The sequence below is a fragment of the Pantoea sp. B270 genome, assembly GCF_018726825.1.
In the GTDB taxonomy this organism is placed as follows: Bacteria; Pseudomonadota; Gammaproteobacteria; order Enterobacterales; family Enterobacteriaceae; genus Pantoea; species Pantoea dispersa.
Map to the genome: position 1 here is coordinate 288,358 of NZ_JAHCSX010000003.1, position 57,671 is coordinate 346,028.

Here is a 57,671-nt window from a genome sequence, read left to right on the forward strand (position 1 = left end):
GTCAGGCACTGTTCTGGCTGGAGCGCGAAGGCTACGTCGAGGTGTGGTTTCGCAGCGGCTGGCAGGTGCGGCCGTTCGATTTCGCCTACTTCGAGGAGCTGTACGACTTCCGCACCGTGCTGGAACGCGAAGCGGTGCGCCGCCTGTGCGCGCTGCCGCCGCTGGCCTGCGCGGAAACCCTGACCGCGCTGAAAACCTTCTGGATCGACGATGCCCGGCTGGAAGATGGCAAAGCGGTATCAGCGCACGACGAAGCGTTTCACATGGCGCTGGTGGCGGCGGCGGGCAATCAGGAGATGGCGCGCATCCACGCCGAGCTGACAGAAAAAATCCGCATCATTCGCCGTCTCGACTTCACGCGGGATGACCGGGTCGATGCCACGTACCGCGAGCACGCTCAGATCTTACGGGCGATTTTTCAGCAACACACCGAGGAGGCACAGCGCATTTTAACCGACCACATTGCCGTCAGTAAGGCCGAGGTCAGGAAGATTACGTTGCATATGTTACAGCAGGCTCGGCTTCAACCCATTGAATAACAACAGATAACACAGTTAGGGGTTTAAATGATGAAACGACGTTCGTTGCTTAAAGCTTTCGCGCTCTCCGCTACCGTTGCCAGCATGGGCTTCGCCTTTACCGCACAGGCGGCAGACACCATCAAAGTCGGCATTATGCATTCGCTGTCCGGCACCATGGCGATTTCCGAAACGCCGCTGAAAGATGTGGCGCTGATGACCATCGATGAGATCAACGCCAAAGGCGGTGTGCTGGGCAAGAAGCTGGAACCGGTGGTGGTCGATCCGGCCTCTAACTGGCCGCTGTTCGCCGAAAAAGCGCGCCAGCTGCTGACTCAGGACAAAGTGGCGGTGGTGTTTGGCTGCTGGACGTCGGTCTCGCGCAAATCGGTGCTGCCGGTGTTTGAAGAGCTCAACGGCCTGCTGTTCTATCCGGTGCAGTACGAAGGCGAAGAGATGTCGCCGAACGTGTTCTACACCGGCGCCGCGCCGAACCAGCAGGCGATCCCGGCGGTGCAATATCTGATGAGCGAAGATGGCGGCAGCGCCAAACGCTTCTTCCTGCTTGGCACCGACTACGTCTATCCGCGCACCACTAACAAGATTCTGCGTGCCTTCCTGCATAGCAAAGGCGTACAGGATAAGGATATCGAAGAGGTGTACACGCCGTTTGGTTACAGCGATTACCAGACCATCGTGTCCAATATCAAAAAATTCTCCGCCGGCGGCAAAACCGCGGTGATCTCCACCATCAACGGTGATTCCAACGTACCGTTCTACAAAGAGCTGGCGAACCAGGGCATTAAAGCAACCGACATTCCGGTGATCGCTTTCTCGGTGGGGGAAGAAGAGCTGCGCGGTATCGACACCAAACCACTGGTCGGTCAGCTGGCGGCGTGGAACTACTTTGAGTCGGTGGATAACCCGACTAACGCGAAGTTCGTGGCCGACTACCGTGCTTACGCCAAAGCGCACAACCTGCCGAACGCCAGCACCGTGGTGACCAACGATCCGATGGAAGCCACCTACGTCGGCCTGCATATGTGGGCGCAGGCGGTCGAGAAAGCCGGCACCACCGATGTGGACAAAGTGCGCGCCGCAATGGCCGGACAGACGTTCAAAGCACCGGACGGCTTCACGCTGACCATGGACAAAACCAACCACCATCTGCACAAGCCGGTGATGATTGGTGAAGTGGAGGAGAACGGCCAGTTCAACGTGGTGTGGCAGACCGAACAGCCGGTACGCGCCCAGCCGTGGAGCCCGTACATCGCCGGGAATGATAAGAAGCCGGACTATCCGGTGAAGTCGGCGCAGTAAGGGGAGGCTGATGGTCCCTCGCCCGCTGGCCCTCACCCCGGCCCTCTCCCAGGGGGAGAGGGAGGCGCTGCTGCATGTGAGTGAGGCGCTCTTCATTCGCTCGATCGGTTCCCTCTCCCGCTTGCGGGAGAGGGTTAGGGTGAGGGCCAGACAACACCCTAACCCCGGTGAGGACCACACCGCACCCAACGTAACCATAACAGGATGATCACCATGACACTCCGCCGTATTCTCAGCTGCCTGCTGTTACTGCTGCCGTGGCTGGCGCAGGCCGGTGATGGCGCTGACTTCGCCGCCGCCAGCCGCACGCAGCAGGCGACATTGCTGCAGCAGTGGGCTGCGGCGCCGCAAGCCAGCCGCTTGCCGCTGCTGCAGGCGCTGCGCAATGAAAGCGTGGTTATCGACCAGAACAAACAGCCGTTCAGCAAACAGGCTGACCAGCTTCTGCCGCTCGACAGCGCCCGGCAGCCGGACGGCGAAACCAAAAAACTCTTCATGAACAACCGGCTGCGCGTGCTGATTGCCAGCGCCCTCGCCGCCCACCAGCTGGTGAGTGACGATGCGGCGATTCGCCTGCGCGCAGCGCAACAGTTACAAAACGATGCCGCACCTGACCAGCTGCCGCTGATTGAACAGCGCCTCGCCGCCGAACAGGACAGCAAGGTGCACGCGGTGCTGGCGATGGCCGCCGCGAATCTGCAGCTCGCCAGCCCGGACGCCGCGCTGCGCCTGAAAGCGGTCACGCTGCTCGGAGAATCGGGCGATCCGGCGATGCAGGCCAGCCTGACGCGTTTAACCCAGGCCAGCAACGAACCCGATGCGCAGGTGCGCGCCGCTGCGGCCGCCAGCCTGCAGCACATCAGGCAGCGTCTGATGTGGGGCGACTGGCTCGGGCAGGCGTTTACCGGCCTGTCGCTCGGCTCCATTCTGCTGCTGGCCGCGCTCGGCCTGGCGATCACCTACGGCCTGCTGGGCGTAATCAACATGGCGCACGGCGAGATGCTGATGCTCGGCGCCTACGCCACCTGGCTGGTGCAGAATCTGTTCCAGCAGTTTGCGCCGCAGTGGCTGGCGTGGTACCCGCTGCTGGCGCTGCCGGTGGCCTTCGCCGTTACCGCCGTGATGGGCATGCTGCTGGAACGCACCATCATCCGCCACTTATACGGTCGTCCGCTGGAGACGCTGCTCGCCACCTGGGGCATCAGCCTGATGCTGATCCAGCTGGTGCGCATGCTGTTTGGCGCGCAGAACCTCGAAGTGGCCAACCCGGGCTGGCTGTCCGGCGGCTGGCAGCTGCTGCCGAATCTGGTGCTGCCGTATAACCGCATCGCGGTAATCCTGTTTGTCATCGCGGTGCTGGCGCTCACCTGGCTGCTGCTGAATAAAACCCGGCTGGGGCTGAATGTGCGCGCGGTCACGCAGAACCGCGCCATGGCGGACTGCTGCGGCGTGCCGACCGGGCGCATCGATATGCTGGCGTTTGGCCTCGGTTCCGGCATTGCCGGACTCGGCGGCGTCGCGCTGTCGCAGCTGGGCAACGTCGGACCGGAACTGGGTCAGGGCTACATCATCGACTCATTCCTCGTGGTGGTGCTCGGTGGTGTCGGTCAGCTGGCCGGCACCGTGGTGGCGGCTTTTGGTCTCGGCATCCTTAACAAAGTGCTGGAGCCGCAGATTGGCGCGGTGCTCGGCAAAATCCTGATCCTCGTGCTGATTGTGCTGTTCATCCAGAAACGTCCACAGGGCCTGTTTGCCGTTAAAGGGAGGGTGATTGACTGATGAGCCAGCCACTGACCTTACGCGCGGTGCGCAAAGCGCCGCGCCTCAGCCTGATTCTCGGCGTCATCGTGACCGCGCTGCTGCTGGTGCTGCCGTTCTGCGCCCTGCTGCCCGCCAGCCATCCGCTGGCGATCTCCACCTATACGCTGACGCTGGTGGGCAAAATCCTCTGCTATGCGATTGTCGCGGTGGCGCTGGATCTGGTGTGGGGCTACGCCGGGCTACTGTCGCTCGGCCACGGGCTGTTTTTTGCCCTCGGCGGCTATGCCATGGGCATGTACCTGATGCGCCAGGCTGCAGGCAGCGGTTTGCCGGCGTTTATGTCGTTTCTGTCGTGGAATGAGCTGCCGTGGTTCTGGGCCGGCAGCCAGCACTTTCTCTGGGCGCTGTGCCTGATTGTGCTGGTGCCAGGCCTGCTGGCACTGCTGTTTGGCTTCTTCGCCTTCCGCTCCAGAATCAAAGGTGTCTATTTTTCCATCATGACGCAGGCGCTGACGTACGCCGGCATGCTGCTGTTTTTCCGCAACGAAACCGGCTTCGGCGGCAACAACGGCTTCACCGGTTTCACCACCCTGCTCGGCTTCAGCGTCACCGCCACCGGCACGCGTATCGCACTGTTTATCGCGACCGTGCTATTGCTGCTGTTCAGCCTGGCGCTGGGCTTTGCCCTGGCGCGCAGTAAGTTTGGCCGTGTGCTGACGGCGGTGCGCGATGCGGAAAACCGTCTGATGTTCGTCGGTTACGATCCAAAAGGCTTCAAGCTGTTCGTCTGGACGCTCTCCGCCGTGCTGTGCGGGCTGGCCGGTGCGCTGTACGTGCCGCAGGTCGGCATCATCAACCCGAGCGAAATGTCGCCGACCAACTCGATTGAAGCGGCGATTTGGGTGGCACTCGGTGGACGCGGCACGCTGATTGGTCCGCTGCTGGGTGCGGCCATCGTCAACGGTGCCAAAAGCTGGTTCACCGTCGCCTTCCCGGAATACTGGCTGTTTTTCCTGGGCCTGATGTTCATCCTGGTCACGCTGTTCCTGCCGCGTGGTGTGATTGGCCTGCTGCGCCGGAGGCGCCATGACTGAGCAACTGTTTACCCAACCGCACCCGGCGGATCGCCATCGTCAGCAAACCGATCCGGTGCTGCTGCTGGAGAACATCAACGTCTCGTTTGACGGCTTCCGCGCGCTGACCGATCTGTCATTGCAGATTGGCGTCGGCGAGTTGCGCTGCGTGATCGGCCCGAACGGCGCGGGAAAAACCACGCTGATGGACGTGATCACCGGCAAAACCCGGCCGGACAGCGGCCAGGTAATCTACGACCAGGATACCGATCTGCGCCAGCTGTCGCCGGTCGAAATCGCCCGTGCCGGCATTGGCCGCAAGTTTCAGAAACCCACGGTGTTTGAAGCGCTGACGGTGTTTGAAAACCTCGAGATCGCGCTGAAAAACGATAAATCGGTGTGGGCCAGCCTGCGCGCCCGGCTTAGCGGTGAGCAGCGCGATCGCATCGACGAGGTACTGAAACTGCTGCGGCTCGGCGGCGAACGCCAGCGGCAGGCGGGTCTGCTGTCGCACGGGCAGAAGCAGTTTCTCGAAATCGGCATGCTGCTGGTGCAGGAGCCGCACCTGCTGCTGCTGGACGAACCGGCAGCCGGCATGACCGATGCCGAAACCGACTACACCGCCGAGCTGTTCCGCAGCCTGGCGGGCAAGCACTCGCTGATGGTGGTGGAACACGACATGGGCTTTGTGGAAACCATTGCCGACCACGTGACGGTGCTGCATCAGGGCCAGGTGCTGGCTGAGGGATCGCTGCGCGAGGTACAGGCGGACGATCGGGTTATCGACGTATATCTGGGGCGCTGAGATGTTACAGGTAGCAGAACTGCATCAATTTTACGGCGGCAGCCATATCCTGCGCGGTCTGTCGTTTGAGGCTCGCCCGGGCGAGATCACCTGCCTGCTGGGGCGCAACGGCGTGGGCAAAACCACGCTGCTGAAGTGTCTGATGGGGCTGATTCCGGTCAAATCCGGCGAGGTTCGCTGGCAGAACCAGCTGATTAACACGCGCAAGCCACACCAGCGCGTGCAGGCCGGTATCGCTTATGTGCCACAGGGGCGCGAAATTTTTCCGCGTCTGACGGTGGAAGAGAACCTGCTGATGGGGCTGGCGCGCTTCTCCGGCGCCCAGGCCAGCCGGGTACCGGAAGAGATCTACCAGCTGTTTCCGGTGCTGCGCGAGATGAAAACGCGGCGCGGTGGCGATCTGTCAGGCGGCCAGCAGCAGCAACTGGCGATCGGCCGGGCGCTGGCCTGCCAGCCGCAGCTGTTGATCCTCGATGAGCCGACCGAAGGGATCCAGCCATCGGTGATCAAAGAGATCGGTGCGGTGATTCGCCAGCTGGCGCAGCGCGGTGACATGGCGATTCTGCTGGTTGAGCAGTTTTATGATTTCGCCGCCGAACTGGCCGACAGTTATCTGGTGATGTCGCGCGGCGAAATTGTGCAGCGTGGCGCGGGTGCGAATATGGAGAGCGAGGGCGTGCGCGGGCTGGTGGCGATTTAGCCGCGAGGCGGGCGGGCAGGCAGAAGACAGGTTGTTAATCTGCAAGAAAAAACTTATGTTTACCCTCCACCCGGCCATTCCGGCCGCAGCGAAGGTTGAGCGAACTGTTACTGATGGAAACCCGCCGCGACGAACGAATCAATAAGCTGGCGCAGGCGCTGAAGCACAGCGACACCCTGCACTTAAAACAGGCCGCGCAGCTGCTGGGCGTGTCAGAAATGACCATCCGCCGCGATTTAACCGGCGCGACGCAGGGCGTGGTGCTGCTGGGTGGCTATGTGATGCGCGACCCGCGGCAGAACGTGGCGCACTATTTTGTCAGCGACCAGCAAAACCTCAACGTCAGCAAGAAACGTCTGCTGGCACAGCGGGCTGCCGCGCTGGTACAGGCCAACGACACGGTGTTTTTCGACTGCGGCACCACGTTGCCGCTGGTGATAGAAGCGATTGATAACGATCTGCCCTTCACCGCCATCTGCAGCGCGATCAACACCTTTCTGGCATTAAAAGAGAAGCCGCGCTGTCGGGTGATTCTGTGCGGTGGCGAATTCCACGCCGATAACGCCGTGTTTACCCCGCTCGAGCAGGTCACAGTGCTGGATGCGCTCTGCCCCAATAAAGCCTTTATTTCTGCCGCCGGCATGGACGCCGCGCAGGGTGCCACCTGTTATAACCTTAACGAACTGCCCATCAAGCATCTGGCGCTGCAGCGGGCGCAGACCAAAATCGTGGTCGGCGACAGCAGCAAGTACGGCAAGGTACTGCCGGCGCGCATTGGCGACTTCTCGCTGTTTGATATGCTGGTCAGCGACAGCCCGCCTCCGCCCGCGCTGCTCGCCGTGCTGCAGGCGGCCAGGCTCACCCTGCACTGCGGCTAGCATTATTCCGCCGCTGCGGAAGATTGCGCGCAATGCGGCTGTGATTGCCGGGTGAAAACGGCTAAACTTCAGCATCTGACGTTCCACCCATTACAGACCAAGAGGCTCATCACAACGTGGCTCAATTCGTCTATAGCATGCATCGCGTCGGCAAAGTGGTTCCGCCGAAGCGTCACATTCTGAAGAATATCTCCCTTAGCTTTTTCCCTGGCGCCAAAATTGGCGTACTCGGCCTGAACGGCGCGGGTAAATCGACCCTGCTGCGCATCATGGCCGGCATTGATAAAGATATCGAAGGGGAAGCTCGCCCGCAGCCGGGCATCAAAGTCGGCTATCTGCCGCAGGAACCTCAGCTGAACCCGGAACACACCGTGCGTGAGTCGGTGGAAGAAGCCGTCGCGGAAGTGGTTGGCGCGCTGAAGCGTCTCGACGAAGTGTACGCGCTGTACGCCGATCCGGATGCCGACTTCGACAAGCTGGCCGCTGAGCAGGGCCGTCTGGAAGAAGTGATCCAGGCACACGACGGACACAACCTGGAAACCCAGCTGAACCGCGCTGCCGATGCCATGCGTCTGCCGGAGTGGGATGCCAAAATCGCGAACCTGTCCGGTGGTGAACGCCGCCGCGTCGCGCTGTGCCGTCTGCTGCTGGAAAAGCCAGACATGCTGCTGCTCGACGAACCGACCAACCACCTGGATGCCGAATCCGTCGCGTGGCTGGAGCGTTTCCTGCACGACTTCGAAGGCACCGTGGTAGCCATCACCCACGACCGTTACTTCCTCGATAACGTTGCCGGCTGGATTCTGGAGCTGGACCGTGGTGAAGGGATTCCATGGGAAGGTAACTACTCTTCATGGCTGGAGCAGAAAGATCAGCGTCTGGCGCAGGAGGCTTCTCAGGAAGCGGCGCGTCGCAAATCGATCGAGAAAGAGCTGGAGTGGGTGCGCCAGGGCGCGAAAGGCCGTCAGTCTAAGGGCAAAGCCCGTCTGGCGCGCTTTGAAGAGCTCAACAACACCGATTATCAGAAACGTAACGAGACCAACGAACTGTTCATTCCACCTGGCGCGCGCCTCGGCGACAAAGTGCTGGAAGTGAAGAACCTGAGCAAAGCGTATGGCGATCGCGTGCTGATTGACGATCTGTCGTTCTCGCTGCCGAAAGGCGCCATCGTCGGCATCATCGGCCCTAACGGCGCCGGTAAATCGACGCTGTTCCGCATGATGTCAGGCCAGGAGCAGCCGGATTCCGGCAGCATCGAGCTGGGCGAAACCGTGAAGCTGGCGTCGGTCGATCAGTTCCGCGATGCGATGGATAATTCAAAAACCGTGTGGGAAGAAGTTTCTGGCGGTCAGGACATTATGCGCATCGGCAACACCGAAATGCCAAGCCGTGCTTATGTCGGTCGCTTTAACTTCAAGGGCACCGATCAGGGCAAACGCGTCGGCGAACTGTCCGGCGGTGAGCGTGGTCGTCTGCACCTGGCGAAACTGCTGCAGGTGGGCGGCAACCTGCTGCTGCTCGACGAACCAACCAACGACCTGGATATCGAAACCCTGCGCGCACTGGAAAACGCCCTGCTGGAGTTCCCGGGCTGCGCAATGGTGATCTCGCACGACCGCTGGTTCCTCGACCGTATCGCTACCCACATCATCGACTATCAGGATGAAGGTAAGGTGGAGTTCTTCGAAGGTAACTTTACCGAGTACGAAGAGTACAAGAAACGCACCCTCGGCGCCGAAGCACTGGAGCCGAAGCGTATCAAGTACAAGCGCATGGCGAAGTAATCGCTGTGATAACAAAAAGGCGCCGCGGCGCCTTTTTTGTTGTGCTGTGCTAGCTGCCCAGCATCTGCTTCACCAGCTCGACGCAGCGCAGGAAGCGTGTGTCGTAGTCATCCTCTTTGACGTGCACATATTCAATGTGATTTTCACGCAGCATGGTGACCAGCATCGACTGAAACTCGCGGCGATCCATCGAACTGCCGAGGCTACGCAGGCCATCGGCCACCCACGGCACATTATTTTCCAGCAGAATCACCAGGTCAAAGCGGTACTCATCAATCAGCGCCTGCACGAACGGGTGCTCGCGCCTTTCATACTTAAGGCAGAACGCCTGGGTAGTGATGAAGTCGGTGTCGATAAACGCCACCTTGTTGGCGTATTTGACGGCAAAATCGATGTACTGCGCCTGGCCGAGCGCGATTTTGTCGTAGTCGGAGTATTGCAGCGCCATCTCGTCGCCGCCGAGGTGCGAGAAGACGTAATCGCGGCCATACTCCCACGCGCTGGTGGTGTTAAAGATGTTGGCCAGCTTGTTGACCAGCGTCGATTTGCCGCTCGATTCACCGCCGAGCACCGCCACGGTGCGCACGAAGAACGGCTTCACTTCAGTCGGGATGTATTCCCAGTAGCGGAACGGATCCTGACGAATCTGGCTGCCGCTGATGTTCATAAACGATCGATGCGGATCGATCACCATTGCCGGAATGCCCAGATGCTGCTGATACATCGGCGCATCCGGTTCTTCGCTGGTATAAACGCAGTCGGGCTCAATGCCCTGCTCCGCGAGGAAGGTTTTCACACCGGCGCTCCACACGTCCCAGCCGTGCGGATAGGGCTCGATGCCCTCTTCGTTGAACGAGTGGATACGGATGTTTTTCTGGTACTTGAAGGTCTGCAGCAGCCAGCGCAGACGATCGCTGATGGTAGGCTGCTGCGACATGGCGCTGTTCTCAAACAGCTGGCGATCGCGCGGATCGTCATGGCCCATGATGATGTGCAGCTCATCGACCTGGCTACAGGCGCGCTGGATCAGGTAGATGTGGCCGGTGTGCAGCGGATAGAACTTACCGAACACCACGCCCACGGTTTTGTCGCGACGCGGGAATTCCAGCCCGAGAAAACGGTGCAGCGCTTCCAGCTTCTGCGCGCTCGGGCTTTTGATTTTGGCATTCAGCAACTGGCTCAGATAGCCTTTGGTCATCCCGCTGGCATCAGCCACCTGCTGCAATGTATGTCCCTGCTGGCGAATCGCGGTTTTCAGATAGTCAAACGATGACATGTAGTGCCTCCTGCATGGAATTAGAGGGATGGTGCGCGCGGGCCCTCACCCCGGCCCTCTCCCGCCCGCGGGAGAGGGGGAAAATCCTGGATAGAGCGATAAATGGCAGATCAACGCCGTACTTCCCGCCGCTCCGATCGGTTCCCTCTCCCGTAAGCGGGCGAGGAGGAAAATCCTGAACAGAGCGGTAAATGGCAGAACAACGCCGTACTTTCCGCCTCTCCGATCGGTCCCCTCTCCCGCAAGCGGGAGAGGGTTAGGGTGAGGGAAAAGGTGGAGCACAAGCCAAACCTCCCCCCAACAACCCGCCTTACAGCTCGTCCAGAATCGCCAGCGCATCCGCCAGCTTCTTCGCGCTATACACCTTCATACCGTCAATCGCCTTCTTCGGCGCATTCCCTGCCGGCACAATGGCGCGCTTAAAGCCGTGCTTGGCCGCTTCGGAAATGCGCTCCTGGCCGCTCGGCACCGGACGAATCTCCCCGGCCAGCCCGACTTCGCCAAAAATCACCAGATCCTGCGGCAGCGGGCGATCGCGCAGGCTCGACACCATCGCCAGCAGCAGCGCCAGGTCTGCACTGGTCTCGGTGACTTTGACGCCGCCGACCACGTTCACAAACACGTCCTGATCGGCCATCTGCAGGCCGCCGTGCCGGTGCAGCACCGCCAGCAAAATCGCCAGACGGTTCTGCTCCAGCCCAACCGCCACGCGGCGTGGATTACCCATCATCGAATGGTCCACCAGCGCCTGAATCTCAACCAGCAGCGGGCGCGTGCCCTCCCAGACCACCATCACCGAACTGCCGGAGGTGATCTCATCGCCGCGTGACAAAAAGATAGCAGACGGGTTGCTGACTTCGCGCATGCCCTGCTCGGTCATGGCAAAGACGCCCAGCTCATTCACCGCACCAAAGCGGTTTTTGTGGCTGCGCAGCGTGCGGAAGCGCGAATCGGCATCGCCGTCCAGCAGCACCGAACAGTCGATGCAGTGCTCCAGCACCTTCGGCCCGGCCAGCGAGCCATCTTTGGTGACGTGACCGACCATGATGATCGCCACGCCGCGCGTTTTGGCGAAGCGCGTCAGGTAAGCGGCGGTTTCCCGCACCTGCGCCACGCTGCCCGGCGATGACTGGATCTCCGCCATGTGCATCACCTGGATCGAGTCGATCACCATCAGCTTCGGCTGCTCCTGCTCGGCGATCAGGCAGATCTGCTCTATGCTGGTTTCCGACAGCATATTGAGGTTTTCCGTCGGCAATCCCAGACGATGGGCGCGCATCGCCACCTGCTGCAGCGACTCTTCACCGGTGACGTACAGGGTTTTCATTCCTTCCGCCAGCTTACACATCACCTGCAACAGCAGCGTTGATTTACCGGCACCAGGGTTACCGCCAATCAGTATCGCGCTGCCTGGCACCACGCCGCCGCCCAGCACGCGGTCAAACTCTTTAAAACTGGTCGAGAAACGCGGCAGCGCTTCCAGACTGATCTCCGACAGCTTCTGCACCCGGCTGGTGCCGGCGCTACCGGCATAGCCGCTCAGGCGCTCATTGCGCGCGGCCGCAGGCGAGGCGGCAATGCGCACCTCGGTAATGGTATTCCAGGCGTGGCAGGCGCTGCATTGCCCCTGCCAGCGCGGATAGTCAGCGCCGCATTCGTTACAGACGAAGGCGCGTTTTGCCGCTTTGGCCAAATCAAATCCTCAGTTAACGCTCTTCGTGAATCAGGCTGCCGGTGAGAATGCAGAACACTCCCATCAGGTCAGCGTGGCGGATAATCACTTCCGTCTGCTCATTCACTTTGGGTTTAGCATGATAGGCGATACCCAGCGCCGCCGTTTTAATCATCGGCAGATCGTTAGCACCATCGCCAATCGCCACGGTTTGTTCCGGTGCGATGTCAAAGCGCTGGGCCAGACTGTTCAGGGTATCGGCTTTAAATTGCGCGTCGACGATTTGCCCCAGCACTTCGCCGGTCAGCTTACCGTCACGCATTTCCAGTTCGTTGGCCACCGCAGCGGCCAGATGCAGCGTCTGCCGCAGGTGATCGGCATAGAAGGTGAACCCGCCCGAGGCAATCGCCACCTGCCAGCCCAGCGCCTGCAACTTGTGCACCAGCGTGGTCAGGCCCGGCATCAGCGGCAGCGTGTCGCGCACCTGCTTCAGAATATTGGCGTCAGCGCCGGCCAGCTTCGCCACGCGCTCTCGCAGGCTGGCTTTAAAATCCAGCTCGCCGCGCATCGCGCGTTCCGTCACTTCCGCCACCTGCTCGCCACAGCCCGCCAGTTTGGCGATCTCATCGATGCACTCGATCTGGATGGCGGTGGAATCCATGTCCATTACCAGCAGGCCTGGCGTTTTCAGATGGGGGATTTTGCCGAGCGGCGCCACATCAAAGCCAGCCTCATGCGCCAGCTTGCTGGCACGCGGCGTCAGCGAGCCCGCCAGACGGATTACCTGATACTCATCGACATTCCACGCGCTGACGATCACCATCGCCGCGCCCAGCTGATGCTGATAATCGGTCAGTTTTTGTTTATCGAGCCCGCGCCCATACAGTAACCAGCCAGTCCGACCGGCACGGTAATCCAGCGGCATCACTTCATCACCGCTCAGGGAAAGGGGTAAACCCGGCCAAAGAGAGACATCGGCGGGCAGATCGCACCAGGTAAGACGATTTGGCATTACAGCTCCTGTAGGGACAACAAAACCACGCAAGAGGCTACCTTGTCTGCGCGGGTTCTGGCAACATAATTGCCAGCCTTTCTGCTGTTACGTCACACGGGTTTCTGATGGTCAAAACCGCACTGAAATTTCGCCTGCATCGCACGGTGATCGTTCTTATCTCGCTGGCGCTGTTAGTGGTGCTGATGCAGGGCGCGTCATGGTTTAGTCTTGGCCATCAGATGGCCCGTTCCGAACAGGTCGAGGAGCTGGCGCACACGCTGACGCGCCAGGTGGCGTTCAGCCTGAAACCGCTGATGGACAATAGCGACGATAACCGCACGCAGATTGAAGCCATCCTGAATCAGATGACGGATAGCAGCCGTGTGCTGGACGCTTCGGTCTATGCCGACGACGGCAGCCTGGTGGCCCACAGTGGCGAGAGTATTAATGTGCGCGACCGCCTCGCGCTCGACGGTAAACGTGCCGGTAGCTATTTCAATCATCAGATTGTCCAGCCGCTGGAAGGAAAAGAGGGTCCGCAGGGTTTTCTGCGTATCACGCTGGATACCCATGTGCTGGTGACGGAATCGCGTCAGGTGGATAACACCACTAATATTCTGCGCCTGATGATGCTGCTGGCGCTGGCGATCGGCATTATCCTGACCCGTACCCTGCTGCGCGACCGCCGCACCCGCTGGCAGCAATCACCGTTCCTGCTGACGGCCAGCAGAACGGTGAAAGAGGATAAAGAGGAAGAGACGGCGGCGGAGAGTGTGGAGACGGAGAGGAAAGAGGGTTGAGTTCATTTGGGCAGTGCGGTCTGATCGCTTGCTGAAACGAGGTTTAACACCGGTCAGGCGATGACAGTCAGGATAGAGGCGGCTGCCTGATCCTGACGGCGGGCGGCTAAAGAGAAAAAAGCCGGAGGATCGTTAAGAGCGTTTTCGGCTTATTCTAATTCTTTCTTATTTTTTCATACCGATAGGTAACATCGACTAATACCTTTATCAGTCCATCCTCATCTGGCCAATCAAAAATGAAAAGTGAATAACCTGGCATATAAACCTTTGGCTCCTTTATCTTAATCATTTCTTCGCTCAATAGTGTTATTAGAAAAGGTCTATCTATAAAATACTGCATTCATCGTATTACCGTCATCATCTCTAATCAACTTATTCATTTCAAACTTTTAAAATAAGTAATATTTTTTGCACAAGCCGAAATCATCCGTTACATGATGAATGCTATGGTGATGAAATAATTTTTAGCCACCTTACTTCAGGAGCGAATGGATTAATTCCCCTTAATGTTATTCCATTCGCAATACTCAACCCATTTTTTATGTTCAAACCCTTTTCGATAATTACAGACAATCGTCCCTGTACGATTATGAGGATCATAAGCAGCATCAACGTGCCCCCATGCCCCTGACACTGGAAGCTCAGCCGTAAATTCATTACAAAACCATTTTCTTAACCCTCGGGTAACATTACCTTCAGTTTTTTTTTGTTCACCCATCAAAAGTTTTTCAGGTGAGAATCGCCAACTACTAAGTTGAGAGTTATTATCATTAGGCTGCAAAAAATCAACAATGAGATAAATATCACCAAACTTCCTGTCACCTTGAAGTATAGTTCTATATGATACAGTCTTATTATCTTTTTTTTCAGGCCACCCCTCCCACTTTATATTGAAATCACCAAATAAATTATTTTTGGTTACCTCTGGATCCAAGGTCAATGAGTTTTTAAATGTAATAATTCCTTTCTTTAGGTTGAACATGATTTTACACTCCAATATCAAATGGTAAACCTAAGGTTTCCAGGACTGTTTTACGATTAGATATGAAGAATTCCCTCCCACAACTGCTCCCAAATTACCAGTATCCCTGGATGGTTTGGCGGGGTAATGATTATGCTATTTGAGAATAACTAACTTAAAAGTAAATTTTCAGAACGGAACAGCGCAGTATTTTTTCGCTATAGTATATAATACCGAGCAAGCTAGCTTCTAAAATATAAAAATTAACTGTTAGAATAAATTACTCCGTCTATATTCACGCCACTTTTCCTGATCTTCGAATGCTGTTTTATAGTTACAAACAATCATTCCTACACTATTCCATGGATCATAGGAAGCATCAATATGCCCCCATTCTCCTCCTGTAGGTAATAAAACTTGCGTTTTTTTAAAAAACCAATCCCTTAAACGCTTTGTTACTTTCCCTGATGCTTTTTTTTGCTGACCTTCTATCAGTCCTTCTGGAGCAATAAACCATGTAGCAACGAGTGCATTTTCGTTAACTGGCGGTTTAAAAGTAACAATTAAATAAACAAAACCATCATGTTTATTACCTAATTTCAATCTATAGGATACAACTTCCCCATCATCGTTTCTTAGCCAATCCTCCCATGGATGCAGATTGGTAATAATTTCTTTTTTCTTCTGGAAAAGAGATATTTTTATATTCTCATCAAAGATTATAACGTCAGCCTTACACGATATTTGCAAAATCACACTCCTAAACCAAATGGAGATCCTATTGGCTCTAATACAATTTTATAATTAGAGATAAAGAATTGCGTTCCGCCACCTTTACCAAAACCAAGAGAAGGATCTTGTGATAAAGCCTGGCCAGTACCTGCAACTGTAGTTTTTTTAACTCGGTAAGCCTGTACCATTTTTCTATAACCGTATGTTGGGTGGGGAAGTACCTGCAGACTCTGCCATAATTTTGTTCTGCTACCATCAGCAGCATCTAAAGTGGCTTTGTCGAAATAGAAACCAGATTGTCCGGGTGCTCCGCCATAGACAATATCACCTTCTTTTAAGAAAGTATTTGACCATTTATCGCGCCCCTTATAAATACCATGACCTTGCCATTGTCTGCCGAAAGCAGCCTGATTATGGTCGTTAGCTTTAGTTGGCCGGTTGGGTTTGCATTTTCTCAACCCCCACGGATCCACCCACCCCAGCGCATTCGGCGCATACTGGTACAGATTCAGCCCACCCGCCAGCCCTATCGGGTCCTGCTGCGTAAACCGCGCACTGTCCGGATCGTAGTAACGAAACAGATTGTAGTGCAGTCCGGTTTCACGGTCCAGGTACTGGCCCTGCATACGCAGGTTCTGGTCGTAGCCGGGCAGTTGCTGATGAGTTTCGCGCAGCAGTTTGCCCCATGCGTTATTGATGCCTTCCCAGCTGATGCGGCCTTCGCTGTCTGTCAGGCGTTCCGGCATGCCGTTAGCGGCATTGTGGAACCAGAAAATCTCCGCGCCCTCATTGCCGTCAATACGCGCCAGCGGTTCATAGCTGTGTGCGTCGCTGTATACGTAAGTCAGTGGCACTTCGTCGTGTATTTCCTGCAGCAGACGAAAACCGTCCCAGACGAAGCGGGTGAAGGTGGCTGCTCCGGCCGGCTTGCCGTGCAGCAAACGCTGTGCGCGCTTGCTGATGCGGCGCCCGAGCGGATCGTAGCGGAAACTCACCTGCACCTGAGGCTTGTTGCGATCGCGCGGCTCGCTGACAACTTCGATCAGGCGATGCTCGTCATCATAGCGGTAGCGCCAGCGCGTCTGACCATCATCCTTTTCACTGGTGCGACCGTGCACGTCGTAGCGCCAGCGGATGCCGTTCAGCTGCGTAACACGATTGTGCGTTACCGCTGCTGCCGCGCTGCGGTCCAGCGGATTGCCCGCGCCATCCCAGCGCCACGTATCATTACCAGGCTGAGCACCTTCCTGCACCAACAGACGGCCCGCGCTGTCGTAGTGCCAGAGCGTCTGGCTGAAAGGATTGTCGTCGCGCTGTTCGCGGATCAGGTTGTTGCCGTAGTCGAAATCACGCCGGCGTGACCAGCGGCGCGGTGCCGGGCGCTGTGCCTCACCGTCAAACACATCGCGACGCACCAGCCGACCCAGCCGATCATAATCGCTGCGCGTGGTCAGTCCGCCCTGACTGCGGCTCAGCTCGCGGTGCAGCGTATCACGCGTAAATTCGCTGACCGGCAGGTTATCCAGCGCGATGCTCAGCAGATGGCCGCTGCCGTAATACAACTGTTTCAGCTGGCGGCCATCCGGCAGCGTCAGCGCAGTGCAGTTGCCCAGCGCGTCGTACTGCCACGCCAGACTGCCCTGATCGCCCTGCTCCGCAATCACGCGACCAGCTTTGTCATACGCGAAGGTAATCGCCTGCTCGGCTTCACGGCTCCACTGGTTTTCCCCCAGTGGCAGATGCTGCGCCACGCTTGCCAGCTGGCCCGCCTCGGTATAGTCATAGCGCGTCTGGCCTTCCGGGGTGATGCGCGCCATGAGTTGCCCTGCCGGGCTGAAGGCAAAGCGGTGCGTAATCGCCTGCGGGTGACCGGCGGCGAAAGTGCGGGCAACTGCGCGTCCGGCGGCATCGTAGTCGTAGCGGGTTGCCACACCGTCCAGCCCGATCTGCGCCAGCAGCAGCGAATCTGCGCCCCATTCGAAGTGGTAGCTTTCACCGTTTTGATTTTGCAGCGAGATTAAACGTCCACGGCTGTCCCAGCGGCGCTGCACCTCTTCGCCCTGCGCGTTTCGCGAGAGAGTCAGTCTGCCGGCCTGGTCGTAAGCGAATTCGCTGCGTTTACCGTCTGCCGAGGCATACGCCACTGGCAGACCACGTTCGCTCCACTCCAGACGTTCTTCCCAGCCTTCAGCACGTTCCATCTGCCGGGGCCGCCCGGCGGCATCATAGTAGTATCGCGTTTCTTCGCCATCGGCTGCTGTAACACAACTTAGCCAGCCCAGCGGATGATAACGGTAACGCGTAGTCTGGCCGGAGCAGTCCGTCTCGCGAATGACCTGCCCGGCATCGTTATACTCACGGCGATAGCGATTGCCCGCCGCATCAATCTCTTCAGTGATCAGCCCAAACTCATCGCGCAGATAACGCGTGCTGTACCCGAGCGCATCGACCACCCGTTCCAGTCCGTGATGGATATCGTAGTAATAACGGATGGCAGCGCCGCCAGGCTGGGTGATGACGCTGGGCAGGGCACGATGCGTTAACCACTCTGTGGTCTGCGCATTGCCATCGGCATCCTGCTCTTCAATGCGGTTACCGAGCTCGTCGTAGGTAAAGTTCACCGCATGGCCGAGCGGGTCAATACGGCGCGTCAGTAGTTCATTGTCATCCCACTCGTAGCGCCATTGCTCGCCGCGCTCGTCGATGTAGCAGGTAATCAATCCCTGTGCATTCCAGTGATGCTCGCGCTGCTGACCATCGTAGGTAGAAACGCGGGTAATGCCCGCCGTGAGATCGTACTGCATACGGCAGCCATCGCCGCTGCTGGTGCGATTTTCTATCACCCGCCAGTGATCAAACAGCTGCCAGCGATACTCGCTCTCCAGCCCGCCCGGCAGGCGGTGCCACACCATCAGGCCATCCACGTTATAACGGAAACGGCGCGTTTCAATGCCTGCCGCATCGGTGACGCTGGCAAGCTGGCCGTGATCATCAAAGCTCCAGCGCATCAGCGGCCAGTGCTGTTCACCGTCAAAGTGACTGGCAGCGGTAACGCGTTGCGGATGGCGTTCGTCGTTGTAGTGCAGCGTCACGTCAATTGCCAGCGGTTCATCATGGATGCGCACCAGCCGGCTCTGCTCATCCCAGCCCATCTCCAGCGCGTTGCCGTACTCGTCACTCAGCGAGGCGAGGCGCAAGAGCTGCGGGTTTCTGGCGGTGGGTTTGTACAAGCGCCATACCGCGCCGTCATCGTCAGCGATGGCCACGTCACCGTGCGCATTGCGTCGCACCATCAGCCCTTCGCTGATACTGTAAAGCACCTCTTTTTCACCGGGCAAGGCAAAACGCAGTTCGCGGCCGTTGTCATCAAACCAGGTGGCCTGATTGCCTTCCAGCGTCAGATAGCTGTCGAACACCGTCGACCAGCCACGGCCAAACAGGCCGACGCGCTGCGTCAGACTGTTATAGCTGCGCTGCCAGCGCAGGGGAAAACGTCCCGGCAGCGAGAAATCACGCTCGGCATCATCATTCAGCACTTTCACGCCGGTAGCGGCATGTACCGGGTGCAGCGCGGAAAATATCGCGTTGATAGACATATCGGCTAGCATGCCGCCGCCCGCCATTGCCAGCGCACACGGCATATTTTTCAGGATCTGACCGGGACGACCGCGGATCAGCGACAGGCCGATCATCGCCAGCGCCAGTCCCGGCTGTTTACCGCTTTTGACATCCCGCACCGTTAGCGTTTCACCGCCAATGATGACGTTGGCTGAAACATCATCACTGATGGTCGCGCCACAGGTGGTGCGATCTTTAGCACGTGCCGCCGGCTGGCCGTTGATGAATACGCTTTTAGATCCTTCAGCGAGATACTGTGGCCCGCTGTGTTTCTCGCACGCAACTTTATCCTGTTCCAGCGGCGAGGTACCTGCGGCAGCAGAGGCAATCGTCGGCTGCCACATCGCCCCGGCGAACTGGTCGGCAACCGCCAGCAGTTTGCCGGCATAGTCGGCAAAAAATCCGGCCGACTGCGCTTCCGGTAACGGCGTATCGCCTGCCGTCAGTTCGCCTGCCGCGCGAGCCGCCGCTATGCCATTGATGATCACATTATCCGAACCGCTGGCAATGACACCCGCAGGCGACGGCGGGAACAGCATGTCACCAATACCATCCGCAGCCGCGCTGATGTCGTCCGTGATACCTGCCACATTCGCCACCGCACCCGCGATGATACCGCTCAGCAGACAGCTACTGCCTACCGCCGCCAGCGCACCCACGCCAACCAGCGGAGCGGCTACGGTAGCCATACCGGCAACAATCGCGCCCATCGCGGCGTAGACCGCACCTTCAGCGACGATACTGGTGATATCGGAGAAAATACTGGAATGAATGATGTCATCGCCCTGGCGGGCCGCGTGCTTATCCATAATTATCCCTTCCGTGGGGCGTTCAGCGTCAGGCTCTGTTTGAAGGCATGCCAGCGTGCCCCGTCTTCTTCATCAAAAGGCCGCATGGCTGAAAAAGTAAATATCATCAACGTATTGGTTTCAGGCACGTTTACTGCCAGCTGACGTTGCCACAGTGCCTGCCCGTTGCGATCAAAAGCCGTTTCCACTTCGATGGCGCGCAACGTGTTGTCGGCTCCCGCCAGCACGCGTGTAAATTCGCTCTGCTCTACATGGCCCATCTGGCTGCGCAACGTATCCCACTGACGATGAAACTCCTGCTCAAAATCGCTGCCTTCAGCGATTGGCCCACGACTGACGATCAGCGCCAGCCCGGTGGCTTCATCGCGCAGAATATTCATGCTGGTGTCCTGCCAGCCAGCCGGAAACAGGGCGAACGCGCCCTCGTTGAATTGGTAGTGCATGTTGGATATCCGTTAGAGGAATAAATGAGGATGGTTCCGAATCTATGCGGAATCACTTTAGCGAAACGAAGTTAATTAAGCTGTTCCATCGCCAGTTGATAATTTTATTTGCATATTAGCCAGTAATTGACAGTGACACATTACGCATCATTAAAAACCATCATAATGTGACTTATGCGATGATCTTCAATCTGAAATAAGAGACGTTTTCCATCACCCTCGTAATAAATCCAGTATTGATCATCACTGTCATCAACAGCGCCTTTGCCATAACGACGCTGCAGAGCGCTTTCGCTGTCACCAACTGAAACACCCCTGTACGTTTTGATTCCCGGCGAATTAAGGGTGATTTGCGCTATGATATAGCTATCACTGTCGCGATGCTCTTTTTCCCAGTTCAAATTGGAAGAGTAAATATCAAAACCTGGATAGTTATACTGATAATAATGATAATTTCCGTCGTCTGAAGGTCTGTCGCCAGCATAGCTTTCAGCAATCGGCACTCCGGCGTGCTGCTTTGTCAGATTATCCCATTCGTCTCCCAGTGAGACACGATAATGATTGATTTCCACACTGAAGTCGGAGGCTGAAAGAGGTTTACTGGTACAGTTTGCTTGTAAGTTACCTGCAGAATCCCCCGCAGGGTCGCTATTGAAACGCTTTGCCCAGGCAGCAATATCAGGCTGCAAAGTTTTCTCAGTATTATCATTACATCGATAACTTATTTTGCCCGTTTTAGCATCTATCCATGCAGCATAGGTCCTGCCATCAGGTTGTATTACAAAGGCTGAAGCCTGTTCCAGATAGAGATCTCTTAACCAGCCTTCCACAAACAATCCGCCTGCTGATGTCAGGTGCGGTTCACCATACACATCAAAGTTTTGACTGAAGGTATCGTAATCAGGACCCAAAATGCTCTTTAGCTTCAGCAGTACATCTTTGTTGCTAAAAACGGATGAAACTTTCTCAAGGCTATTATAATCAGACATCACTACGTCTGCTCTGGCTGACATCATGCCGAAAACCATAACTGCCACAACACTAAGTAAAGATAATTTATTACGCATCAACTTACCCGACAAGCCAACTTTTTAAAATTCAAATCGATCATCAACCCGGATAGTACAGCTGTATATAAAAACCTAAAAATCATTTATTAACCTGGCAAGATACATTTTACGCAATACACTCCTGGACATTTTCATTCCCACTTTCCATCCTGTGATAGCAATACCTTTTTGTCTCTTGATACCGTCAGCGTTAACGGCTCAAAATTAATGCCATACTCTATATTTCCATTATTGAAAATCATACCAACTGCTTTGGCTGCATCAGGGGAATCAATTGTGTGGCCGGTAAGTGAAATCTGGCTACCATCGCTATTTCTCATGCCATAATACTTTACATTTTTACAACTGGTATAAAAACCCCCACAGTTATTTACAAGAGTCACGGTGAATCCTGATGTCGAAAAAACCCTGCTTTTTAACATTGCATTTCTATTTGGCTCTATCTTTTTAAGAGAAAAATCTTTGGGAGCATAAAACTCACCATGGCTCGGCAGTACAATTAAATGCCAAAGCATGGCGTTATTATTTAATGTCAACTCAGCCTCTCCATTTTTACCACCAAAGACAGAGTCAAATTTCACATTAGCTTTATTATTCTTCACAACGCCATGTAAGTTATTCTCATCACCATCAGGGCAATCAATACGATTACCACTATTCTTAATGTAGCAGTAGCGCCCAACAACCTTCCCATCAACTTGTCTGAGCTTGATATTTAACGTGGAATAATCGGAGCTATTTTCATTACCCGCAGTACCAGACCACTCACCGTTGAAATCCACCGCAGCCCACAGAAATGTAGATTTAGCGAATAATATAACTGCAAACATCGAAAATTTATTTCTCATTTTATTCAGCCCTTAAAATTCAAACAATCATTTACTCTGTTAATCCATCCATTTAAATTAGGAAGGTTATTAGGATCTGAAATCGTTAAATTTTTATAATATACCTTCCTAATCTCTGCGATATTTTCGGTTAACTCATTAGAATCAGCAACACTATTCATTGCGGCGATGGTATCTGGCCCGATAGCCCCATCCACCTTTAAGTTTTTCCCATATTGACTATTCAATAACTTCTGAATTTGTTTGCCAGCCCCACCAGATGTAATAGTCCAGTCATATGACATTAATGCTAACTTAGGATCCTTAATATCATTAAATCCTTTGGCATCCCAATATCTTTTTTTGTAGATAACTTCTGCTTGTTTTGGAGTAAGTTTTTTTAGGTTATCTAGCGTGGGCTCAACGCCCACATCTTCCTGAGCATATCTCTGCCATGTTTTCCATGCAATACCGTGATTAGTTGGCCCACCTTTATCTGCCGCACGATTGGCATAACCACCTTCATGCCGCAGAATTATTGGCGATAACTTGCTAAAGTTATCGTCGTGCTTTTGGTCTGCGGCATTTTTTGGTTCAGATTTGGCAGCTTTCGGCGCAGCCGGAGCCGCCTGTCCTTTCTGTTTAGGGGGGAACAGGTTCTCCACCGCTTTACTGATATTCTGTTTGTGATCGGCACCAGGCGCACCGGTGCCGGGCTTTGCACCGTCAGTATTCAGGTTCAGCTTGCCGCCAGACGTTGTAATGTGGCCATCGCCCTGCACGAAAATATTGAAGCCTTTACCGACGATATTAATGTGACCGTTAGCGTTGAGTTCAATGGCGCTTTCACCGCACTCCAGACGCAGTTTGGTGCCGGATCCCAGAACATAGGTATCAACTGCCGCGTCCAGCTTGCCTTGTCCGGTCAGGAGCTCCTCGCCGCCTTTGATACCGTGTACACGGTTGGTCTCAACGCGGTATAGCTCATTACCGCCAGCATAATGGCTGTGGTTGTTGGCGACCGAGTGGCTGGCATCGTTTTTAACGTGCGTATCCATGTTTTTCTGCGCCTGGATCCAAAGATGCTCCTCGCCCGCCTTGTCCTCGAAGCGCAGCGCGTTTGCCGTGTCCGCCGTGCCGTCCTTCGAACGGCTTAAAAACCCCATCTGCGTCGCCGCCGCCGGCAGCGCCCACGGCGGCATGCTCGCCTCGTTGTACACGCGACCGATGATCAGCGGCCGGTCCGGGTCGCCGTTGATGAAGTCCACCACCACCTCGTCGTTCACCCGCGGGATCTGCACCCCGCCGAAGCCCTGACCCGCCCACGCGCTCGACACCCGCACCCAGCACGAGCTCGTGTCGTCGCCCTTCGCCAGGCGGTCCCAGTGGAACTTCACCTTCACCCGGCCGTAGCGGTCCGTCCAGATTGACTCTCCCGCCGGGCCCACCACCTTCGCCGTCTGCGGCCCGTGCGTCTTCGGCCACGCCGTCGCCGGCTCCGCGCGGTACGTCACCGACGACGGCAGCACCGTGAACGCGATGTTGTGCCGCGCCCCACCGCCGCCGCTCGCGTACCCGTTCTCCTCAAAGTCGTACCGCGCCGACGTCACCAGGTACTCCCCGTTGTCGCTGAAGTGCGGCGCGTTCACGATGCCGAACCGGTACCCTGGCGCGATGCCCGTCGCCGTCCCCGTTCCGCTCACGCTGTGGTGCGCCACCTGCCACACCTCCTGACGGATGCGCGTGTAAAACTCCCCGTGGCTGTGGTCGACAAAATGGCCCGGCCAGTCGTACACGTCCACCGCCCCCGGCACCGGCGACACCGGGTTCTGCCGCGCCTGCAGCATCCACGCGTTCGGCTTGCGGAAGTCGTAGTCGTCCGTGCTGTACATCCCCGGCGTCACGCTCTCGCACAGCGACCACTGGCTGATGCCCTCCTCCGTCACGCTCCCGCCCGACGCCGTCACGTGGTACGGTATCGTCTCATAGCCCGCGAACGCCTCGTGCTGGTCCGCCCCGTCGCACAGCACCATCACGTGACGCTCCGCCTCGTGCCGGAACCAGTAGTAAATCCCCTCCAGCTCCATCAGCCGGCTGATGAAGTCGAAGCTGCTCTCCTGGTACTGCACGCAGTACTCCCACACCCGGTAGCTGCTGCCCAGCCGCGTCTCCACGTTCACCCCGTTCTCCTGCAGCAGCGTCTGCACTATCTGCGGCACCGTCTGTCCCTGGAATATCCGCAGGTTGCGGTCCCGGCGCATCGGCCACAGGTCCGGCTCCACCCGCAGCTGGTACACCGCGTAGCGCGTTCCGCTCAGCTCCTCGCTGCGCACCGCCACCCGCGTGATTTTCCCGTTGAGGTAGCGCGGCGACAGCAGGCTCTGCGTCGGCAGCGTGAACGTGACCGGCTGCCCCAGCAGCGCGTGCCGGTCGATGCGCGCGTCCGTGGCCAGCAGCTCGGCGTTCAGCTCAAACGACTGCGACAGCGCCTCGGCGCCGGTGAGTTTCCAGAACAGCAGGCCGTCCATCGGCAGCTGCGCGGTGATGCGTGAGAACATAATAAATCCCTGATTATTAACTGTGTGGATCGAGCAACCAGACGCCTTCTTCGCTGATGGTCAGCGTTTGCTCGCGCGTGCCGCCCTGGCCGCTGATGGCAAAGGTATAGTTGCCTGGCGCCAGCTGTAGCGCGGCAAAACCGTTGGCGGCAGGCACCAGCGCCTGCGGTTTGCCATTCACCTGGACGCGTTCGCCCTGCTGCAGCTTGATGTAAACCTGCGCGACCGGCTCCGGCGGCGGTGCAGGCTGCGGCTCCGCTTCGCGCGGTTTTTCCGGCGTTACCGCTGCCGTTGCGGCTGGCGCTGACGACGCTGAAGGTGAAACTGCCGGATCAGCAGCTGGCGCGCTGTTTTGCACCGTCGCTGACGGCGCCGCAGGCTCATCGCCCCCGGACATCACCAGCCCCACGCACAATCCCACCAGCACGCCCGCGGCCACCAGCCCCGGCAGCGCGAAGCGATGGCGCAGCAGTGATTTCACCGGCGAAAGCGTTTCGGCTTCGTTCGCCTCTTCCACCGGCACCAGCATGGTGCCCGGTCCGCTGATTTTGGCGCTCAGCAGCGGTTCCGGTTCGCGCTCTGGCAGCGCCATCAGCCCGGCAAAGACATCAATATCCTGCGGCCGATCTTCCGGTTTGAGCGCCAGCGCGCGGTCCACCGCCGTCAGCAACGCCTGGGAGTAGCCCGGCAGGCGGCGCGCGGCCAGCGGCTGGTAGTTATCTTCGATGCTGCGCACCACGCTCACCGGCGGTGGCGCCCCGGTGATCAGCGTGTGCAGCACCGCGCCCAGCGCGTAAATATCCGTCCACGCGCCCTGTTCGCTTTCGTCGTTATCGCTGTATTGCTCGATGGGCGCATAGCCCGGACGCAGCATGGTTTCGCTCTCATCCGACAGGTTACCAATGGTTTTACGCGCAGAGCCAAAATCCAGCAGCACCGGCTCGCCGCTGCTCTGAATCTGGATGTTATCCAGCGAGATATCGCGGTGCAGGTAACCGGCGTCGTGGATGGTTTTGATCGCACCCAGCAGCGGCGGCAGCAGGCGACGAATCCAGGCTTCATCCACCAGTTGCGGATTGCGCTCGCGCAGGTTCGATAAGGTGGTGCCGCTGTAAAACACCGTGCCCATATAAGCGGTGTCGTTCTGCACCCAGAAACGCAGCACGTGCAGCAGATTTGGATGGTTGAAGCGGGCCAGCAGGCGCGCCTCCTGAATAAAGCTGTTCAGCCCGGCATGAAAAGTTTTGCTGAAGCGTTCGCTGCGCAGCACCAGATTCAGATCATCGCTGCGCACCGCCAGCGAAGCCGGCATAAACTCTTTGATGGCGATATCACGCTCCAGCTGATGATCCCAGGCACGATAAACAATGCCAAAGCCGCCACCACCGATCACTTCTTTAATTTCAAACTCATTGAAACGGTAACCCACCGGCAGAGCGTTGGGTACGTTGAGGGGATTATCGTGTTCCGACATTTTCGAAAACTCTCTGATCACTAACGGCTTTAGACATCGAACTGGCAAACAAACTCGCCCTGCTCACAGCGTACCTGCACGCGACGATAGCGTTCATCGCGGGCGTGGGCGCTGAGCAGCATCTGGCTCATCTGCGGCAACAGGGTATTGGTAAGGATGGCGTCGACCATGCGGCCACCGGACTCCACTTCCGTGCAGCGCTGCACGATCTGGCTGATGACCGAATCGTCAATCTGCGCGCTGATGCCGTGGTTGTCGGCGAGACGCTGAACAATCCGGCCCAGCTGCAGCCGGACGATTTCCGCCAGCATCGCGTCGCTCAGCGGGTAATACGGCACCACCAGCAGGCGACCCAGCAGCGCTGGCGGGAACACCTCCAGCAGCGGTTTGCGCAGCGCGGTGCTCAGCGCTTCCGGATCCGGCATCAGCTCCGGATCGGCACACATCGCGCTGATCAGCTGCGTACCGACGTTGGAAGTCAGAATAATGATGGTGTTACGGAAGTCGATATGGCGCCCTTCGCCATCCTCCATCCAGCCTTTATCGAACACCTGGAAGAACAGCTCGTGCACATCCGGATGCGCCTTCTCAATCTCATCCAGCAGCACCACGCTGTAGGGTCGACGCCGCACCGCTTCGGTCAGCACGCCGCCTTCGCCATAGCCCACGTAGCCCGGCGGTGCGCCTTTCAGGGTGGAAACGGTGTGGGCTTCCTGAAACTCGCTCATGTTGATGGTGATGATGTTCTGCTCGCCGCCGTACAGCGACTCGGCCAGCGCCAGCGCGGTTTCGGTTTTGCCGACGCCGGAGGGACCGCACAGCATAAAGACGCCGACCGGTTTGTTCGGATTGTCGAGGCGCGCGCGTGAGGTGCGCACGCGTTTGGCGATCAGATCGAGACCGTGCCGCTGGCCAATCACGCGCTGGTTGAGCGTATCGGCGAGATTGAGCACCGCGTCGATTTCGTTTTTCACCATGCGCCCCAGCGGAATCCCGGTCCAGTCTGCGACCACGGCGGCCACCACGCTGGCATCCACGGCGGCAAACAGCAGCGGCGCTTCGCCCTGCACCTGCTGCAGCTGCCGTTGCGTCGCGTCCAACTCATCGCGCAGCGCGGCTTCGCCCTCCGTCACGCAGCGCGCCCGCAGAGCGATCAGCTGATCGACCAGTTCACGCTCCTGCTGCCAGCGCTGCTGCAACGCCTCGCGCTCGGTTTCCAGCGTCGCGCGCTGGGCGGCAACCGCCTGCGAACGCGCCGCATCGCCCAGCCCGACTTTGCTTTCGCGCTCAATGATCTCCGCTTCAATCTCCAGCGCGGCCAGACGATGCAGGCAATCTTCCAGTGCCGCAGGCTGTGCGCCCTGGCTCACCGCCACGCGTGCGCAGGCGGTGTCCAGTAGCGCCACCGCTTTGTCCGGCAGCTGGCGCGCCGGAATATAACGATGCGACAGCTTCACCGCCGCGCTGACCGCCTCATCCAGCAGCAGTACCTGATGGTGCTTCTCCAGCGCGCTGACGGTGCTGCGCAGCATCAGAATCGCTTTGGCTTCATCCGGCTCCTGCACCTGCACGGTCTGGAAACGACGCGTCAGCGCCGGATCTTTCTCAATGTACTTTTTGTATTCGGCCCAGGTGGTGGCACCGATGGTGCGCAGCTGGCCGCGCGCCAGCGCCGGTTTCAGCAGGTTGGCGGCATCGCCGGTGCCCTGCTGGCCGCCGGCACCGACCAGCGTGTGGATCTCGTCAACGAACAGCACAATCGGCGTCGGGCTGGACTGCACTTCATTAATCAGCGCCTGCAGGCGCGCTTCAAATTCGCCTTTCATGCCGGCACCGGCCTGCAGCATGCCGATATCCAGCAGCCACAGCTGCACATCCCGCAGCGGAGCCGGTACGTCGCCTACGGCAATACGCAGCGCCAGGCCTTCGACCACCGCGGTTTTACCAACGCCCGCTTCGCCGGTCAGCAGCGGGTTGTTCTGCCGGCGACGCATCAGAATATCCACCATCTGGCGGATCTCTTCATCACGGCCGGTGACCGGATCGATGCGTCCTTCGCGTGCGCGTGCGGTGAGATCCTGCGCGTACTGCGCCAGCGTGCTGGTGCTGGCTACCGGTGCGGCACTCTCGGTGCCCGGCTGTGCCACCAGCGCCTGCTGTGCCTCTTTGCTGCTGGCGAGCAGCGTGTCGAACTGCTCCAGCAGCGCATCAGCATTGATACGGCCAAACTGGCCGGAGATGCCTTTCAGCACGCTGGCGAGGTTGAAGGTTTTGAGCATGCCAATCAGCAGATGGCCGCCGCGAATGCGCGTCGCACCGTACTTCAGCGAGGCGTAGACCCAGGCGCGCTCGACGGCGCTGTCGATGTGTTCGGCGAGATCGGAAACCGCGCTCGCACCGCGCGGCAGGCGGTCGAGCGCCGCGACGATATCCCGCGTCAGCGCGTTTTCATCCAGTGAAAAATGGCTGATCACCCGCTGTAAGTCGCCATCCTGCTGCTGCATCAGCTGGTGCAGCCAGTGCACCAGCTCAACATAAGGATTGCCGCGCAGTTTACAAAAGGCGGTGGCGCTTTCCAGCGAGGTAAATAACAGCGTATCCAGTTTGCCGAATAACACGGCACGGCTGATTTCTGACATATCGGGTCTCTTTAATGAAAGAAGCAGGCTGTGTAACAGGGAAAAGCGATTGGGCTAGCTTGCGGCTGCCTCAACCTCAAACATGAAATCTTCGCGATCCTGCGGCTGTGGCGCGTGTCCCAGCCAGCTGGTGTAGCCCAGCCGGGCATTGCCTCCCAGCGTGACGCTTTGCACCTCTTCCGCCGCCAGGATCAGGCTGAGGTCCCATTGCATCTCGATACCGAGATAGTGACGCACCCAGTCGCGCACTTCGCGCGCGCCCGGCGCATCTGGCAGAAAGTGGGCATACTGCTGCGCGCTCAGCGGACCGAGCCGCAGGCGAAAACGGTGCTGCACATCGCGCACCGCCACACCAAGGAACGCCGATTCGCCCAGCCGCGGCATCTGGCGTCCGGCTCCCAGCCGCGCCTGATCGCGCGCGTCCAGCGTCAGCCACTGTGGCACGTTCTGTGCCAGCTGCACCGGTACGCCAAAGTAGTGACGCAGAATGCGTACCAGCCCTTCAGCGTCGTGACCGTGGCGGCTAAGATGACCGACCAGCATCAGCCGCGCATGCAGGCTGAGCGAACTGGCCTGCTGCTGCGCCGGTAAACCGATGCCGGCCAGACAGGCAAGGTAATCGACAAAGCGGCGGTTATCGGCGCGATCCAGCGAGACGGCCGGCTGCGCATCGGCCCAGGCGCGATAAAACAGCAGCGTGGCACGATGGTGAAAGATGTCGGCAAATGCCGCCAGGCTGTGATCCTGATGGTGCACGATGCGCTCGTGCACATATTCCGTCAGGTGGGTCGGCAGCGGACCGTTGGGGCCAAACAGGCCAAAGCTGTAAATCGCCACGTCATGGCGCGCGTCCTCTGCGCGCGGCTGCACGCTGGCCAGGGTTGCCGGGGCAAACGCCAGCGACGGTTGCTGACCAATGCGCAGCGCTTCGAACTTCGGCAGCGGCGCGCGTCCCAGCGGATAGCGCTGACCGCCCTGCGCATCCAGCCGGCGCAGCAGCTGAAACAGATCGTAGCGCCACGGTGCCGCCATCACTGCCTGCCAGAAATCGTCCGGCAGCCGCTGGGCGCGCTGCAGCGGAATGATCTGCGCCTCGCTCATAGCAGCGCCTTCCTGCCCATGCGCGGCGGCCAGTAGCCCACCTCGCCGCGCTGCTGGCTGTTGAGGGTGAATTCGGTAAAGCTATTCAGCGCCACCAGCCGGCTGCACACGCGTTCCAGCACGCTGCCGAGCAGCCACGGGCTGGCACCGGAAAACGCCTGTTCGTCGACCTCCAGCGTGATGCTGACGCCGCGCGCAAACACCACCGGGCCCGGTTCCGGCACCCGGCGATTGACCGCGCTAAGCTGGCAGTGGCGAATACCGTCAATCTGGCGCGCCACCGCCGCTTCGGCGAGATTAGCGTACAGGCTCAGCAGCTGGCGCAGCGCGGCGGCGCCCTGACCGTCGCTGCTATCCATCAGGCTCAGGTAGTTCATCTGCAGGTGGCTGATCAGACGCCACGCGGAGAGCCCTTCGGCCAGCGCCGGACGCGGCGGCGTCGGGCCTTTACACAACTTCAGCTGCCCGACCGGGATCGAATCCGGCATGACGAAATTGCCCTGCTCCTGCTGCAACAGCATCAGCGGCAGGTCGCGGCTGGTGCAGAGCACGTCTGCCGACAGGTAGCGCATGTCGTCGCGCCACGGCGTGTGATGCTCATCCACCAGCGACAAAAACACTTCCGAGCCGATATAGCCGGTGCGCGTGCCGTAACGCTGCGCCTGCTCAGACAGCGTGCGCTGCTCGCGGCGCAGCGAGAAATAGGCACCGTAATCGCCGTCGTCGCCGCTGAAGGTGCTCCAGAACGGGCGGAATAACTGCTCTTCGCGCTTGCCCTCAATGGTGGCGAACAACCGCTGCACCGAGTGCACTTCGTAGTCCAGCGGCCGGATGTTATCCACCACCAGATGATATTCGTGCTGGCTGTCGCTGACCTTCAGGCGCTCGGCCGTTTTGGGAAACAGGTTGATCACCGGCGTGCAGTGCAGCGCCAGATGGCTGCTGTCCACCACGCTTTCCAGCGCGCTGTCAGCCTTATCCAGCAGGATGATAATGTCGAATTCCTGCGCGTTATCGCAGCGGCGCAGAAACGGTGCCAGCTGGCTCAGGCTGATGAACTGGAAGCGCGCCGGAAAGGCAAAATACTCCTGCAGCAGCCGGTAGCCGTCGAAGTTACGCAGATCGTCCGGCAGCAGCGCCTGCTCAGGCGCAAAGCCTTCCTGCTGTAACGCTTCATCCGGCAGCACCTGGCGCAGCGGCTTGTGTTCGGCCGATTGCAGCACGATGCCGACGCGGTGCTGCATCAGCAGCTCCAGCAGTTTCTGCGCCTGAATGTCCGGGCCGCTGAGATACAGCATTAAATCGGCGACATTCAGTTGGCTGAGCGACGAGATGCCTTCGCAGGCGATACGCACGCGCAGCGCGCTGGCGGCACCGCGACCGCTGAGCTTCAGTTCGCCCAGCGGCAGATCGCCCGGCACGCCGCCGAGTGAAACGTCGCTGATGCGCAGCGGATGCAGCGTGACATCGTGCGCCGTAGTGTAGCTGCAGGTTACGCCGCTTTTTTTCAGGTGCTGGCTCTCCATCATGGTGCCGCGCGGCACGTGGAAGCCATTGCTGATGTCGCCTTTGCGGCTGTCCGGCGTGAGCTGTGCAATCGCCATCGACGGCGTAGGTGACAGATAAGACGGCGCAGTCATCTCCAGCAGCCGCTGTGAAAAGCGCGGGAACTCGGCGTCCATTTTGAGCTGCACGCGCGACGTGAGGAAAGCAAAGCCCTCCATCAGCCGCTCAACGTAAGGATCGGCGACTTCGATGCCGCGCATTCCCAGCCGCCCGGCGACTTTCGGATAGCGCGCAGCGAACTCCGCGCCCAGCTCACGCAGATAGGCCAGTTCGCGGTTGTAGTAGTCGAGCAGTTTGCTGTCCATGATTAACCTGCATCCAGTAGTTCAAAATGACCGCTTTCCAGATCAACCTGGGTGCGGAACAGAAACTCCAGCGGATAAGGCACGCACCACAGGCGGCCTTTGATCTCAATCGATAACACGTTGTGCAGGCTGAGCGACTTCAGATCGCTGACGCAGCGTACCTGCAGCCCCTGCGGCAGAATGCGCGGCTCAAAGTGCAGAATGGCATCGGTCATTTTGCGCTGCATATCCTGCCATTCGATGTCGGAGATGTTCTGTCCGGCCAGCGGCGCCACGCCAAAATTCCACACCGAGCGCTGCACTTCACCAAAGGCGCTGAGATCCTGCTGGGCTTCGTTGTTGATGGTGTTAAACAGCCACTGCAGATCGCGCAGCACGTGGCGGCGCAGCGTGCTGTGGGAAATCAGCGTGGTATTGCTGGCTTCGCTCTGCTTGTCCGGCGCGTTGTCAGTCAGACGATCGAGTAACGAGGATTGCAGCTTGTCGCGCGCGGTTAGCGCATCGCGATTTTTACGCGCGCGGAAACCGCCATGCAGCTGGGCATAGCCGTCGTTATGCGAGCTGTTATCACGGCTCATCGCTGCCGCCTGGCTGGAACGTCAGCTGCTGCAGCGTCAGCAGCGGATACTCGCCGCTGTCGCTCAGCCACAGCTTCTGGCCATGGCCGGTAAACTGGCTGTCATCGTGGCCCAGCGGCTGCCATTCCGTGACGCTGGCGCGCAGATAACGCTCATCCGCCCCCGGCAGCAACGGATAGCGCACCGGGATCTGGCAAATCTGCTCGCTGCCATCCACCAGCTGCACGCGCGTATGGCGCCAGACCAAATCGGTCACGCTGGCGGGCGCCTGAAATTCCATCTCGCGGATCGCGGCGAACGGAATCCAGTAGTAGCGGCCGTTGGCGATGGCTTCGCACACCGGCCCGAAGCGGCTGTCGCCGTCCATCAGCCACGCGAAGTCTGCCGTCTGTTCCTGCTGCTGCAGCTGACCCGGATTGGGTTCGGCCTGCGCCAGCGCGGCAGCTCGTTGCTCCGCACCCAGCGCGAAGTCACCGCGGATGTCGGCGCTCAGCGCAGCCAGCAGGGTTTCACACCACGCCCACGCGCTGCCCGGCAGCTGCGGCTGCGCCGCGCCGCGCAGTACCGCTTCACGCTGCTGCTCACCGGCAATGGCCTGCTGCAATAAGGTGACGGTCGGCTGGGCCTGGGGCGTCAGCGCCAGCCACGATTGCAGCTGGGTTTGCGCACGCGTCCAGTTGCCCGCCAGGCACAGCAGCTGCACAAACGCCGCGCGCAGGTCGGCATTGGCCGGGCTGGCCTGAATCTGGCGGGTGATATCGGCGAGGTTATCGGCCAGTGAGGCACTGGCCAGGCGCGATTGTAACGACTCCATGCAAGCTCCTTTTGCGTTAGTTGATGGTGCGGTAAACCGCGGCGGCGGGATCTTTCAGCTCCGGATGCAGCTGCTCTACCAGCTGGACTTTCAGCGGTGCGCTGGCGCTCAGCCACGGCGACCACACTTTGCGTACTTCCTGCAGCCGTGCGCGCAGTGCGCTCTCATCGGCGGCATCGCTGGCGGGCATCTGCACCACCACCTGATCCGGTGCCTGCCAGCCGTTGAACTGGCTGCTGAACGGCAGCACCAGCCAGCTGTCTGGCGACTTCTCGTTGCTCAGCACCATGCGTTCGCTGTTGACGGTAGTGATGCTGAGCTCGGCGCTCTGCTGTTTGTTATTCAGGCCGGCAATCGGGAAGCCCTGCAGGAACGTCACCACTACGCTTTTCGCCGCACCGTTGCCCATCTGCGTCAGGCTGCTGCGGCCGCTCAGCCAGCCATCCTGACCGCAGCTCAGCCCCTGTTTGGACGGCACGAACAGCGCGCTGGTCTGCGCCGGATGCTGCCACCAGGTGCGGAAGTGACAGCCGTCGAGCAGGCTGAACTGCAGCCACGGCGTGGTATCGGCCTGCGGCGAGTTGAGCACCGGCGCGGCAGGTGCAGCCGTAGCGGTCTCTGGCTGCTGCACGGGCGCGGGCGGCGGCGTTACCACCGTTTGCCACTGCTGCGCTTTGGCAGCGCTGCCGCTGGCGATCGGGTTGCCGTCATCATCATTGAGCGCCCAGTTGAGCTGCTGCAGCGCTTTACACTGCGATGCCATCAGCCCGGCGACGCGCGGCAGAAAATCCTCCAGCGCCGCGACGTTTTTCGCGCCGTGGGTGACGATGCGCAGATCAACATTGCGCTTACACCAGCTCGCCAGCTGGTTATCTTTCACGTCATCAATCCAGACATCCAGTTTCTGTGCCGGGGACTGCACGATGCGATAGTTCTCAGCAAATGCGTGCGTGCTGAGCAGCAGCGCAGCCAGACCCAGTAATCCATGTTTCATGTTGGCGTTCTCAATCTCGAAGAGGGAAAAACTGCGCCGCTTCGGACAGCGAGTGCAGTAAGGTGGTGTCCTGCGGTGAGCCAATCCAGACGGCCAGCGCGCTGAAGTTATCCTGCTGACCGTTATCCGGCTGACCGTTGCGGATGATTTGCTGCATCAGCGTCAGCCACTCTTCCGGCGTGTTGACCATGTGCAGCGACTGCTGCATCTGCTCCAGCGTCACGCCGTGCCAGAAGCCATCGGTGCACAGTAAAAAGGCGTCGCCGTCTTCTATTTCCACCACATCGCTGTAGCTGGCGTCGCGCTGCTCATCGCCCATGCCGAGGGCAAAATAGAGCAGGTTACTGTTGATACCTTCGGTCTGGTGGCCGGCATCTTTCATCTGCTGCACCAGGCTGTGGTCGGTAGTCACGTGATAGAGGTAGCCGCGGCGAAACAGATACAGCCGGCTGTCGCCCGCGTGCGCCCAGTAGGCCAGCTCGTAGTCGCGGTCGACAAACAGGCTGACCAGCGTGGTGCCCATGCGGCTGTGCTCGCTGCTGGCTTTCTGCTGCTGGCGAATCGCGTGATTCGCGTGGTTGACGTAGTTGCGAATCGACTGCGCATCCAGGTGCGCGTTACCGTCGAACGCCTCCATCAGGCTGCTGCGCGCGATGCGGGCGGCCACGTCGCCGCCGGGAAAGCCTGCTACGCCGTCGCACACCACGAAGCAGGCTGAGCGTTCACCGATTACCTCACCGGTTTGATCCTGATTGCTGGCGCGGTCGCCCTGATTCGACGTGGAAGCAATGGTGATATTCATGCGTCATCCGTGTGGGTTTGTGAATCTTTGTACTGATTAACTTCCAGGTCGTAGGCATGCAGGAAAGCTTCGCCGAACAGGGTATGGAAATCGTCCTCAATCTCGCCCGCCGTCTCGCCGTAGCGCTCAACAAAATGCTCCCACAGCGCGGCTTTGCGGCTGCCCGGCAGGCCGAGGCGCGACAGCGATCCCGCCTGGCGGGCTTCCTCTTCCAGCTGATCCGGATTAAAGGATTGCAGCATCGAAGCGATAATGGCGCGGATCCCGGCGATCATGCCGAGCTGATGCGCCTGCAGATCGATCAGCGCATCACGCACCGCCTGACGCGGCGGCATGAAGCCCGGCATGCGGCTGCCAAACATCTGCATCAGCACGGTTTTGCCGGACGGCAGCAGTTTGAACGGGTTGTTGGCGTCGTCGAGGATCACCGTCATATCCGCTTTAACGCCACGCTTAAGAATCGAACGTGACGACAGCAGCGCAACGGTGCCCTGCGAGAACATGCTCAGCATCTGGCCAAACTGCAGCATCTGCTCGCGGTCGAACTGCGGCGTGGGCTGCAGATCGCGCAACCCCATGCCTTCCAGCAATGCATCCAGCAGTTCGCCTTTCAGCGCGTCGCCGCTGCTGTGGCTGGCTGTCGCCTGGCTGGCGGGTGCCGCGTTCTGATGGCTGGAAGCCACCGGATCGATACGCAGCCGCCCTTTCGGCGTCGGCGACGGTACACGTTGCACCGCCTGCGGCGTGGGCAGCGTAATGCCACCGTAATCCATCTGCGGCGCGACCGTCTCTGGCTGCTCCGCCTGCGGTTCGATCAGCGACGACGTGGCCTGGGTTTCGGTGTCATCAAACAGTGGCGAACTGCTGAGATCCGCCAGCTCGACCGGTGCCGTCTCCGGCGAGGGTTCACTGGGCGTTTCCGGCTGGGCGACGGGCTGCGGTTGAACCGTCTTTGCCGGCGCGATCTCCGGCTGCGCCAGCGGAACCGCATTGCCCATCATCAGGCCGAGCGGATCGTCGTGGTTGCGCACGTCGCTGCTGCTCTGGCTGCCAAACAGGCTGAGCGGATCGAGCTCGGTGGCACTCTCGACCTGCGGCTGCGCGGCGGCATTCTGCTGCGCCGACAGCGTGCTGGGGGTGCGATCGTCGAAGATACTTTCCTGCGCGAACAGCGCATCGCCTTCATCGAACAGGCTGGTGTTTTTCGGCTGCTGGCCAATATCCAGCGGCGCATCGTTCACCAGCTGAGCCAGCGGATCCTCCGGGTTGCGATCGAGGCTGGCCGGCGCGGTGAGCGGATTGGCCTCCGGCAGCACCTCGGCCGCTGCTTTGCGCTTCGACAGATCGTCGGAGATCGAAAACTCTTTGGCGAGACTGTCCCAGATCTCGCTGGGGATCGCGGCGGTGCTGGCATCTTTTTCCGCCGGTGGCGCATCAGCCATTACCGCCGCCTGTACCACCGGCTGCGGTGCCAGCGTGGCGGCCTGCGGCTGCTGCGCGCCGTTAAGATCGTTGACCAGCAGCTGGTAATCATCGATGCCCAGCACGTCGCCATCCTGTAATTCCACCTGACGCCCGCGCTCCAGCGGGATGTCATTGAGCAGCACGCGCGTCACGTTGCCCCGGTTGGTGAGGCGGCATTCGCCAGCGGCGGTGATGTGCACAATCGCCTGCAGGCGAGAAATGGTGCGATCGTCATCCGGCAGCACCAGATTGTTGTCCACTCCGCGGCCAATGGTGCCGCCGGGCGGCATAAAATCACAGCGGGTTTGCGGCGGCTGGTGGCCGGGTTTAGTCGTTATTATCGTAAAGCGCATAACGGGTTCCTGCGGTTAGCGGTTCGGCATCTATATTGCGCGGCTCTCCGGGAAAGACGCGGAATATAGGAAGCGGGTAATACGATGCTGTGTGCGATATCAGGTGATTGAGGCTGTGCGTTAAAGCGCGATGCGTTGTTTCATATTTGCTATTTAGTTTGTCGGTGGCTTTGAAATGATTGCAATTTTGTAGCGGCACCATTTATTGCGCGATGAATCGCGCCGCTACAATATGTGCGCGGTGCTGTAATTAATAGAGTTTTTCACTAGGCCAATTAGCGGATAAGAGGCAGAGAAGAGTGACCTTCCTTAATAAGGAATCTGCCTCAGTGATTCCTGGCGTTCTTTATTGATGCGCACAATGCAGATATTAGTCGCTACTTCGTGAGCGATACTTCCTTCCTCTGCATCAAAAGCTTCCAGCTTACACTGTCCATCACGGTACTTTAGCCAGCCACGTTGGGTATTTGTTAATGTGCTGAGGTAATCATCCGCCAGTTTTTTATCCGCGCGGTATGATGATGCAATCCGTTTTTTTGCCGCGATGTATTCCTGATTCAACGCGTCTTCAGCTAACTGCTTCTCATGAAGCGTGCATTGATAAACGGCGCTATCTGAGGGTTCGCTGGAGCAGAGGGCTGTAGCAAAAGCCGATTTATTCATTACTAAAAGAAGAGTAAAAAAATATAACTTTGAAAACCTCAAGCAACCTCCTGAATAAATCAGTGCGTGTGCTTATAAATTAAAATAGTTATGGCACCTACAAATAAAAGCAGTGCACTAATTAAGTTTAGGTTATGAACCATGAGCAACCATTTGATCTTCTCAGATGGGAGATTCTGAACAAAATTATATGTTTCAGCACTAACCCGCTCATTTTTCTTATGATACATGGTCACACCTTTATAAAGCCGTGCAAAATATGAGACCTTGTTATGATGAAATAATGATGAAAAATGATTAGCAATCTGCGTGGTAATATCTAGCTGCAAATTTAGACGCTGAAACTCACTCAATATAAAATCGAGTTTTTCCTTGTTTTTTTTAAAGAGGATGAATGCATATATTTGCAAGATACATCCTATGCTTATCAGAACTACAGATATTAATAGTAAAAAATTCAAAGTATCTTTTCCATAGTTATACCTGCCCCGGCTTTAAAGCCTTCACTTAATAAGTACCCTCCTGCAGCAGCACCAACAATACTACATGCAAGTATGCCAATTGGTCCTGTTGCAACGCCTAATGCCAGACAAAGACTCGTGCTGATTTCGGCACCAAGGCTTGCCCCATAATAGCCCCCAGCAATACCAGCTGCAAACTCTGAATATTTTGCGACCGCAACCTGCGCACACTGATCTTTGCGATCAACCGTACAAGCCTGATAGACCTCATTCGTCGTATTTAAGGCACCAAATCCTACAGCTACCAACCCCCCGGCTTTCATAAATTTAGCTGCTTTAGCTGCACCATCCACGTAGGTTGAGTAGCCACGAATTGCTCCCACTCCAGCGGTTTGCCAGTCGTGCACAATGGATGAACTGGACAAATTCAATGCATGTTTAATTTTATCATAGGGTCTCAAATTCAGAATCAATCGCGAAACGCGATTGAGCAGCTGTTCGAGTTCGCCAAACAGACGGCGACGCTCAATAAAAAACTGCTCACCAAATAGCGTGCCTGCCGTCAGGTACTGGTTGCGATAGGCATTTTCAATGGCAGTTAGTTTCTTTGCTATTTCTGAGAAGTATTTCTCGCCTGCATCACCGATTAGACCCGAAGCTTGATCCATATAATTGGTAATAGCAGCGATCGAAGCATAGTGCCGGTTGAAAAAGTCAGCCTCATCAACGGATAGATGCGCCAGACTATTGTTGGTTGTCGCTTTTGCCGTTGCCAGGGCACTCATTGCCGCAGGATGATTGTTTCCTTCCGGATCAGCAACGATCAGGATTTGTCCCGGTTTAGCCCATGCGACATCAGCATTTAACTGCAAAAAGTAATTTGCCGCCGGCATGTTGCGCGTACCGTACAGCCACATCGCTTGCTCGGTGAGGCTTCCAGGGCGTTGCACTACACAAAATCCCGGTTCGATGGAAGTTTTACCTGTCATCACAATCTCCTTTTGCAGTTAAATATTTATTTAAAAGACAATCTCATTAACATCTTCTGTAAGTTATATCCCACTCAATTATATTTTCAGATAACCTTCCTGAAATATTTATAGCGGCCCCATAGGGCCGCTTAATAAAGCAATTACGCTTCTTTATTTTCTTTGATGTTCCAGCCAGCGCTGCTTTCAGCGCCTTTACCACCTGAAGAGCTCTGCTCCCAGTATTGCTGCTTCACTTTGGCAGCCTGGAACGCGTAAGTCACGCTCAGGGTATCGCCATTAGCAGCACCGGTATAATCAACTTTTGACACCAGCACATCTTCCAGTGTGATACGTGCGTATTCAATCTGTGTGCCGCCTGCTTTGCATACGGACAGCTCTACTTTGCTGATATGCTTACCGCTGGCGCAATTTTTCAGGATTGCAGTGGTGGATTTGTCAATCAGTGCATTTACGCTCAGGTCAGCAAAATTTACTTTACCTGCACCACCGCCGCCGCCAACAGACATATTACCCGGCTGGTTAGCACCCCAGTTGAAAGAGGTAATATCAGTCCAGCCGGTGTGGTTGGAGTCTTTAGACTCGCCGGTCACACCATCAACTTTTAAAAACATATCAATAGCCATAATTATCTTCTCTTGCTTGATTTACGTTCTGCTTTGATAAAGCATCGTTATGGCAAACAGGAAAGCATGGGGCTGAATAAAACAGTCCATATTTTACCTCTGCCTCGTTTTCTGAATATCGCTACATGGTTTATTCAGAGAGTGTTTTTATTGTCCCACTGGATGGAGCAATAAAAAATAGTGAATCCTTTAGTTCCTAGATATTAATATCGAAACGTGGAGCCGGCTCGCAATAAGCATTTTGCGTCTGCACGGTAACTGCAAAGCTTAGTGAGAATTCAGGCCGCCATACATGACGGCCTGATGCAGTTAATCAATTCTCGTTCGATTTGAGTGAAGGCAGTTTAGATACCAGACGCAGTGACACCGTCAGGCCTTCCAGCTGGTAGTGCGGACGCAGGAAGAATTTCGCGGCGTAGTAGCCCGGGTTATCTTCCTGCTCTTCCACGCTCACCTCGGCGGCAGCCAGCGGCTTACGCGATTTGGTTTCCTGTGACGAGTTCGCCGGGTCACCGTCGACATAGCTCATCACCCAATCGTTCAGCCAGCGCTCCATTTCATCACGCTCGCGGAATGAACCGATCTTGTCGCGCACGATGCACTTGAGGTAGTGCGCGAAGCGGCAGCAGGCAAACAGATACGGCAGGCGTGCAGCCAGACGTGCGTTGGCGGTCGCATCGGCATCATGGTATTCCGCAGGCTTTTGCAGCGACTGCGCACCAATAAAGGCAGCAAAGTCGGAGTTTTTGCGGTGCACCAGCGGCATAAAGCCGTTTTTCGCCAGCTCGGCTTCACGACGATCGCTGATGGCAATCTCCGTCGGGCACTTCATGTCTACGCCGCCGTCATCACTCGGGAAGGTGTGGCACGGCAGGTTTTCAACCGCACCGCCAGACTCGACGCCGCGGATCGCGGTGCACCAGCCGTACTCTTTGAACGAACGGTTGATGTTGGCTGCCATGGCGTAGGCGGCGTTGCTCCAGGTGTAGCCGTTGTGATTTGAGCCATCGGTCTGCTCTTCAAAATCAAAGCTATCCACCGGATTGGTGCGAATGCCATACGGCAGGCGCGCCAGGAAGCGCGGCATGACCAGGCCGAGATAGCGGGCATCTTCCGATTCACGCAGGCTGCGCCAGGCGGCATATTCGGTGTTCTGGAAGATTTTGGTCAGATCGCGCGGGTTCGCCAGCTCCTGCCATGACTCCATCTGCATGACGGTCGGCGCGGTACCGGTGATGAACGGGCAGTGTGCCGCCGCGCTGATACGCGCCATTTCGCCCAGCAGCTCCACGTCCTGCGGGCTGTGATCGAAATAGTAATCGCCCACCAAGCAGCCAAACGGTTCACCACCGAACTGACCGTACTCCTGCTCATAAATCTTCTTAAACAGCGGACTCTGATCCCAGCCAGCGCCTTTAAAACGCTTCAGGCTGCGCCCCAGCTCCTGCTTGGAGATGCTCATGAAACGGATTTTCAGCATCTCGTCGGTTTCGGTGTTGTTCACCAGGTAGCTCAGACCGCGCCACGCGCTCTCCAGCTGCTGAAACTCTTCATGATGAATAATCTGGTTGATCTGCTGTGACAGCTTGTCGTCAATCTCAGCGATCAGCGCCTGAATGGTGCGATAGGTATCGTTCGAAATGGTGACGGTGTTTTCCAGCGCCTGCTGCGCCAGCGTCTTCACGGCACTTTCGACGGCTGCACGCGCCTGATCGCTGGTTGGACGAAATTCTTTGTTCAGCAGGGCGCTGAGTTCATTCTCGCTGTAGTGCGAGGCACCCTGTTGCTGCTGATGCGAAGACTGGGTCATGATTACTCCTCCTTACCTTCAGCGCTTTCATCCTGCTTTGGCAGATGAGTCAGCGCTTTCAACAGCGTTGGATCCTGCAGAATCTTGCCGATCAGCTCTTCCGCACCGTTTTTGCCGTCCATGTAGGTCAGCAGATTCGAAAGCTGGGTACGCGCTTCCAGCAGGTTGCTCAGCGGTTCGACTTTGCGGGCAATCGCATCCGGTGAGAAATCGTCCATGCTCTCAAAGGTCAGTTCGACGTTGAGTTTGCCTTCGCCGTTGAGCGTGTTATCCACCTGAAACGCCGCGCGCGGCTTCAGCGCTTTCATGCGCTCATCGAAGTTATCGATATCAATTTCCAGGAATTTACGCTCATCAAGGCTCGCCTGCGGCTCGAGTGGTTTACCGACCAGGTCCGCCATGACGCCCATCACAAACGGCAGCTGGATTTTGCGTTCCGCGCCATAAATTTCCACGTCATATTCAATCTGAACGCGAGGCGCGCGATTGCGGGCAATGAACTTCTGCCCACTGGATTTCGTTGGTGCCATGGTTTTCTCCATTAAGGGTGCGCGGGTAAAGTTTCGCAGGAGGCGCGCAGGTCTCGCTGCGTTGAGTTGTTACGCTCGCTTAGTCGCGGCGTCCAAAGATATTTTCCAGCTGATGCACGCCGTCTGGCGCCAGATCGCGGATGATGTCCATAAAATCGAGTTCAATCAGCCGCTGTACGCGTTCGATCATCAGCGGTGCCGGATGGCTGGGTTCGTGCTGAGCAAAGTAGTGCTTCACCTTCTCCAGCATCAGCTGCGCATCGGCGCGCGAACTGATTTGCACGCTGCGCCAGTCAGCCGTGCGAACCGCTGCGGCGGGCGCGGCGACCCTCGGTTCCGGCGGCGGCTCTGTTACCGCGGCCGGCTGCAGCGCGCTGAGGTCAGTGGCCTGACAGCGTTCGGCGATCATGGCGATCTGCCTGCGCAGCTGCGACAGCTCCGGCACCGCCGCTTCCCCCAGCTGTTCTGTCAGAGTTTCGGTAATAGTTTGCAAACGCTCACTTATCTGTAGCACCGCTTCAATACCGGGCTGCTCGCCGCGCGCCAGCTCATCGGTCAGGCGCGGCAGACCGCCAGGATAGTCCGCGACTTCGGTCTTGCTGCCGTCGCACAGTGCTGCGGCATCGCGCAGCGTGATGCCATCCGAGGCGTAACGCAGCAGCCAGCTCTGGCGTACCGCGCTGCTCAGCGCCGATTTATCGCCCAGCAGCGCCACCGCGTTGATGCGGTAAAATGGATCCTGTTCGCCGTACTCTTCCAGTCGCGGCCACAGCGGCTCCCAGTACAGCAGCAGCGCCTGCTCAATCAGCTTCAGCCCCTGCGCATAGCCCGGCAGCCCTTTCAGCTCGGTCCAGGCGTGAGTAAGCGCTAACATCACTCGCAGGTCTTTGCTGCGGCTGAGCAAGTCAATCGCCAGCTTTTCGACTTTATTCCAGTCCGCTGATTCAGCCGGGATAATGGTCTCGCCAAACTGCTGTTCGGCTTTACCGGTACTGGCCTGCTCCATCGCCTGGTAATCCGCGTGATACTCCAGGTTGTCGCCGCAGGGGTTATCACTGCTGACCGGCGCCAGCAGCGCGTCAATATTTATCGTCATAGCGGTTGGCCTCAGGATTCAAACATCGGAGGATAAAGTCCGTTTCGTCCGGGTTTTGCCCCGCCGGCCGGGTCGAACAGCAGTGAGAACAGCTGTGCGGTGAAGTTGCCGCTGTGCACCTGGGTGTAAAGCGGGAAACCGTCGCTCTGGTTTGTCCACCAGAAGCTGGTGTAAAACTGCGGGTCGAAGCTGTCACCCGGCAGTTTCCAGTTGAGCGTTGACGGCTCGCCGTCGCCAATCACCTGTAAAATGTCCGATTGTTCGCCGTCAGTTTGCGGCTGCTGGGGCTGCGGAATGCTCAGCAGCGCCTGGTCAAGCTGCTCTGGCGTACCGCCGTTTTGCACCACGCGCAGCAGCATATTGCCGACCTGCTGATACCACTCGCCCGAGCGGGCCAGCAGCGCCGGTGACCACTCGGCGGGTGTAAAATGGCGCAGCGCACACAGCGGATAGTTGCGGCCGACGCTGTCGCGGGCGGCAATCAGGCAGCCCATCTGGATCAGCTGACTGCCGAGCATCGGCGGCACGACAAAATTCCACACCGGCGCTTTGAGAAAGGCGCGCGACGGGGCGTTTTTACTCTCTTCACTGGTTTGCCAGTGATGCAGTCCGACCTGAAACCAGTTCGACCACTGCCGGTACAGCACATCGGGGAAGCGTCGCTTCACAAAGTCACCCGAGCTGGGCAATTTGCCGTACCAGCCGGGTGCTGCGTAATGAGTCATTATCAGGTCCTGTTTCAGGGGCAGCTAAAGCCGGGAAGCTGGAACGGGTTACGAATACTGCCAGGGGTGAACGACAACGTGACCTGATGGCCATCGACGTTAAAACTGGCCTCGCGGGTCAGGCCACCGACCGCGGTTACACGAGCGCGATCGAAGAAGCGGTTCAGCGCCCACGGACCGCTGGTCACCAGCGTTGAGGTGGTGCCGTTGGTCAGGCCAAGCTGCATGCGCACCTGACTGGTGCCGCCCGGTCCGGGCCAGCTCACCATCTGCACCGCCTGCGGGCCGTGGCTGTAACGCAGAATCTGGCCATCGACGTCGAGCGTCAGGTTGAGAATGTCGTTATCCATTTTCACCGTACGCAGCGTGACGCGGAACGACGGCGTGGTCGCCCCGTTAGCAAAGAAGGCGTCACGAATCGACTGCGCCTGCTGGAACGGACGCAGCAGCGCCTCACCGCCCGGCAGCGTTTTGCCGTCGATACCAGGCGTGAAACGCCACGCCGCGTTGGTGGTATCCACTTTGCTGGCCAGATTGTCGCGGAAGAAGCTGTCCATCAGCCCGCTGCCCGGCGCGAACATGCGCGCCAGATCGTCAGGCGTTACTTCGCTGCGCGCATTGCGCACCAGCGGATAACGGCCGGCAATCGCCTGGCGGCAGAAGCTGCCCACTTCCATGGTGATGCGCTTGCGCACGTTATCCATATCGCGGCGCTGTGCATCGCTGCTGGCGCCCACGGCCATGCTGGAAACCATATTCTGCAGCGAACCCGGTAAGCGACCGGCGCTGGCCTGCAGGCGACTGATGGCATCGCCGGACGGCGGCGGCATGCCGCTATTGGCGGCGTCCTGCACCGCCGTCAGATAGCGGTAGAGATCGTCGATCTGATGGAGAAAATCATCCACCGCCAGCACTTTACTGCCCTGCTGCAGCGGCTGTGCCAGCTCCAGCACAGGCGCGAAGTGCACCGCCACCGCCTGCTCCGGTGCCTGCTGGGCTGCGCCCTGGCCCGGCGCGGCGCTGGCTTTGGAGGAACTGAACAGCGCTTCTAAAGTGCGCGTGGCGCTGTTGCCCGTCGCCGGCTGTGCCTGGGTACTTTGCTCATCCGGCTGTGCGCGGTTCAGCGTCAGCAGCTTACTGAGGTTAACCACCAGCTGGCGCAGCGGCGAGTGGTTGCCCGACAGCAGACGTGCGGTGTTGATGCGCTGCGACAAATCCGCGCTGCTGTTGAGCTGGATATCGCTGAGGAACTGCTCCCACTGGCGGATGTAATCCTGCACGTAGAGCTGGCGCACCGCGAGATCGGTCTGCTGACTGTTCTCCGGCGACGCAACGCCGCCCAGCACCCAGACATCATCCTGGAACAGCGCCTGCGTGACCGGCGCGATTTGTTTATCAACGTGCTGCCAGTAGCCGTCTGGCGTGAACAGGCCGGCCACGCCGTCATTGACCGATTTGCCGCTTTTGCGTGAAAACACCAGCTCACTCTGCGGCCCGCCCAGCGCCGCGAGGGTGACCGGTTGCAGGCTGCCGTCACGCTGCAGCAGGCGCTTCAGACGTCCGTAGACGCGCTGCGACAGCGGCATTTGATTAATCAGCGCCTGCTCGCGCTTTACCAGCGCGTCATCCTTCGCGTACGGCGAGGACTGAATCTGTGTCTCCAGCAGCTGCTGCAGATGCCACGCCAGCTGTTTCACTTCCTGCTGCGTCACATTTTGCGGCAGTTCGCGGCTAATATTCAGCATCAGCCAGGCATGCAGGAATTTGCCGTCATAATGTTTTGGCTGATACAGCATCTGGTAAGCTTTCAGCGCTTCGTAGCTGTAATCCGCATCGCTGCCGTTGTCGTTGCGCAGCCAGCGGGTGATGTTTTGCGCCACCTGCGGCAGCAGCAGCTGTTTCAGCGCTTTGTCATACAGGGTGCGCGTGGCGTCGCTGACTTCGGTACCGCGATACAGCCCCATACGGCGCGTCAGCGGGGGATCTTCCAGCGAGAAGTCGGCGCTTTTCGGCAGCTGCAGCAGCGTGTTGAGATACGGCACCAGCGCAAACAGATCGCCATTGCCCTGCCGTTCCAGCTGTTGTCCCAGCTGTTCCACCTGCGGCGTTTTACCCGCCATCTCCTGCAAATAGGCTTTGTTTTTACTGTAGCTGGTGAGCCACAGTGCTCCGGCAATCAGTACCAGCACCAGCAGCGCCAGATAGCCGGACCACAATCCGGCGCGATTGCGCAGCTCCCACCAGCGGTTACTGCCCGCCAGGCCCGACTCCTGGAAGATGACATTTTCCAGCACGCCTTTCAGGAAGAAGCTCTGGCCTTTGTTCGGTGGGATCGGTGACTCTTTGTCGACCTGGTCCCAGCTGCCGGATTCGCCGCTGCGCTGTCCCGGCAGATGCAGGGCGCGGCTCAGCTCGCCCATCACGCGGTCAAACGGCAGCCCTTCCTGAGTACCGCTGGCGAAATAGATACCACGCGGCGCGAACTGAGTTTCGAAATCAGAGCGGGCAAACAGCGTATCCAGCGCCTCCGCCAGCAGCGGACGCAGCGCGGCGAACTCCTGCGGGAACAGATAGCTCTCCGCCCGTGCCTGCGCATCGCTTTCCGCCAGCAGCGTATCGGCCAGACCGGCATCCAGACGCTGCTGCAGCAGTGAATACTCCTGCTGAAACTGACTGTTGAGCTCAAACTCTGCGGTCGACGCCTGCGCCCACGGGAAGGTAAAGCCCCAGATTTGCTCGCGCTGGGTTTTATCCAGCGCAGCGAAGTAGCTGCGGAAACCTTTGAGCAGGTCGGTTTTGGTGACCAGCACATAAACCGGGAAGCGAATGCCAAGGCGATCGTGCAGCTCCATCAGCCGCTGACGCAGTGCGATCGCCTGATTGCGCTGCGCTTCCGGCGATTGCGTCAGTAAATCGGAGACGCTGAGCGTAACAATCACGCCATTGACGGGCTGACGGCCGCGATATTTGCGCAGCAGGTCGAGAAAGTGATGCCACTCGCTGGCGTCGCGCTCCTGCTGACTCTCCTGGGTGGTATAGCGGCCAGCGGTATCCAGCAGCACCGCTTCGTTGGTGAACCACCAGTCGCAGTTGCGCGTGCCGCCGATGCCGCGCAGCGCCGCTTTGCCGAACTTGTCCGCCAGCGGGAACTGCAGCCCGGAGTTGACCAGCGCGGTGGTTTTACCGGCACCCGGTGCGCCAATGATCATGTACCACGGCAGCTGGTAGAGGTATTGATGGCTGAAGCGCTGCGCCCAGAAAGGCGCGCCCTTGCTGCTGGCGCGCTGGAAGTGCGCTTTTTTCAGCATGTCGGTGGCTTCGGAGAAACGGCTCGCCAGCACCTGTTCTTCATTGGTCAGGCGTTTGCGGTCCTGCTCCGGCGCATCGCTTTTGCTGGTTTCGAGGCTCGACATCAGTTTGCGGTTGAGCCAGAAGTTATACAGGCGCGGAATCGCCTGGCTCAGCCCCCACACCAGATAGAGCAGCGCAATACTGATAATGCGGTTCTGCTCTGGCTCCAGCGGCCGCGAGTCGACAATGGAAAACACCGGGCCAATCACCCAGATGATAAAGGAGAGCGCGGTAATGCCGACAAAACCCCAGGCGAGGCGGCTGGTCAGCACCGCAAAAAGCATATTCAGCATGGATTAGTTCCCTCTCGCCAGGCCGTTGAGTTCCGCTTGCGTCGCATCCGGCGCGACCAGCAGAGTAATTTCTACGCGACGGTTGCGGGCGCGATTCTCCGCGCTGGTGTTCGGCACCAGCGGATGGCTTTCGCCACGCCCTTCGGCTTTAACCCGCGACGGTTGTGCCAGCTGCTGCTGCAGCAGGGTTTGCACCGACTGCGCGCGCGCCAGCGAGAGTTCATAGTTGGAGGCGAAGCGGGCGCTGCGAATCGGCACGTTGTCGCTGTAGCCAATCACCAGAATCTTCCCGCTGACGTTATTCATCGCGGCGGCAATGCGCTGAATTACCGCATCGTAGCGGCCACGCACTTCTGTGGATGCCGAGGCGAACAGGCCATCGCCCTTCAGGGTGACCACGCTCTGGTCGGCTTCATCGCGCACCGCCACCAGGCCGGCATCAATTTCCGGCTTGAGGAACGCTTTCAGGTTCAGCGTGGCGGGCGGCGGCGGTGCCGGATTGCTGATTTCGACTTCCGGCAGCGCGGTCTGATAGATGCTGGCCAGCACCGGCGAGGTGTAGTCGCCGAGACGCCAGTTCAGAACGATGTAGAACAGGCAGGCAGCAAAGCCGGCCACCGCCGCACAGGCCCACAGTGGAATCATCGGCCGCCACAGCTTGCGCAGCACCGGCTGATCGGTGGGATGCGGTGACAGCGCCGCCGGGTAACTGCCGCGCACGCTTTTGATCATCTGCAGCAGACGCTGTTTGATGGTTTCCAGCTGCGAACGCCCGTTATCCAGCACGCGGTAGCGCCCTTCAAAGCCGAGCAGCAGACAGAAATAGATCAGCTCCAGCAGCAGGATGTGCTGACGCGGATTTTGCGACAGCTTGGCCAGCAGCTGGAAGAACTTCTCACCGCCCCAGGTTTCATTGTGAAACGTCACCAGCAGGCCGTTACTGGTCCACACGCCGCGGCTGCCCCACGGCGTCAGCGCCGCCGCTTCATCAAGCGCGGTGCACAGGCAGTAGCGCGCGCCGACGATCACTTCATAACTCAGCCCCGACTGCTGGCAACTAAGCTCAAAGCGACGGATCTGATCGATCAGCTGCTGGCGCAGTCGCGCCGGATCGTCGTGCGAGACGGAGTGGCGAATCTGCGGGATCGCGTTAATCAGCGGATTCGCCGCGGCGACCAGCACATTCTGATGGCTGACATCCTGCTGTGTGACGTCACTGTTCGGTTTCTGTTGTTCCTGCATCATGCGGCGTGCTCAGTTTTGATTATTCTGACTGACTACGAATGGCCCAGAACTCCATGTTCAGGCCCGGAAACTCACCGGCCAGATGCAGCGCAAAGGCACCTGAGCGCTCCATCTCCTGCCACAGCTCGCTGTTCTTATCGAGCTCGAAATAGCTGTAGCCGGCATGCCACGGGATTTGCGGCGGCGCGCCCGGCATGGCTTTCAGCGCCAGTCCCGGCAGCTGCAGCTGTACCAGATCGCGGATTTTGGTAACGGGCGCGACTTTCATCTGCGCCGGGAAGTGGGTTTTCAGCGCCTCGGCCGGCACGCTGGCTTTGACCGCCAGCACAAAGCCGAACTCGCGCACCATGCTGCTTTCCGGCACCGTGGCCACGTTGAGGCCGTGCGAGCGCTGCGTCAGCGGCAGCTGGATGGCGCTCTCTTCCATCACCTGCGACAGTCCCTGGCGCAGCAGCAGCGTTAAGCGGGTAAAGCAGCTGTACAGATCGTCATGGTCATACAGCGGCAGCGCGTCCGGGGTGCGCGCCGGCATCCAGCTGCTCAATTCAGCAGCCAGCTGCAGCCAGTGACTGTAGAGCGTTTCCGGGTGCAGCAGCGGCAGATGCTGTAAGTGTGCGTGCAGGCCAAGCTGACGGTTGAGTAAGGTCAGCAGCATAAAATCGACCATGTCGGCGCTGTTAAAGCGGCCAGTGCCCGGCGTGCGCTGACTCAGCTGCTGGCTGCGCTGCTGAATCAGGCCGTGCAGGTCATTGAGCATGCTCTGCAGCGGCCGGCTGGCGTTGAGCGTCAGCATCGGCGGAATGTAATCGGTATCGAGGCGCACGTGGTTATCGCTGCGTTTTTCAATCACCTGCGCCACGCCCATCGCCGTCCACTCCGCGGTGAGATCCTGTTCCAGCATCAGGCGCAGGCGCAGTTTGCCGAACTGAACGGTGGCAGCGCCGACCGCCTGAGCGTTGTCATCTTCGACTTCGGCTTCCCACGCCAGATAGCGCGCCAGTGAATCCTGCGTCTCCTGAAACGCCACCGCTTCGCGCCCGTTGCGCCGGGCCGGGATCGCCAGTACCACTTTGCTGCGATCGACATTCGCCGGCAGATCCAGCGGGGCCGGACCGTGCTGTGGCTGGCTGAAAGAGAAAAAGGTACCGTCAGGCAGACATCCGCTGGCGGCACTCAGCGCCAGTTTTCCCTGGCGCAGCAGCGCTTCATCAAATTCGAGATCAAAAAAACCCCAGGTGTAGGCGCGCTGCGACTGCCCCCACTCGCGCAGGGTGCTGTGTAGAAAATTTTCCGACTGCTGGAAATGGTGAGGGCGCAGGAACATCCCCTCGGTCCAGACAACCTTTTCGGCTCGGTTCATAGGCATCCTTACTGCTTAACCACGCGCAGGCCGTTGATATCCGCCACGACGCGGGCATTCAACTCACCATCGTTATTTTTCCAGAACTGCCAGAATGCGCTGTCGTCGCCATCCGGGAAGGGTAGCGCGAGGCGCCAGACTTTACCGTCCAGCGCCTGATACTCGGCCATGATGCCGATGAAGCGCGCTTCCGGCAGGCTTTTCGCGCTGAGGGTTTTACTCAGCTGACCTGACATCAGGAAGAACTGCTGATTGTTGAGCAGCGTGCTGCCCAACGCGGTGGCGGGCTGGTTCTGCAGGGAGTAGAAATCAGCGGACATGAATTCCGCATCGGAGGTCAGCAACATCACCCGGACTTTGAGCGGCGCACCCGCGTTGATCTGCGGATGCGCCTGAAAGTCGAGATTGTAGCGTGCAACCGGCGCCGGACTGTTGCTGCTGCAGGCGGCCAGCAGGCAAGCCAGCAGCAGTAATCCGGCGCGGCGGAGAGAAATCATCGTCATCATTCAGCCCTCCCTGCTTACCGTGTTAGTTGATGATCCAGGTGCCGCTGTTGCTGTTCTGGCACGCTTTGCTGTCGCCATCCACCGCGACGCAGGTCTTTTTCTTGCTGCTGGCGCGGGCGCGACGCTTCGGCTGGTCCGCTTTGATGGTCTGCTCATACAGCGCGCTTTTCACCACCGCGCGGAACGGGACATAACCGATCAGCTGCACCGCAGGCTGAGCCGCCGGCTGCTGCGCTTTTTTGTCATCGGCCGTTGCAGTCTCAGGCTGCGCTTCGTCTGCCGCCTGCGCCGACTCGCCAAGTGCCAGCCAGTTGTTTTCAACCTGGCCAATCACGGTGTAGGTTTCACCGCTTTTCAGCGTATCCACCACTTTGCCGCCGAAGCTGGGGCGGGTCATGATCGAAGCCGGATAGAGCGCGCGATAAGCCTCGTTCACCGGGCTGAACTGTGCCGGCGGCTGGACGGCATAACGGTGCGACAGCGTGACGCCGTCAACGGTGCTGCTGACAATCGTGTCGTCTGTCATCTTTGGCGGTGCTTTACAGCCAGCCACTGCGAAAACAAACATCAGGCCCAACGCCATACGGAGATTCACCATTTTCTTCATGTTTAGTTCCATTAACGCCTAAAAAGTGGCCAGAGGCCGGTTAAGAGCAAAATGAACCGTGCGCACGGCTGGAGCCGGCGTCGATTCAGTACCAGTTAAAAAGTTGACCCTTTAATGAGTGTGGCTAACGCATCGCGCCAGCGAGGCAAAAATTGATCAGTCTGAATTAAGTATTAAAAATGCAACATTAGTGACAGGGATGATGTCGGAAGAATTCTGATCGTTTCACAAACGATCAGCAACATGATCAATTTTTGCTAAGCGAAGGGGTCGGCCACAGCCAAACCTCGGTTTCTCTTATGCCATCCCTGGTATAAAAACTATCACGTTCAATGAATCTGGTTAATCGGTAACGATTAAGAGGATAACAGCAACAACTTACGGCATTCGCTGACAGCATTGCTATTTATTGAGATATATCAACAACATATAAAAGACTGGAAACATCATAGCTACCGCACGAGCCAGGTAAAACCTGCCCGTGAGCATGCAATCACAATCCATTTGTTAATGTCTGACGGAAGTTTACAGAAGCCTGACAAAATTTCAACGCGCCGCTAGCAGAGGAAATTAGTTCAGTAAAGGTTAACAAATATTTTTAATGCAAATTTGCGTCACTTTTGCCCGTAAACCTAAGACTATTCTTAGCAATCCATTAAAACTGTGAAAGATTGTAAATGAAAGATGAAAATTTGCTCGCGCGATCATTAAAAATTGTCATAAAAAAAATGGCGCTGAGCGGCACGCATTTTGTCTGCGCGCGATAAAATCCAGGCAGGCGATAAAAAAGGGGTGATAAAGACAAACTGACAGTGAAAAAAACCAGCCAGTCGGACCAGGCTGGTTTAATACGCTAAAATAGCGGGTATCGGGATTGTTAAGCAGTCAGAATAGATTGCAGCTCAGGCAAGGTTTTCACCTGCCAGGTGGGCGTGATGTGCGCCGGCAGCGGACGCGTGCCGTGATCGATCCAGCAGGTTTTCACGCCGGCATTCATACCACCGAGAATATCCGATTCCGGCGTGTCGCCGACCATTAATACCCGGCGGCGATCGGGATTGCCCAGCAGCTGCAGCGTGTGGTCAAAAATCGCCGCGTCCGGCTTGGGTACGCCCACCTGTTCGGAGATCACCAGCGCGTCAAAGTAGTCACGGAAACCGGTGCGTTCAAGGCGCGCCTGCTGCAGCGCCGTAAAACCGTTGGTGATGATGGCGATTTTTACCTTGCCCTTGAGCGTATCCAGCAGGCGGGCTGCGCCATCCAGCGGCAGGCAGATCTCGGCCATCGCATTGAGAAAGTCGCTGTTAAGCACTTCCGGCGCCACGCGCAGTTTTTCGCCCCACAGCGTGAAGCGGCGCGTCTGGAGCTGTAACGCTGAAATGGTGCCGTTCTGGTAATCGACCCACAGCGGTTTGTTGACGGCCTGATAATCAGCGTAATCCTGATCGCTGAAGTGCACGTCGTAGCTGGCAAACATGCGCTGCAGGCCGGCGAAGGCGTCAAAGTGGAAAAGTGTGTCATCCGCATCGAACAGGATGCAGTCCCAGTCGTTTAACATAGTGCCCCTTTTGAATAACGTCAGAGCGTGAGCGCCATGATGATGGCATCCTCGCGCCCGCTGGCGGTGGGATAGTAGTTTGGCCGCACGCTGACCTGATGAAAATCCAGCTGCTGATACAGCGCAATGGCGGGCTGATTGGAGGCGCGCACCTCCAGCCACAGCGTCATCACCGCACGCTGCTCCAGTTCGGCAATCAGCTGCTGTAGCAGCTGACGCGCATAGCCGCGGCGCTGGAACGCGGGATCGACCGCGATGTTGAACAGCGACGCTTCATCCAGCACCACCTGGGTGATGGCGAAGCCGGCCAGCTGGCCGTCCGCGTGCAGGCAAAGATTGACGTAACGTTCGCCCTGATTACTGGCAAAGGTCTGCTCGCTCCATGGAAACGCATGCGCGCGGCGCTCGATCTCCAGCAGCCGCGGCTGTAAATCAGGGGTGATGAAAGAGATGGCTGTCATGGTTACACATCTGTTGCCACAGCGCGCGCTTTGCTGCGCCGCTGCTGATTAATTCATTGAAAACGGCGCTGGTGAACGTGATGCCGTTAAAAGGATGATCGCTGGTCACGCCCAGCAGCCAGCCGGCACAGTCGACCTGCTCCGGCAGCATCGGCAGCTGTTCTGGCGTCAGCGTCATTACCTGCCCCGGCTGAATGCTCAGCGTCCGCAGTACGTCACGCACCAGCGGCTCCTGCAGATCCGGCGCCTGCTCAGCGACCAGCACCAGCCGCGTGTCCGGCGTTAGCGTGACGGCAATTTCACCTTGCAGCACGCGCGGACGTCGCAGCTGATACTGCGTAATCCCCATTTGCTGTAGAAGCCAGTCGCGCCTTGTGCTCATGCTGTTACCTGTAATCCTGCCAGAATGCGACGCTATGCTAGCAAACCCATCGAACATGCGCCAACAAAGCACTATAATCGCCGCTCTGATTTAACAGGAGCGTTCCATGTCTGCTTTTACCCCGGCCAGCGAAGTGATTCTGCGCCACAGTGATGAATTTACCGCCCGCCACGTACTGTTCGCCGGCGACCTGCAGGATGACCTGCCCGCCCAGCTGGAGACCGCGTCGAGCCGCGTGCACACTCAGCAGTACCATCACTGGCAGAACCTCAGCCGTCGCCTCGGTGAACGGGCAGTGTACGGGCTGGTGGCCAGTGCGGCCGACGTAGCCGGTTGCGACACGCTGGTCTATTTCTGGCCGAAGAACAAACCGGAAGCGCAATTCCAGCTGCAAAACCTGCTGTCGCTGCTGCCGCTGGGCTGCGATATTTTTGTCGTCGGTGAAAACCGCAGCGGCGTGCGCAGCGCCGAAGGCATGCTGGAGAGCTGGGCCACGCTGGAGAAGATCGACAGCGCGCGCCGCTGCGGGCTGTATCACGGTCAGCTGACGCAGCAGGCCAGCTTTGACGCCAGCGCGTTCGGCAATCGCTATCAGCTGGACGATCTCACCATTCATACCCTGCCGGGCGTGTTCAGCCGCGACGGGCTGGATATCGGCAGCGATCTGCTGCTTTCCACCCTGACGCCGCACACCAAAGGCAAAGTGCTGGATATCGGCTGTGGCAGTGGCGTATTAGCCGCCGCGCTGGCGCAGCATTCGCCGAAAGTCCGGCTGTGGCTGTGCGATGTGCACGCCGCCGCCATCGAGGCGAGTAAAGCCACGCTGGCCGCTAATGGTCTGGAAGGCGAAGTGTTTGCCAGTAACGTGTTCTCAGACGTCAGCGGCCGTTTTGATCTGATCATCTCTAACCCGCCGTTCCATGACGGTCTGCAAACCAGCCTTGATGCCGCCCACACGTTGATTCGCGGTGCGGTGAAGCATCTCAACAGCGGCGGCGAGCTGCGCATCGTGGCCAACGCCTTCCTGCCTTATCCGCAGGTGCTGGATGAAACCTTCGGTAACCATGAAGTGCTGGCGCAGACCGGCCGCTTCAAAGTGTATCGCGCCGTATATGGCCGCGGCGCGAAAGCGCGCTAAGCGTAGTAAAATCCGCGATGCGACGGGGAAAACGTTGCTTTTTGCAGCAGTCGTTTCACCGTCGCAAAATATGTGTTGACGCAATGAGTAAAATCTCTAAAATGCGCCTCCGTGGTTAGCAATACTGTAATGTATTGCAGGTAGGCGAAGGTGGCGGAATTGGTAGACGCGCTAGCTTCAGGTGTTAGTGTCCTTACGGACGTGAGGGTTCAAGTCCCTCTCTTCGCACCAATAATCACAGAGTTTATATCGCGTGCACTGCGCGAAGGTGGCGGAATTGGTAGACGCGCTAGCTTCAGGTGTTAGTGTTCTTACGGACGTGAGGGTTCAAGTCCCTCTCTTCGCACCATGCGGTGATATAAACAGACAACTACGATGCGAAGGTGGCGGAATTGGTAGACGCGCTAGCTTCAGGTGTTAGTGTTCTTACGGACGTGAGGGTTCAAGTCCCTCTCTTCGCACCAACGTTGTCACACTTCTTCCGCAGTACATTCCCATTGATTGTTACCGCTGCTATCACGCCTTTGCGTGATATTGTCGTTTCTGCTTGCCGTTAAATGACGTGAAAATTCACTGAGATAGCCGCCAGACCGCCAGCCAGCGCCAGGCAGGAAGGCAGCAGCAGATAATGACGCAGACGATGGTGGAACAGCATCACCACGGTAAGCAGCAGCGCGACAATCATCACTAAGCGCCACTGGCTGAAACTCGGCTCCCACAGCGCAAACACCGGCATGGCCGCGCAGGGCAGCAATACGCCCCAGCCGCTATCCAGACGTTTACCCATCACCCAGCTTACGCCCCACAAGCCGCAGGCAGCCATCATCGCCATGATCATCACGCAACCCTTCAAATGATAAATATTCCCATTATCATATGACAACATTTCTCATCTTGCAGCGAATTTTTTGCCCTGCCCGCGCCGGATGACAGAATTACTGGAAAATGATAGATTGCCGCCGATAACTATTTTGATAACACAGCAAAAACGTGCTCACTATCCGCGTTGTGGGATTATTTCCTGCGGGTAGCGCTTTGATATTTCAGGGCTGTCACGAGTAATAATAATAAAATTACAATCTTATGATGAGTTGAAACACAGCAAGTATCGGCTGTCGCTGATGCTATTTTTGTTTTTGAATGTCGCCGTTTCGCTTTTTTGTCTGCTGCCGTTTTTCGGTACGGATAATCCCATCAATTCGCTGCCGGTGACGCTGGTGGCGGGCTTTAGCACCACGCTGCTGGCGCTATGTTTAATCGCGCCAAATCTAAAATTCCCGTTATTAAATCCTGTCGCATTGCTATTAGGCGCGCTGTGGGCCTGGCATATCAATCATCGTTACCATCTGGTGTTTTATTTTGACGGTAGCTTTTTAATAATCAGTCTGCTGAGCGTATTTTTTATCAGCGCGATTGCCCTGAGTGATTATTTGCTTGCGTTCTGTTTACATATTACGCCACCGGTATTAACCGTACTGTTACTGGACGATGGTCAGCATTTAATGACCATTCTGTTCACCATTACGCTGCCGCTGATCGGCTTCTCGCTGCACCATTTGATGCGCCGCCGCTTCGACACCTTCACCCTGCGGCTGGTGCGCCAGCTGTATGAGGAGAAGCAAAGTTTCAGCGATTTGAGCATGCTTGATCCGCTCACCGGCCTGTATAACCGGCGCGGACTGAAGAACCGGCTGGATACCATCATGGAAAATCATGCCGGCAGCCACTTTGTGCTGCTGCTGGATATCGATCACTTCAAGGCCTACAACGATAACTACGGTCATGCCATGGGCGATCAGGCGCTGGCGCGGGTGTCGGTTGCGATTCGCGATGCGGTGCGCTCGCGCGATGTGGTGACGCGCTACGGCGGCGAAGAGTTTCTGGTGCTGATGACCAACGTTAATGCCTCGATTGCCATGAAGCTGGCCGAACGCATCCGTCAGTACGTGGTTGATCTGGAAATTCCCCACCGCTTCAATGATAAAGTCTCGACCCACGTGACCATCAGCGCTGGTATCGCGCCGATTTTCGCAGAAGACTTCGACCAGGCGGTAGCCAACGCCGACCGTGCGCTGTATGTGGCGAAGAATCAGGGACGTAACACCATTCTGGCGTGGGAGGATTTACCGAAGCTGGCGCCGGTAAGCAGCGATCTGGTGTAAGCGGTGCGGCGACAACGCCGCGCCCGCTCCGGGGGATTTCACGCAAAATGCGCGGTGGCCAGGCAGTGAGCGCTGCTGGCATCTTGCTCAGTGAATCGGGAACGATTATCATTTGTTTTTCGCTTCCCGTTTTCACTCAGGAGCCGCATGGCCATCATCACGCGTCAGGATCATCGCTTTAGCGCGCATCCGCTGATCTTTATGCAGAGCGATCGCAGCTTAGCCAGCGCGCTGGAAGATCTGATGTGCGACCAGCGCAGCTACATGCGGGAAAACGTGAAGCTGGGCCAGCCGGCCCCCGCAGGCACCCTGACGCTGGCCGAATGGTCCACGCCGTTTCACTATCGCCGCCTGACGCAGCGCTACAGCGACTATCTCTATCGCCACCATCCCGATGTTCCGCAGGAAGCCAAACCGCTGCAGTCGCTGTGGGCCCAGTGGTATTTTGGCCTGCTGCTGCCGCCATTAATGCTGGCGCTGCTGCAGGAGCCGCGCGCGCTCGACTGCTCGCCGCAGCGCATCCACGTTGAGTTCCACGAAAACGGCCATCCCTGCGCCTTCTGGATTGATGTGCAGGAGGATGAGGATGCGCGCTATCTCAATCCGCAGCAGCGTATCGAACGCCTGATTCAGCACAGCCTGATCCCCGCCGTCAACGGCATGGCGCAGCACGGTGACATCAACGCGCGGCTAATCTGGAACAACTTAGGCTTCTCGTTTTACTGGTTCCTCGGCGAACTGCAGCAGCAGCTGCCTGCGGCTACCCGGCATCAACTGGAACAGGCGCTGTTTTTCAGCAAATCCCTGTCCGACGGCAGTGATAATCCGCTGTATCGCACCATGATCCCGCGCAACGGCGCGATGGAGCGCCGCAGCTGCTGCCAGCGCTATCGCATTCCGGACGTCGAACGCTGCGGTAACTGCACGTTAAATGCCGTGTAAGCGCGGCGTATTCTGTTACAGATTCTCCGTTTCTCCCGTTTACAGCTTTCCCGCCTTATGGCAGCTTTTACGCTCTG

47 protein-coding genes and 3 tRNA genes (1 of these 50 running past the window's edge) are annotated in these 57,671 nt (G+C 57.9%); 15 read left to right on the forward strand and 35 right to left on the reverse strand.

Translation table 11 applies throughout. The annotated features are described in order from the left end of the window. The 8 genes from KOL70_RS20825 to ettA all read left to right on the forward strand — a co-directional run. Positions 1-539: the 3' portion of a GntR family transcriptional regulator gene (locus KOL70_RS20825; protein ID WP_021506818.1), read on the forward strand. 163 nt of this gene lie to the left of the window's left edge; only the last 539 of its 702 coding nucleotides appear in the window; its start codon lies beyond the left edge, outside the window; its stop codon occupies positions 537-539. Positions 540-569: 30 nt separating this feature from the next. After that, on the forward strand, positions 570-1,838 hold the full coding sequence (urtA, locus tag KOL70_RS20830; protein WP_031279577.1) for an urea ABC transporter substrate-binding protein: 1,269 nt from the start codon (positions 570-572) through the stop codon (positions 1,836-1,838). A gap of 213 nt (positions 1,839-2,051) precedes the next feature. After that, a complete protein-coding gene (gene urtB / locus KOL70_RS20835; protein WP_058771512.1) occupies positions 2,052-3,617 on the forward strand; it encodes an urea ABC transporter permease subunit UrtB in 1,566 nt (521 codons plus the stop codon). After that, positions 3,617-4,693 (forward strand): urea ABC transporter permease subunit UrtC, encoded by a 1,077-nt coding sequence (urtC, locus tag KOL70_RS20840; protein ID WP_058781599.1) that lies wholly within the window; start codon positions 3,617-3,619, stop codon positions 4,691-4,693. Before urtB ends, urtC begins: the two co-directional genes overlap by 1 nt. Then, positions 4,686-5,477, forward strand: a complete 792-nt coding sequence (urtD, locus tag KOL70_RS20845) for an urea ABC transporter ATP-binding protein UrtD (protein ID WP_058771510.1) — start codon at positions 4,686-4,688, stop codon at positions 5,475-5,477. Before urtC ends, urtD begins: the two co-directional genes overlap by 8 nt. 1 nt (position 5,478) lies before the next feature. After that, on the forward strand, positions 5,479-6,177 hold the full coding sequence (gene urtE / locus KOL70_RS20850; RefSeq protein WP_215481511.1) for an urea ABC transporter ATP-binding subunit UrtE: 699 nt from the start codon (positions 5,479-5,481) through the stop codon (positions 6,175-6,177). 113 nt (positions 6,178-6,290) lie between these two features. Continuing rightward, positions 6,291-7,055 carry a DNA-binding transcriptional repressor DeoR gene (gene deoR, locus KOL70_RS20855; RefSeq protein ID WP_040679620.1) on the forward strand — a complete coding sequence of 255 codons (765 nt, stop codon included), beginning with the start codon at positions 6,291-6,293 and terminating at the stop codon, positions 7,053-7,055. 116 nt (positions 7,056-7,171) lie between these two features. Beyond that, complete coding sequence (gene ettA, locus KOL70_RS20860) at positions 7,172-8,839, forward strand: energy-dependent translational throttle protein EttA (protein WP_071813584.1); 1,668 nt, start codon at positions 7,172-7,174, stop codon at positions 8,837-8,839. A 49-nt stretch (positions 8,840-8,888) separates the two neighbouring features. On the opposite strand, the gene nadR is transcribed toward ettA, so the two are convergent. From nadR to serB, 3 genes are all read right to left on the reverse strand, one after another. Beyond that, the gene (gene nadR / locus KOL70_RS20865) at positions 8,889-10,115 is read right to left on the reverse strand and encodes a multifunctional transcriptional regulator/nicotinamide-nucleotide adenylyltransferase/ribosylnicotinamide kinase NadR (RefSeq protein ID WP_215481512.1); all 1,227 of its coding nucleotides are present in this window, start codon (positions 10,113-10,115) and stop codon (positions 8,889-8,891) included. Positions 10,116-10,425: 310 nt separating this feature from the next. Then, on the reverse strand, positions 10,426-11,808 hold the full coding sequence (radA, locus tag KOL70_RS20870) for a DNA repair protein RadA (protein WP_021506810.1): 1,383 nt from the start codon (positions 11,806-11,808) through the stop codon (positions 10,426-10,428). A gap of 13 nt (positions 11,809-11,821) precedes the next feature. Next, the gene (serB, locus tag KOL70_RS20875; protein ID WP_021506809.1) at positions 11,822-12,799 is read right to left on the reverse strand and encodes a phosphoserine phosphatase; all 978 of its coding nucleotides are present in this window, start codon (positions 12,797-12,799) and stop codon (positions 11,822-11,824) included. Positions 12,800-12,906: 107 nt separating this feature from the next. Between serB and KOL70_RS20880 the strand changes: the two genes are divergently transcribed. Further along, positions 12,907-13,581, forward strand: a complete 675-nt coding sequence (locus KOL70_RS20880; protein ID WP_215481513.1) for a YtjB family periplasmic protein — start codon at positions 12,907-12,909, stop codon at positions 13,579-13,581. Positions 13,582-14,074: 493 nt separating this feature from the next. On the opposite strand, the gene KOL70_RS20885 is transcribed toward KOL70_RS20880, so the two are convergent. From KOL70_RS20885 to KOL70_RS21035, 31 genes are all read right to left on the reverse strand, one after another. Beyond that, positions 14,075-14,563: a hypothetical protein gene (locus tag KOL70_RS20885; RefSeq protein ID WP_215481514.1), complete on the reverse strand. Its 489-nt coding sequence runs from the start codon at positions 14,561-14,563 to the stop codon at positions 14,075-14,077. Between the two features lie 249 nt (positions 14,564-14,812). Beyond that, positions 14,813-15,292: a hypothetical protein gene (locus tag KOL70_RS20890; protein WP_215481515.1), complete on the reverse strand. Its 480-nt coding sequence runs from the start codon at positions 15,290-15,292 to the stop codon at positions 14,813-14,815. Between the two features lie 2 nt (positions 15,293-15,294). Continuing rightward, positions 15,295-19,701, reverse strand: a complete 4,407-nt coding sequence (locus KOL70_RS20895) for an RHS repeat-associated core domain-containing protein (RefSeq protein WP_215481516.1) — start codon at positions 19,699-19,701, stop codon at positions 15,295-15,297. Positions 19,702-19,703: 2 nt separating this feature from the next. Beyond that, positions 19,704-20,144 (reverse strand): DcrB-related protein, encoded by a 441-nt coding sequence (locus KOL70_RS20900; protein WP_058771505.1) that lies wholly within the window; start codon positions 20,142-20,144, stop codon positions 19,704-19,706. 140 nt (positions 20,145-20,284) lie between these two features. Continuing rightward, complete coding sequence (locus KOL70_RS20905; protein WP_215481517.1) at positions 20,285-21,211, reverse strand: hypothetical protein; 927 nt, start codon at positions 21,209-21,211, stop codon at positions 20,285-20,287. A 134-nt stretch (positions 21,212-21,345) separates the two neighbouring features. After that, positions 21,346-22,062, reverse strand: a complete 717-nt coding sequence (locus KOL70_RS20910) for a hypothetical protein (RefSeq protein ID WP_215481518.1) — start codon at positions 22,060-22,062, stop codon at positions 21,346-21,348. A gap of 5 nt (positions 22,063-22,067) precedes the next feature. Continuing rightward, entirely contained in the window at positions 22,068-24,599 is a 2,532-nt protein-coding gene (tssI, locus tag KOL70_RS20915) for a type VI secretion system tip protein TssI/VgrG (protein WP_215481519.1), read from the reverse strand. Positions 24,600-24,615: 16 nt separating this feature from the next. Then, positions 24,616-26,073: a serine/threonine-protein kinase gene (locus KOL70_RS20920; protein ID WP_215481520.1), complete on the reverse strand. Its 1,458-nt coding sequence runs from the start codon at positions 26,071-26,073 to the stop codon at positions 24,616-24,618. A gap of 29 nt (positions 26,074-26,102) precedes the next feature. Further along, positions 26,103-28,712 carry a type VI secretion system ATPase TssH gene (gene tssH / locus KOL70_RS20925; RefSeq protein WP_215481521.1) on the reverse strand — a complete coding sequence of 870 codons (2,610 nt, stop codon included), beginning with the start codon at positions 28,710-28,712 and terminating at the stop codon, positions 26,103-26,105. A gap of 54 nt (positions 28,713-28,766) precedes the next feature. Continuing rightward, positions 28,767-29,813 carry a type VI secretion system baseplate subunit TssG gene (tssG, locus tag KOL70_RS20930; protein WP_058771453.1) on the reverse strand — a complete coding sequence of 349 codons (1,047 nt, stop codon included), beginning with the start codon at positions 29,811-29,813 and terminating at the stop codon, positions 28,767-28,769. Beyond that, positions 29,810-31,684: a type VI secretion system baseplate subunit TssF gene (tssF, locus tag KOL70_RS20935; protein ID WP_215481522.1), complete on the reverse strand. Its 1,875-nt coding sequence runs from the start codon at positions 31,682-31,684 to the stop codon at positions 29,810-29,812. Before tssF ends, tssG begins: the two co-directional genes overlap by 4 nt. 2 nt (positions 31,685-31,686) lie before the next feature. Continuing rightward, positions 31,687-32,262 (reverse strand): type VI secretion system baseplate subunit TssE, encoded by a 576-nt coding sequence (tssE, locus tag KOL70_RS20940; protein WP_021506795.1) that lies wholly within the window; start codon positions 32,260-32,262, stop codon positions 31,687-31,689. Then, positions 32,252-33,076: a type VI secretion system accessory protein TagJ gene (locus KOL70_RS20945; protein WP_215481523.1), complete on the reverse strand. Its 825-nt coding sequence runs from the start codon at positions 33,074-33,076 to the stop codon at positions 32,252-32,254. Before KOL70_RS20945 ends, tssE begins: the two co-directional genes overlap by 11 nt. A gap of 16 nt (positions 33,077-33,092) precedes the next feature. After that, positions 33,093-34,070, reverse strand: a complete 978-nt coding sequence (locus KOL70_RS20950; RefSeq protein WP_021506793.1) for a hypothetical protein — start codon at positions 34,068-34,070, stop codon at positions 33,093-33,095. Positions 34,071-34,080: 10 nt separating this feature from the next. Next, on the reverse strand, positions 34,081-34,872 hold the full coding sequence (locus KOL70_RS20955; RefSeq protein WP_021506792.1) for a PP2C family serine/threonine-protein phosphatase: 792 nt from the start codon (positions 34,870-34,872) through the stop codon (positions 34,081-34,083). Next, the gene (gene tagH, locus KOL70_RS20960) at positions 34,869-36,689 is read right to left on the reverse strand and encodes a type VI secretion system-associated FHA domain protein TagH (RefSeq protein ID WP_215481524.1); all 1,821 of its coding nucleotides are present in this window, start codon (positions 36,687-36,689) and stop codon (positions 34,869-34,871) included. Before tagH ends, KOL70_RS20955 begins: the two co-directional genes overlap by 4 nt. 309 nt (positions 36,690-36,998) lie before the next feature. Next, positions 36,999-37,394, reverse strand: a complete 396-nt coding sequence (locus KOL70_RS20965; protein ID WP_254185900.1) for a lysozyme inhibitor LprI family protein — start codon at positions 37,392-37,394, stop codon at positions 36,999-37,001. A gap of 415 nt (positions 37,395-37,809) precedes the next feature. After that, positions 37,810-38,802: a hypothetical protein gene (locus KOL70_RS20970; RefSeq protein WP_215481525.1), complete on the reverse strand. Its 993-nt coding sequence runs from the start codon at positions 38,800-38,802 to the stop codon at positions 37,810-37,812. 143 nt (positions 38,803-38,945) lie between these two features. Beyond that, positions 38,946-39,428, reverse strand: coding sequence for a type VI secretion system tube protein Hcp (locus KOL70_RS20975; RefSeq protein ID WP_021313206.1), 483 nt, complete (start codon positions 39,426-39,428; stop codon positions 38,946-38,948). Positions 39,429-39,741: 313 nt separating this feature from the next. After that, complete coding sequence (tssC, locus tag KOL70_RS20980; RefSeq protein ID WP_021506787.1) at positions 39,742-41,238, reverse strand: type VI secretion system contractile sheath large subunit; 1,497 nt, start codon at positions 41,236-41,238, stop codon at positions 39,742-39,744. 2 nt (positions 41,239-41,240) lie between these two features. Beyond that, the gene (gene tssB / locus KOL70_RS20985; RefSeq protein WP_021506786.1) at positions 41,241-41,768 is read right to left on the reverse strand and encodes a type VI secretion system contractile sheath small subunit; all 528 of its coding nucleotides are present in this window, start codon (positions 41,766-41,768) and stop codon (positions 41,241-41,243) included. Between the two features lie 79 nt (positions 41,769-41,847). Continuing rightward, a complete protein-coding gene (tssA, locus tag KOL70_RS20990) occupies positions 41,848-42,864 on the reverse strand; it encodes a type VI secretion system protein TssA (RefSeq protein ID WP_215481526.1) in 1,017 nt (338 codons plus the stop codon). 11 nt (positions 42,865-42,875) lie between these two features. Further along, on the reverse strand, positions 42,876-43,589 hold the full coding sequence (gene tagF, locus KOL70_RS20995) for a type VI secretion system-associated protein TagF (protein WP_021506784.1): 714 nt from the start codon (positions 43,587-43,589) through the stop codon (positions 42,876-42,878). Between the two features lie 14 nt (positions 43,590-43,603). Beyond that, the gene (gene tssM / locus KOL70_RS21000) at positions 43,604-47,233 is read right to left on the reverse strand and encodes a type VI secretion system membrane subunit TssM (protein ID WP_127834564.1); all 3,630 of its coding nucleotides are present in this window, start codon (positions 47,231-47,233) and stop codon (positions 43,604-43,606) included. A 3-nt stretch (positions 47,234-47,236) separates the two neighbouring features. Beyond that, positions 47,237-48,478, reverse strand: a complete 1,242-nt coding sequence (locus tag KOL70_RS21005; protein ID WP_215481527.1) for a DotU family type VI secretion system protein — start codon at positions 48,476-48,478, stop codon at positions 47,237-47,239. A gap of 19 nt (positions 48,479-48,497) precedes the next feature. Further along, complete coding sequence (gene tssK, locus KOL70_RS21010) at positions 48,498-49,838, reverse strand: type VI secretion system baseplate subunit TssK (protein ID WP_058771443.1); 1,341 nt, start codon at positions 49,836-49,838, stop codon at positions 48,498-48,500. 8 nt (positions 49,839-49,846) lie between these two features. Continuing rightward, positions 49,847-50,344, reverse strand: coding sequence for a type VI secretion system lipoprotein TssJ (gene tssJ, locus KOL70_RS21015; RefSeq protein ID WP_021506780.1), 498 nt, complete (start codon positions 50,342-50,344; stop codon positions 49,847-49,849). Between the two features lie 22 nt (positions 50,345-50,366). Continuing rightward, complete coding sequence (locus KOL70_RS21020) at positions 50,367-50,963, reverse strand: SH3 domain-containing protein (RefSeq protein ID WP_088516709.1); 597 nt, start codon at positions 50,961-50,963, stop codon at positions 50,367-50,369. 865 nt (positions 50,964-51,828) lie between these two features. Then, complete coding sequence (gene yjjG / locus KOL70_RS21025; protein ID WP_021506777.1) at positions 51,829-52,509, reverse strand: pyrimidine 5'-nucleotidase; 681 nt, start codon at positions 52,507-52,509, stop codon at positions 51,829-51,831. A gap of 20 nt (positions 52,510-52,529) precedes the next feature. Then, entirely contained in the window at positions 52,530-52,970 is a 441-nt protein-coding gene (gene rimI / locus KOL70_RS21030) for a ribosomal protein S18-alanine N-acetyltransferase (RefSeq protein ID WP_058776442.1), read from the reverse strand. Further along, entirely contained in the window at positions 52,942-53,352 is a 411-nt protein-coding gene (locus KOL70_RS21035) for a DNA polymerase III subunit psi (protein ID WP_031279565.1), read from the reverse strand. The genes rimI and KOL70_RS21035 overlap by 29 nt, the downstream gene beginning before the upstream one ends. 106 nt (positions 53,353-53,458) lie before the next feature. On the opposite strand from KOL70_RS21035, the gene rsmC reads away from it, so the two are divergent. The 4 genes from rsmC to KOL70_RS21055 all read left to right on the forward strand — a co-directional run bounded on the left by rsmC (position 53,459) and on the right by KOL70_RS21055 (position 54,954). Beyond that, positions 53,459-54,490 (forward strand): 16S rRNA (guanine(1207)-N(2))-methyltransferase RsmC, encoded by a 1,032-nt coding sequence (rsmC, locus tag KOL70_RS21040; protein ID WP_125311687.1) that lies wholly within the window; start codon positions 53,459-53,461, stop codon positions 54,488-54,490. A gap of 144 nt (positions 54,491-54,634) precedes the next feature. Beyond that, positions 54,635-54,721: transfer RNA gene (locus KOL70_RS21045), tRNA-Leu, on the forward strand. 31 nt (positions 54,722-54,752) lie between these two features. Continuing rightward, positions 54,753-54,839, forward strand: a tRNA-Leu gene (locus KOL70_RS21050). Positions 54,840-54,867: 28 nt separating this feature from the next. Beyond that, positions 54,868-54,954 (forward strand) — tRNA-Leu (locus KOL70_RS21055). An 89-nt stretch (positions 54,955-55,043) separates the two neighbouring features. Here KOL70_RS21055 and KOL70_RS21060 read toward each other — a convergent pair. Then, positions 55,044-55,328 (reverse strand): DUF1435 domain-containing protein, encoded by a 285-nt coding sequence (locus KOL70_RS21060; RefSeq protein WP_058757170.1) that lies wholly within the window; start codon positions 55,326-55,328, stop codon positions 55,044-55,046. Between the two features lie 229 nt (positions 55,329-55,557). Here KOL70_RS21060 and KOL70_RS21065 point away from each other — a divergent pair, with 229 nt between their 5' ends. Together KOL70_RS21065 and fhuF are read left to right on the forward strand one after the other, a co-directional pair. Continuing rightward, positions 55,558-56,652, forward strand: coding sequence for a diguanylate cyclase (locus KOL70_RS21065; RefSeq protein WP_021506772.1), 1,095 nt, complete (start codon positions 55,558-55,560; stop codon positions 56,650-56,652). A gap of 147 nt (positions 56,653-56,799) precedes the next feature. After that, positions 56,800-57,594, forward strand: coding sequence for a siderophore-iron reductase FhuF (gene fhuF, locus KOL70_RS21070; RefSeq protein WP_059011086.1), 795 nt, complete (start codon positions 56,800-56,802; stop codon positions 57,592-57,594). Positions 57,595-57,671: the final 77 nt, after the last annotated feature.

Excerpts from the sequence above, each read along its gene's own strand:
- KOL70_RS20955 (WP_021506792.1), bottom strand. The coding sequence starts at position 34,872 with ATGAATATCACCATTGCTTCCACGTCGAATCAGGGCGACCGCGCCAGC.
- tssJ (WP_021506780.1), bottom strand. The coding sequence starts at position 50,344 with ATGATGACGATGATTTCTCTCCGCCGCGCCGGATTACTGCTGCTGGCT.
- KOL70_RS21005 (WP_215481527.1), bottom strand. The coding sequence starts at position 48,478 with ATGATGCAGGAACAACAGAAACCGAACAGTGACGTCACACAGCAGGAT.
- fhuF (WP_059011086.1), top strand. The coding sequence starts at position 56,800 with ATGGCCATCATCACGCGTCAGGATCATCGCTTTAGCGCGCATCCGCTG.
- tssA (WP_215481526.1), bottom strand. The coding sequence starts at position 42,864 with ATGACGATAAATATTGACGCGCTGCTGGCGCCGGTCAGCAGTGATAAC.
- KOL70_RS20895 (WP_215481516.1), bottom strand. The coding sequence starts at position 19,701 with ATGGATAAGCACGCGGCCCGCCAGGGCGATGACATCATTCATTCCAGT.
- tssK (WP_058771443.1), bottom strand. The coding sequence starts at position 49,838 with ATGAACCGAGCCGAAAAGGTTGTCTGGACCGAGGGGATGTTCCTGCGC.
- KOL70_RS20885 (WP_215481514.1), bottom strand. The coding sequence starts at position 14,563 with ATGTTCAACCTAAAGAAAGGAATTATTACATTTAAAAACTCATTGACC.
- tssI (WP_215481519.1), bottom strand. The coding sequence starts at position 24,599 with ATGTTCTCACGCATCACCGCGCAGCTGCCGATGGACGGCCTGCTGTTC.
- urtE (WP_215481511.1), top strand. The coding sequence starts at position 5,479 with ATGTTACAGGTAGCAGAACTGCATCAATTTTACGGCGGCAGCCATATC.
- KOL70_RS20880 (WP_215481513.1), top strand. The coding sequence starts at position 12,907 with ATGGTCAAAACCGCACTGAAATTTCGCCTGCATCGCACGGTGATCGTT.
- KOL70_RS20905 (WP_215481517.1), bottom strand. The coding sequence starts at position 21,211 with ATGCGTAATAAATTATCTTTACTTAGTGTTGTGGCAGTTATGGTTTTC.
- KOL70_RS20945 (WP_215481523.1), bottom strand. The coding sequence starts at position 33,076 with ATGGAGTCGTTACAATCGCGCCTGGCCAGTGCCTCACTGGCCGATAAC.
- yjjG (WP_021506777.1), bottom strand. The coding sequence starts at position 52,509 with ATGTTAAACGACTGGGACTGCATCCTGTTCGATGCGGATGACACACTT.
- urtC (WP_058781599.1), top strand. The coding sequence starts at position 3,617 with ATGAGCCAGCCACTGACCTTACGCGCGGTGCGCAAAGCGCCGCGCCTC.
- urtB (WP_058771512.1), top strand. The coding sequence starts at position 2,052 with ATGACACTCCGCCGTATTCTCAGCTGCCTGCTGTTACTGCTGCCGTGG.
- nadR (WP_215481512.1), bottom strand. The coding sequence starts at position 10,115 with ATGTCATCGTTTGACTATCTGAAAACCGCGATTCGCCAGCAGGGACAT.
- deoR (WP_040679620.1), top strand. The coding sequence starts at position 6,291 with ATGGAAACCCGCCGCGACGAACGAATCAATAAGCTGGCGCAGGCGCTG.
- rimI (WP_058776442.1), bottom strand. The coding sequence starts at position 52,970 with ATGACAGCCATCTCTTTCATCACCCCTGATTTACAGCCGCGGCTGCTG.
- tagF (WP_021506784.1), bottom strand. The coding sequence starts at position 43,589 with ATGACTCATTACGCAGCACCCGGCTGGTACGGCAAATTGCCCAGCTCG.
- KOL70_RS21020 (WP_088516709.1), bottom strand. The coding sequence starts at position 50,963 with ATGGAACTAAACATGAAGAAAATGGTGAATCTCCGTATGGCGTTGGGC.
- serB (WP_021506809.1), bottom strand. The coding sequence starts at position 12,799 with ATGCCAAATCGTCTTACCTGGTGCGATCTGCCCGCCGATGTCTCTCTT.
- KOL70_RS20950 (WP_021506793.1), bottom strand. The coding sequence starts at position 34,070 with ATGAAACATGGATTACTGGGTCTGGCTGCGCTGCTGCTCAGCACGCAC.
- tssF (WP_215481522.1), bottom strand. The coding sequence starts at position 31,684 with ATGGACAGCAAACTGCTCGACTACTACAACCGCGAACTGGCCTATCTG.
- tssE (WP_021506795.1), bottom strand. The coding sequence starts at position 32,262 with ATGAGCCGTGATAACAGCTCGCATAACGACGGCTATGCCCAGCTGCAT.
- KOL70_RS21035 (WP_031279565.1), bottom strand. The coding sequence starts at position 53,352 with ATGAGCACAAGGCGCGACTGGCTTCTACAGCAAATGGGGATTACGCAG.
- KOL70_RS20970 (WP_215481525.1), bottom strand. The coding sequence starts at position 38,802 with ATGACAGGTAAAACTTCCATCGAACCGGGATTTTGTGTAGTGCAACGC.
- tagH (WP_215481524.1), bottom strand. The coding sequence starts at position 36,689 with ATGCGCTTTACGATAATAACGACTAAACCCGGCCACCAGCCGCCGCAA.
- tssB (WP_021506786.1), bottom strand. The coding sequence starts at position 41,768 with ATGGCACCAACGAAATCCAGTGGGCAGAAGTTCATTGCCCGCAATCGC.
- urtA (WP_031279577.1), top strand. The coding sequence starts at position 570 with ATGAAACGACGTTCGTTGCTTAAAGCTTTCGCGCTCTCCGCTACCGTT.
- KOL70_RS20975 (WP_021313206.1), bottom strand. The coding sequence starts at position 39,428 with ATGGCTATTGATATGTTTTTAAAAGTTGATGGTGTGACCGGCGAGTCT.
- tssM (WP_127834564.1), bottom strand. The coding sequence starts at position 47,233 with ATGCTGAATATGCTTTTTGCGGTGCTGACCAGCCGCCTCGCCTGGGGT.
- urtD (WP_058771510.1), top strand. The coding sequence starts at position 4,686 with ATGACTGAGCAACTGTTTACCCAACCGCACCCGGCGGATCGCCATCGT.
- KOL70_RS20920 (WP_215481520.1), bottom strand. The coding sequence starts at position 26,073 with ATGTCGGAACACGATAATCCCCTCAACGTACCCAACGCTCTGCCGGTG.
- rsmC (WP_125311687.1), top strand. The coding sequence starts at position 53,459 with ATGTCTGCTTTTACCCCGGCCAGCGAAGTGATTCTGCGCCACAGTGAT.
- tssC (WP_021506787.1), bottom strand. The coding sequence starts at position 41,238 with ATGACCCAGTCTTCGCATCAGCAGCAACAGGGTGCCTCGCACTACAGC.
- KOL70_RS20910 (WP_215481518.1), bottom strand. The coding sequence starts at position 22,062 with ATGAGAAATAAATTTTCGATGTTTGCAGTTATATTATTCGCTAAATCT.
- tssH (WP_215481521.1), bottom strand. The coding sequence starts at position 28,712 with ATGTCAGAAATCAGCCGTGCCGTGTTATTCGGCAAACTGGATACGCTG.
- tssG (WP_058771453.1), bottom strand. The coding sequence starts at position 29,813 with ATGAGCGAGGCGCAGATCATTCCGCTGCAGCGCGCCCAGCGGCTGCCG.
- KOL70_RS21060 (WP_058757170.1), bottom strand. The coding sequence starts at position 55,328 with ATGATCATGGCGATGATGGCTGCCTGCGGCTTGTGGGGCGTAAGCTGG.
- KOL70_RS20900 (WP_058771505.1), bottom strand. The coding sequence starts at position 20,144 with ATGCACTACCAATTCAACGAGGGCGCGTTCGCCCTGTTTCCGGCTGGC.